The 40,932-nt window shown below is 44.3% G+C and carries 23 protein-coding genes; 4 read left to right on the forward strand and 19 right to left on the reverse strand.

Features of this window, described 5'->3' with window-relative positions; translation table 11 throughout:
• The 3 genes from HMPREF0373_RS01875 to HMPREF0373_RS15870 all read right to left on the reverse strand — a co-directional run.
• On the reverse strand, positions 1-1,143 hold a 1,143-nt coding region (locus tag HMPREF0373_RS01875), incomplete at its 3' end, for an aldo/keto reductase (protein ID WP_021737861.1).
• A 59-nt stretch (positions 1,144-1,202) separates the two neighbouring features.
• Positions 1,203-2,381, reverse strand: coding sequence for an aldo/keto reductase (locus HMPREF0373_RS01880; RefSeq protein WP_021737862.1), 1,179 nt, complete (start codon positions 2,379-2,381; stop codon positions 1,203-1,205).
• 15 nt (positions 2,382-2,396) lie between these two features.
• Positions 2,397-3,401: an acyltransferase family protein gene (locus HMPREF0373_RS15870; protein WP_081695176.1), complete on the reverse strand. Its 1,005-nt coding sequence runs from the start codon at positions 3,399-3,401 to the stop codon at positions 2,397-2,399.
• Positions 3,402-3,796: 395 nt separating this feature from the next.
• On the opposite strand from HMPREF0373_RS15870, the gene htpG reads away from it, so the two are divergent.
• Complete coding sequence (htpG, locus tag HMPREF0373_RS01890) at positions 3,797-5,854, forward strand: molecular chaperone HtpG (RefSeq protein ID WP_021737864.1); 2,058 nt, start codon at positions 3,797-3,799, stop codon at positions 5,852-5,854.
• A 169-nt stretch (positions 5,855-6,023) separates the two neighbouring features.
• On the opposite strand, the gene HMPREF0373_RS01895 is transcribed toward htpG, so the two are convergent.
• The 15 genes from HMPREF0373_RS01895 to HMPREF0373_RS01965 form a co-directional block, all read right to left on the reverse strand.
• Positions 6,024-7,013: a peptidyl-prolyl cis-trans isomerase gene (locus HMPREF0373_RS01895; protein ID WP_022035796.1), complete on the reverse strand. Its 990-nt coding sequence runs from the start codon at positions 7,011-7,013 to the stop codon at positions 6,024-6,026.
• A gap of 122 nt (positions 7,014-7,135) precedes the next feature.
• Entirely contained in the window at positions 7,136-7,399 is a 264-nt protein-coding gene (locus HMPREF0373_RS01900) for a hypothetical protein (protein ID WP_021737866.1), read from the reverse strand.
• Positions 7,400-7,503: 104 nt separating this feature from the next.
• Entirely contained in the window at positions 7,504-8,064 is a 561-nt protein-coding gene (locus HMPREF0373_RS01905) for a Maf family protein (protein WP_044962598.1), read from the reverse strand.
• Between the two features lie 34 nt (positions 8,065-8,098).
• Complete coding sequence (gene addA / locus HMPREF0373_RS01910) at positions 8,099-11,677, reverse strand: helicase-exonuclease AddAB subunit AddA (RefSeq protein ID WP_021737868.1); 3,579 nt, start codon at positions 11,675-11,677, stop codon at positions 8,099-8,101.
• Positions 11,667-15,110 carry a helicase-exonuclease AddAB subunit AddB gene (addB, locus tag HMPREF0373_RS01915; protein WP_021737869.1) on the reverse strand — a complete coding sequence of 1,148 codons (3,444 nt, stop codon included), beginning with the start codon at positions 15,108-15,110 and terminating at the stop codon, positions 11,667-11,669. The genes addA and addB overlap by 11 nt, the downstream gene beginning before the upstream one ends.
• Positions 15,111-15,313: 203 nt before the next feature.
• Complete coding sequence (gnpA, locus tag HMPREF0373_RS01920; RefSeq protein WP_021737870.1) at positions 15,314-17,476, reverse strand: 1,3-beta-galactosyl-N-acetylhexosamine phosphorylase; 2,163 nt, start codon at positions 17,474-17,476, stop codon at positions 15,314-15,316.
• A gap of 255 nt (positions 17,477-17,731) precedes the next feature.
• On the reverse strand, positions 17,732-18,562 hold the full coding sequence (locus HMPREF0373_RS01925; protein WP_022035802.1) for an undecaprenyl-diphosphate phosphatase: 831 nt from the start codon (positions 18,560-18,562) through the stop codon (positions 17,732-17,734).
• A gap of 82 nt (positions 18,563-18,644) precedes the next feature.
• Positions 18,645-19,475, reverse strand: a complete 831-nt coding sequence (locus HMPREF0373_RS01930) for an alpha/beta hydrolase (RefSeq protein ID WP_021737872.1) — start codon at positions 19,473-19,475, stop codon at positions 18,645-18,647.
• 189 nt (positions 19,476-19,664) lie between these two features.
• Positions 19,665-24,290: a transglutaminase domain-containing protein gene (locus tag HMPREF0373_RS01935; protein WP_021737873.1), complete on the reverse strand. Its 4,626-nt coding sequence runs from the start codon at positions 24,288-24,290 to the stop codon at positions 19,665-19,667.
• Positions 24,291-24,378: 88 nt separating this feature from the next.
• Entirely contained in the window at positions 24,379-27,183 is a 2,805-nt protein-coding gene (locus HMPREF0373_RS15875) for an Ig-like domain-containing protein (protein WP_081695178.1), read from the reverse strand.
• Between the two features lie 187 nt (positions 27,184-27,370).
• A complete protein-coding gene (locus HMPREF0373_RS01945) occupies positions 27,371-32,545 on the reverse strand; it encodes a dockerin type I repeat-containing protein (RefSeq protein WP_044962578.1) in 5,175 nt (1,724 codons plus the stop codon).
• A 40-nt stretch (positions 32,546-32,585) separates the two neighbouring features.
• Positions 32,586-32,969 carry a hypothetical protein gene (locus HMPREF0373_RS01950; protein WP_021737877.1) on the reverse strand — a complete coding sequence of 128 codons (384 nt, stop codon included), beginning with the start codon at positions 32,967-32,969 and terminating at the stop codon, positions 32,586-32,588.
• A gap of 148 nt (positions 32,970-33,117) precedes the next feature.
• Positions 33,118-33,753 (reverse strand): response regulator transcription factor, encoded by a 636-nt coding sequence (locus tag HMPREF0373_RS01955; RefSeq protein WP_021737878.1) that lies wholly within the window; start codon positions 33,751-33,753, stop codon positions 33,118-33,120.
• 18 nt (positions 33,754-33,771) lie between these two features.
• The gene (locus HMPREF0373_RS01960; protein WP_044962579.1) at positions 33,772-34,728 is read right to left on the reverse strand and encodes a sensor histidine kinase; all 957 of its coding nucleotides are present in this window, start codon (positions 34,726-34,728) and stop codon (positions 33,772-33,774) included.
• A gap of 4 nt (positions 34,729-34,732) precedes the next feature.
• The gene (locus tag HMPREF0373_RS01965; protein WP_021737880.1) at positions 34,733-36,346 is read right to left on the reverse strand and encodes a histidine kinase N-terminal 7TM domain-containing protein; all 1,614 of its coding nucleotides are present in this window, start codon (positions 36,344-36,346) and stop codon (positions 34,733-34,735) included.
• A 189-nt stretch (positions 36,347-36,535) separates the two neighbouring features.
• Between HMPREF0373_RS01965 and HMPREF0373_RS01970 the strand changes: the two genes are divergently transcribed.
• The 3 genes from HMPREF0373_RS01970 (at position 36,536) to HMPREF0373_RS01980 (ending at position 39,077) form a co-directional block, all read left to right on the forward strand.
• A complete protein-coding gene (locus HMPREF0373_RS01970; protein WP_044962580.1) occupies positions 36,536-37,381 on the forward strand; it encodes a helix-turn-helix transcriptional regulator in 846 nt (281 codons plus the stop codon).
• A 142-nt stretch (positions 37,382-37,523) separates the two neighbouring features.
• Complete coding sequence (gene bioB, locus HMPREF0373_RS01975) at positions 37,524-38,480, forward strand: biotin synthase BioB (RefSeq protein ID WP_021737882.1); 957 nt, start codon at positions 37,524-37,526, stop codon at positions 38,478-38,480.
• Between the two features lie 30 nt (positions 38,481-38,510).
• The gene (locus tag HMPREF0373_RS01980) at positions 38,511-39,077 is read left to right on the forward strand and encodes a biotin transporter BioY (RefSeq protein ID WP_021737883.1); all 567 of its coding nucleotides are present in this window, start codon (positions 38,511-38,513) and stop codon (positions 39,075-39,077) included.
• 121 nt (positions 39,078-39,198) lie between these two features.
• Here HMPREF0373_RS01980 and rny read toward each other — a convergent pair whose 3' ends face one another.
• Positions 39,199-40,743 (reverse strand): ribonuclease Y, encoded by a 1,545-nt coding sequence (rny, locus tag HMPREF0373_RS01985; RefSeq protein WP_457851860.1) that lies wholly within the window; start codon positions 40,741-40,743, stop codon positions 39,199-39,201.
• Between the last annotated feature and the right edge of the window lie 189 nt (positions 40,744-40,932).

Below are 40,932 nucleotides of genomic sequence, written 5' to 3' on the forward strand. Positions count from 1 at the left end.
GGAAGGAGAATTCTTGCTAACTTTTGTTAAAAGTTCCTCACTTACGTGCTCAAGTTCTGTACGAATCTGAATATGCTGCGGACATGCTTCCTCGCATTTTCCACATTTTACGCATTCATTTGCACGTTTCAGGCCGTGACCGCCTACCAGCCAGTTTTCCTGATGTAACGCCATATCTTTATCGCTATACAATGTCAGAGAATTCATCGCTGTAAAGGAACCTGAAATACCAATCTGCATCGGACAGACTTTTGCACAATAGTTACAGGATGTACACGGAATAAGCGAAATCTTGTTCAGTTCTTCCTGTGCCCGTTTTAATATCTGCATCTGAGTATCATTTAATCCATTGAAATTTTTCATATAGGACAGGTTATCTTTCATCTGTTCTACGTTGCTCATGCCGGATAATACGGTAATTACGCCTTCCAGATTTGCCGCAAAACGAACAGCCCAGGATGCAGCGGATGACTCCGGCTCTGCATCTTTTAATACTTTTACAACGGATTCCGGAGGAGTTGCAAGCATACCACCCTTTACAGGCTCCATGATGATCACCGGTTTGTCATATTTTCTTGCTACTTCATAACAGCCTCGAGACTGAATTGCTGAATTCTCCCAGTCTGCATAGTTAATCTGAAGCTGTACAAATTCCATCTCCGGATGTTCTTTTAAAATTGCTTCCAGTTCTTCCGGTGTGGAATGGAAGGAAAATCCTACATGTTTGATCAGTCCTGCTACCTTTTTCTCTGCCACCCAGTTCCACATATCAAATTTATCAAAATACTCAGTTCTAGCCTCACCCAGATTGTGCAGCAGATAAAAATCAAAATATCCGGCACCAGTCTGTTTTAAAGAGACATCAAACTGTGCATATGCTTCTTCTTTTGTCTTGCAGTTGATCCATGCCGCATTTTTTGTTGCAAGCTGGTAGCTTTCACGCGGATAACGCTCTACCAAAGCCTGACGAATTGCATCCTCAGAACCTGCATATGCCCATGCGGTATCAAAATAAGTAAATCCTGCATCCATAAACAAATCTACCATTTCTTTGGTCTGCTCAATGTCAATCACACCGTCTGTCTGTGGCAGACGCATCAGACCAAATCCAAGTTTTCGGATGTCTTCACCTAAATAACTCATAGCCTTTTTTCCTTTCTATTCTGTCAAGCCACCTATAAATGACTTTTTTTGTTACTATCTTACCACAGCTTAAATAACCGTATCGCCTTCCCTGCCAGCTTATACGTCACATTTTCCAGTTCTTTTGAGGCATGTTTCAGTTCTTCACGAATCGGGATCCCCTGCGGACAGTGCTGTTCACATTTGCCACATCCCACACACTGGGAAGCGCTGGTCGGTGTCTGCCGGAAAATCGTACATTGCATATATCCCTTTCGTGCCGTCTTTTTATTCTCACTGTAAATCAGATTATAAAAACTGAACGTGCCCGGGATATCCACATTTTTCGGACATGGCATACAATATCCGCAGCCGGTGCAGCCTACTTTCATGCTGTGGTTGATTGCATCCTTTAACTCATTGACAAAGGCAGTTTCTTCCTCTGTAAAAGCTCCTTCCCGGGTTTCTGACGCAATCCGGCAATTTTCCCGGATCATCTCAATCGAATTCATACCGGAAAGTACCGTTGTGACTTCCGGCTGATTCCAGAGCCAGCGAAATGCCCATTCTGCCGCACTGCGTCCGGATGGATGTGCAGTCACTTTCTGTTTTGCCTCTTCCGGCAACAGGTTTACCAACTTACCGCCCCGAAGCGGTTCCATGATCATCACCGGAAGTCCCTTTGACGCAGCATACTGCAATCCTCTTCGTCCTGCCTGACTGTTTTCATCCAGATAATTATACTGGATCATACAAAAATCCCAGTCATAAGCATCGACCAATTCACAAAAATCCTTTGTATTTCCATGATAGGAAAAACCGATCCGGTGAATCTCCCCGGATGCTTTCTTCTTTGCAATCCATTCTTCAATGCCAAGGTCTTTTAATTTTTCCCATGTTTCCAGATTCGTCAGCATGTGCATCAGATAAAAATCAATATAATTTGTCCTCAGTCTGCGCAGCTGCTCCTGAAATGTTTTTTCCAGGCCTGCTGCGGACTTGATCAGATAATGCGGCAGTTTATCTGCAATGTAAATCTGCTCCCGGCAGTGATTTTTCTCAAAAATCTTTCCCATGGCTTCTTCACTGCCGCTGTAAATATAAGCGGTATCAAAATAGTTAACACCAAGCTTCATCGCTTCCAAAATCTCGGCTTCTGCTTTTTCCAGATTGATTTTGCCATTTTCTTTTGTAAAACGCATACAGCCAAAGGCAAGCATGGAAACTGGATTTTTTTCTTTGTCATATCGATATTGCATATTCGTGCTCCTAACTTACTTTTTCCGATTCCCATAATACGGAATCGCAATTTTTCGCAGCAGCCGCTCAAACCCATCCCAGGATAGTCCCAGTGTCAGGCCCACTGAAATCAGCAGCTGCCATCCGATTTTATTAAATATCATGTCCTTAAACGGCATATACATCAGGATCAGAATGACAATTGTATGCAGCAGATAAATGCTGAGTGTATTTTTTCCAATTGTCTCAATCACTGGGATCCGTTTCGTTGGTACCCATACAATCAAAATCCAGATCCACAAAAAAGCAATGATCCATGCCAGAATCCGTGTATACCATGTATACACACCACCATTAAAACTCTCCGTTCCCCAGAATAACTTTCTTGTACTCACTCTGCTGACCAAAATAAATCCGGCGATGATTCCAACTGCCAGAAACATCGTAGCGATTTTAGCTTCTTTCGGATTTCTCTGCTTTCCATAATGAAGGAAGAATCCACCATCTTTTTCATAATATCCGGCAAGAAAAAACGGTAAAAAGTTCATAATTCTGGACATTGCCATAAAGTTTTCCGTATCCGGATTATAACCGATCACTATGCCAAGCACCATCGATAAAAGCAGATAGGCCACCCGGTGCCGCTTGTTTTTTGTGTCGAATACCGGCAGCAAAAGCTGATAAATGATCATTGCCATCAGATACCATAATGTCCAGCGCGGTGTAAAAAACTGCATATCTATTTTTACCGGATGTCCCCACATGACACTGTCCAGAATGAAATCCAGTAAAAAACGAAGTAATTGAAATACGATATACAATGGAAAAATCCTTGATAAAATCTTTTTTGGTTCTACTTTTGCAAAATACCCGGATACAAAAATAAAAGCCGGCATATGGAAACTGAAAATAATCTTATAGATAACATCCACTTCCGGCGTATCCGCAAAAGTACTGATCATATGTCCAAATACTACCAGAAAAATCAGCAATGCTTTTATGTTGTCAAAATGATAATTCCTCTCCCCAGCTATGCTTATTCACCCCTTTTTTATAGTTATCCCGTAGTGAGTATACCGTCTTTTTATAAAAACCGCAAGCAAGTTCAAGAAGTATCGCCCGCAAGCGGATTTACTTTTCTGTCCCCTTATGTTTATCCCTTCTTGAAGTAAGTTCAAGAAGTATCGCCCGCAAGCGAATTCACTTTTCTGTCCCCTTATGTTTATTCCTTCTTGAAACAAGTTCAAGAAGTATCGCCCGCTAGCGGGCTCTGTTAGCACTCATTTTTAAAGAGTGCTAATTTTCTATTGACTTTTCATTTTTCGAGTATTATAGTGTACTTATGCTTTCAGAAGTCCCTCTTTTCATCAGGATTTTTGAATCAAAAACGTTAATTTTTCAAAAATATTTATAAAAAGAAACAGGAGTGATAAGTATGAGTAACAAACACGGAAGTCTTTCCATTAACAGTGACAACATTTTTCCGATCATCAAAAAATGGCTCTATTCTGACCACGACATCTTCTATCGTGAGCTTGTATCCAATGGCTGTGATGCCATCACAAAACTGAAAAAACTTGATATGATGGGTGAATACACACTGCCGGATGATTACGAGGCAAAAGTAGAAGTACGTGTCAACCCGACAGAAAAAACATTAAAATTTATCGATAACGGTCTTGGTATGACTGCCGATGAAGTAGAAGAATATATTAACCAGATCGCATTTTCCGGAGCAACTGATTTCCTTGAGAAATACAAAGACAAATCCAACGATGATCAGATCATCGGTCATTTCGGACTTGGTTTCTACTCTGCATTCATGGTAGCTGATGAGGTTCATATCGATACCCTTTCCTATCAGGATGGTGCCACACCGGTTCACTGGGAATGTGACGGCGGTACAGAATTTGATATGAAAGACGGCAGCAAAACAACGGTCGGCACTGAGATCACCTTATTCTTAAATGAGGATTGTCTGGAGTTTGCCAACGAATACCGTGCAAGAGAAGTACTGACAAAATACTGCTCTTTCATGCCGACAGAGATTTATCTCGTAAATGAAACTGCAGAACCGGAATATGAAACCATTCTTCCGGAAGAGAAAACTGACAAAGATACCGTCATTGAGACAATTATCGAAGAAGCCAAAACAGAGGAAAAAGAAAACGAGAACGGCGAAAAAGAGGTCGTAGAAGTATCTCCGCGTACCGAGAAATTAAAAATCTTAAAACGTCCGGTTCCGATCAACGATCCGCATCCACTCTGGACAAAGCATCCAAATGAGTGCACAGATGAGGACTACAAAGAATTTTACCGCAATGTATTCCATGATTACAAAGAGCCATTATTCTGGATTCATCTGAACATGGATTATCCGTTCAATTTAAAAGGTATCCTTTACTTCCCGAAGATCAATACGGAGTATGATTCCATTGAAGGTACCATTAAGCTGTATAACAACCAGGTATTTATCGCAGACAACATCAAAGAGGTTATTCCGGAATTTCTGATGCTCTTAAAGGGTGTCATTGACTGCCCGGATCTGCCGCTGAACGTATCCAGAAGTGCTCTGCAGAATGATGGATTTGTAAAGAAAATCTCCGAGTACATCACCAAGAAAGTGGCTGACAAGCTCACAGGAATGTGCAAGACAGATAAAGAAAGCTATGAAAAATACTGGGATGACATCAGCCCGTTCATCAAATTCGGCTGTTTAAAAGATGAGAAATTCTGTGACCGTATGAACGACTACATCCTCTTCAAGGATATCAATGACAAATACATGACGCTTCCGGAACTTTTAAAAGAGAAAGAAGAAAAAGAAGCGGAATCAAAAGATGAAAATACCGATGATAATGCTGATAATACAGATGAGCAGAAAGATACCCGTGAGACCATCTACTATGTAACAGATAAGAACCAGCAAGGTCAGTACATCCGTATGTTTAAAGAGTCTGACATGAACGCTGTTATCCTCGATCACAACATCGATACTTCCTTCATCACTCAGTTAGAGCAGCGGAATCAAAATTACAAATTCATGCGTATCGATGCTGATGTAACAGATGCCCTGAAAGAAGAAGTATCCGAGGAAGAGATGAAATCTGCTCTGGATACACTGACAGAGACATTCCGCGCCGCCCTCGGCAAAGAGAATCTGGATGTAAAAGTAGAAAAATTAAAAGACGCTTCTATCTCATCCATGATCACCCTTTCCGAAGAAGGACGCCGTATGCAGGATATGATGAAGATGTACAATATGTACGGCATGGATCCATCCATGTTCGGTGGTAACGAGACGTTGATTCTGAACGTCAACAACAAACTGGTGCAGTACATCCTTGATCACAAAAATGGCGAGCATGTACCGATGTTCTGCAAACAGCTGTATGATCTGGCACTGCTGTCCAACCAGCCGCTTTCACCGGAAGCTATGACAGCTTTCATTAACCGAAGCAATGAGGTTATGATGATTCTGGCTGACAAATAGTCATTGACAGCATTTTATAAAATTTCATAAAAACCTATAAAAATGTAAATAGCCCCCGTATTTTTAAATACGGGGGGTCTTTATATTTGTTAAACTAGGTCTATCTTTTTCTAAACTTACTCTTTATAAAACAATTCCATGCCATTTTCAGAGTACATTCCTGGCTCATTTACTCTTTCGCGGAAAAATACTGCTGATATACTTCCATAAAGGATGCACTCTCAAGCTTCAATGAAGTATCCACTGTCACTTCTGACCAGACATCCTGATTTTCTTTGGAACTGAGCTGACTCATATAATCGGCATAAGTATCTGTCACCGCATCGGACATCCGCTTCTCCAGCACATCCATCTTGTGTGCCTCAGTCAGTTCTGCATCAAATGCACTGCTGCAATAAAAAATGTAATAGCCGCCGTCAATCTCAATGATATTTGAAACACCGCCATCTGTCAGTGCAAAAAGCTGCTGTGACACATCATCGGAAAATGTCGTGCGGTTCACATTGATATCTACGGTATCCGCTTCATTCGCTGTCTGAGCCAGCGATTCAAAATCTGCTCCTGCCTGAAGCTGTGCCATATAATCCTGTGCTTTTGCCGCATCTGCAGTATAAATCTGCTTGAATTTCATCACACGGGCCTCATCATCGCTGACTTCCTGATTCACTTCTTTCTTTAAAGTCTCATACAGTTTTTCTGCCAGCACATAACGCTCATATAATTTTTTTGCCTTTTTTTCACTGAGTCCGATATAATCCCGCTCCGTATCCTCCAGACCGTCCAGATAGGTCCTGGCTGCTTCTGCTACTTTTTTCTGTTCATCCTCAGATAAGGTCACACCCTTTTCAGAAGCGATCACATCCAACGTATAAACCTGTGCCATCTGTGCTAAGGTCAGATCTTTGATATAATCTTCCAGACTCTGCTCCTGGCCGTAATCATGCTCCCACATATCAATGCCGTACAGATTGCTGTATTCCTTCTGATAATTCATCAGAATTGCCCGGGCATCTTCCCGACTGCAGCTTTCTTTTCCTACTTTGAAAACCGGTTTTTCCAGAATGGTACTCACAGGATTACTGCATCCACCCAGGAATGCTGTACCCAACAGAATACCGGCCAGAACACCTGCTGTATTTCTTTTCATTTTACTCTTCAATCTATTATTCTCCTTGTTTCTGATATCCTGTTCCAGAATATCCGTAGCATGCCACTTCCCCACCGTTTCGTACTCTACGCACTTGAAGCAGGGGAATGCTCATTCTGCGTTCAGAATGTTTTTCAGGCATCCACCACCAGATATCGTCCATCCGGTAGCTTGAATACTTCATCCGCCTGCTCCAGCTCTTCTTTGCTCATACCGGAGATATCAGCTCCGCTCTCGTCAAAATATTCCCGTACTTCTTTCATATTTTTGCAAACAGCAGCCATGCACATATCCAGAAAATCTTCTGCTTCCTCCGGTGTCTCTGCTACTTTCTCCGGAAATAATTTTAACTGATCTCTCAAAAATGTCTCAATACATACTTTGTCATATTCGCTCATTGTCTTTCTCCATTCACTTTAATTTAAGAATGTCCACTGCATTGTTTTTAATATACCATTTATCGCTTTTTCCCGCAACAACTGATGCAAGAATTGCCTCGCCATTATTTCTGTAATTCATGATACAGACGTGCAATTGGCAGTCCCACCACGTTATTGTAATCACCGTGAATTTCACGGACGTACAGACCACCGATGCCCTGAATTCCATAAGAACCGGCCTTGTCCATCGGTTCCCCGGTAGCCACATATTTTGTTATTTCTTCTTCCGTCATCGGATAAAAAACCACATCCGTTTTTTCGTAAAAGCAACGGATTTCTTCGCTGCCATTTCCTTTTTTCCAGATGCATACACCGGTGTATACCTGATGACGATGATTCTGAAGCATGCCAAGCATCCGCTTTGCATCTTCCTCATCCTTGGGTTTTCCCAGAATCTTCTGGTCATATACCACGATGGTATCTGCGCCAAGGATCCATGCGTCACCTTCTGTTTTTCCTGCAATATCTGCCGCTTTCTGCTGTGCCAGCTGCATAACCGCAAGCTCCGGCAAATGCTCAGTGATTTTTTCTTCTCCCTGTGACGGGCATACTTCAAATTCTACGCCCAATTGAGACAACAGTTCCCGGCGTCTCGGGGAAGCAGATGCTAAAATGATTCTCATTTCTTTTTTCTCCAGTTCTTTCATATTTGTCCATTTACTGTATTACAATTTCTTCTGCCAGTGCAAAGGAATAGATCAATATTTCTTTTACGATTTTTCCAGCCCCAAAACGATTCAGCGCATCCGCATACAGTTCCAGCTGCTTCTTATAGCGGCGGATCAGTTCTTCGGCGTTATCTACCCGATCTGTCTTATAATCCAAAAGCACGATTCCGTCCTCCTCTTCCCAGAACACATCAATGATACCCTGTACAAGCACTTCTTCCTCTGGTTTGCTCTCTTCCCAGACAAGCTGTGCCGGAACTGACATAACAAACGGTTTTTCCCGTTCCAGCATACCGGCCTGCGCCGCGCTTCGCATCCGTTTTGCTGTATCGGTTTGCAAAAAGTCCCGAAGCTGTTTCCAGTTCAACCGTTTGGCGTCTACTTCCGTCATCCGTCCCAGCGTACACAGACGATCGATCTGGGTTTTCACATAATGCAGCCCCTGTTTCTCTGATACAAACTCCGGAAGTGCCGCGAAATCCAGGCATTCCAGAAAACGATGTACCATAGTTCCGTACAATGCACCGGCATTTTCTGATGCCTCCTGCACAAACCTTGGCAGATATGGCGTCGGTATCTCCTGTGGAAACAATGGTTCCGCCGTGTTCAGCGTCTGCTCTGCCTCCTCACTGCGCTCCTCCATGGCACGATGCTTCAGTTCGGACACAGATACTTTCTGCTTGTGCGTACCCATATCACGCCATGCATATTTCCAGGAAAATTTCTCTGTCAGTTCTTCTGTCTCTGCTTCGGATACATGCTGCAGTGCTTCCAGAATATTCCGGTGCTGTACCGCAGTATCCTGCAGCTGGCGCTGCTGTTCCGCCAACATCTGTTCCTCGTCCCAGATTGTATAATCATAGTTTTTATTTTCCAATCCAAGCACCGGAAGCACCCAGTCCCAGTAACATCCCGCATCATACCGGTCAGAAAACGGTACTTTCTGTGTTCTGTCATATCCGGTAAACTGCCCTTCCTCCGGCAGCTTGCAACTTCCCGCCAGAATCAGTTTCTCCTTTGCACGGGTCAGTGCCACATACAGCACACGCAGTTCCTCTCCCAGATTTTCCCGCTTTGCTTCCATGGAAAAAATCTGATGGATCAGCGTATTCGCTTTCGTCCGTTTCCCGCAGTCAAACCATTTCAGGCCGATACCGAACTCCGGATGGAAGATCATGCTGCTGTTCAGATCCTGTTCATTGAACGATTTTCCCATGCCACATACAAATACAACCGGAAACTCCAGTCCCTTACTTTTGTGAATACTCATCAGCCGCACGGCATTTTCCTGTTCACTGATGATCTCAGCCTCGCCGTAATCAATATCATATTTCATTAGCCGGTCAATGTAGCGGATAAAATGGAACAGTCCATGATAGCTGGTCTGTTCGTAAGCTACTGCTTTTTCCATCAGCATATCCAGATTTGCCCGGCGCTGTTCTCCCGCCGGAAGTGCCGTCACATAGTTGCGGTAACCGCTCTCATCGAGAATTTCCTGCAGAAGACGGTGGATCGGTGTATACGGAATCCGCCACCGATACTGCTGCAGCATTTCATAAAAACGTGCTACTTTCTCCGCCAGTTCTGCCTTGGCTGACTCATTGGAAACATACTGCTGCACACACTGAAAGAACGGCAGCCCCGGATCGGCAGCTCGCAGCTGTGCCATTTCATCTGATGTGAATTTTCCAAAATAAGACTTCATCACCGCAGCCAGAGGGATATCCTGGCTGGGATTGTCCAACACCCGGAGCAAAGACAACACGGTCTGTACCTCCGATGCAGAAAAATAGCCGGTTTTCGATGATACGATCAGCGGGATTCCCTCCTGCTCAAACACGTTCTGATAAACTTCTGCCCAACCGGACATGGAACGCAGCAAAATCACAATGTCTTTTAATTCCAGTCCCGGAATCTGCTGAGCATCGATCATCTGACGGATACGTCCTGCCACTGCAAAAGCTTCCTGCTCCCGACGTTCTGCACTGCTGCCATCCATCGGCACAAGAAGCAGCTCCGGTTTGCAGCATTCCGGCTTTTCATATTCCGGGAATACTGCTCCGGCATACAGCGCAGCTTCCGCATCATAGCCTACATTTCCGATATCCTGACCCATTAACGGATAAAAAATATCATTGACCGCATCCACCACTTCACGTCTGCTTCGGAAATTCCGATGCAGGTCAATGCGCTGTCTGCTGCTCTCCTCCACGGAAAAATGCTGATACTTCTCCATAAAGAGTTCCGGCCGGGCCAGGCGGAAGCGGTAAATACTCTGCTTGACATCACCTACCATAAACAGATTTTCCCTGCCGTTTTTCACACCGGAGACTGCCGTCAGAAGTGTTTCCTGCACATAATTGCTGTCCTGGTATTCATCGATCATAACTTCCTGATACTGCTGCTGATACTCCAATGCTGTTTCTGTTAGTTCCTTCGTCACCGGATCTACCAGAACCCGCAGGGCATAGTGCTCCACATCGGAAAAATCCAGCATATTTTTCTGCTGTTTCTCCAGGGCAAACTGCTTTGCAAAAGCCTGTGTCACGAGCACAAGCATCCGCACCATCCCGGAAGTCTGGTTCAATCGCTGCAGCTGTGTCTCCAGCGGTGAGGCAAATATTGTTTTTTTCCATTTCACGATCTGGTCCTTTATCCGGTCCCTTCCGGACTTCACGGCATCCTTTTTCTGTTCACTGCCTTCATACTTTTTCGCCCGGCCAATGTTTTTGAAATTTATCCCGGTAATTGCCGCCTGCCACTGCGAAAAATGCTCACACTCCTGCAGCGCATACAACTGATACAGATCATCCTGAACAGATGCTTCATACATATATGGTCCATCCGCGTCCCGGGTCAGATCCAGCAGATGCTCCAGTGCACGGATCAGATCTCCAACCCGCACTTTCATATAGGAAAGAAAATCCTGCATCCACGGCTTTTGCTCCAGTGTTTCCTCATCTGCCGCCTCATACTGCTGCACACAAGATTCCAGCCATTCCTCCGGCCATGGATAACTCTCAGAATAATGAAATAGTTTCAGCACCATTTCTTTGATCTGCAGATCATTTTTTGCCTGAGAATAGCTATCCGCAAACCGCAGAAATTCCGGATCTGCTTTTTCATAAAACTCCTCCAGAACCGCCTCGCAGACATCTTCCCGAAGCAATTTCAGTTCTCCTTCGTCGGCAATACGAAATCCCGGTTCCAGATCGATCTTGTGAAAATGATCCCGCAAAATCCGGATACAGAAGCTGTCAATGGTGGTGATCTGTGCATTGTGCACCAGTGTCAGCTGTCGCTGCAGATGCTGATTATAAGGATCTTTCTCTAATGCCGCCTCAATGGCAGTGCCCACACGTTCCCGCATTTCCGCAGCCGCTGCATTGGTAAACGTCACCACCAGTAAACGGTCAATATCCAACGGATGCACTTCATCCATCACCATAGAAATAATGCGCTGCACCAGTACCGCAGTTTTTCCGGAACCGGCGGCCGCAGACACCAGAAGGCTCCGGTTTCTGAGTTGAATCACTTTTTCCTGTTCTTCCGTCCATTTAACACTCATCGGAATCGCCTCCTTCCCGGTAGATATTCGCCCACACTTCATCCGTAGATAATTTTTTATTTTTCCGAAACGTATATCCTTCCACTTTTGGATCAAAACCACACACACTGTGATACGGGCAGTGATCACACCCGGTTTTGCTTTCCATCTGATATGGCCGGATATCGATATCTCCCTTCAGGATTTGCTCTGCTGCCCCACAGATTTTCCGATTAACAAAAGCTGTCAGCGCCGTAAAATCCACCAGAGCGGCACCGGAAGTTCCCCGCTTGCTGACACTTCCGTCTTTGTTCAATGTCAGGGGAATGACTTCCGATTTTCCCTGAAGTCCCACATCCATCTGCTCATATGCTTCCCGCTCCAGACTGACCAGACCGTTCAGGCGCAGTTCACCCAGGATATGCTCCATGATTTTTTCCTCATCCTCACCGTCCGCTTCCACCATCGGATCATCCATCCGATAGTAAAAAATTCCGGCCGGAACGATTTTTTTTCCCGGATGCTCCTTTTTCAGCTGTGCCATTGCTGCATTCAGATATACCACAAGCTGTAACTGCTGACCATAATACAGATTCAGCAGCTGAAACGTCGTCTTTCCGGATTTATAATCAATGATACGGACATACACGGCCTCTTCTGTCTCACGGGTGTCCATACGGTCAATTTTCCCTACCAGACGCATTTTATGCTCTTCATCCAGTATCATATTCTGTACATTCAGTTCATTTACCTGCATAAAATCCACTTCATACCCTGCAGGTTGAAAGGTTCCATGCCGGATCTGCTCCGTCAGTGCCCAGATACTGCGCTTCATGATACGATAAATCCGTTCCAGCACATATGCACTTCTGGCTGACTCCAGCAGAGATTCATTCGGCATAGACAATACGGCATCCTGCATGGCTGCCTTCAGCAATTCTTCCTGCTGTGTCTCCGTGACAGAATACCAGTCATAGGATTTTTCCAGATTTTCACAGTAACGCTGCAGGATCTCATGGAACATACTGCCCATATCCAGTGCCGCAAAACTGTAAGTTTCACGTTCTGAAAGCTTTAGTCCATATTCCAGAAAATGTGCATACGCACAGCGGGCAAACAGTTCCAGTCGAGTCACTGAATTTGTCAGAATCGTACCGTAAAGCTGCCGCGCAGTCTCTACGGCAAGCTGTTCCCCGGTAAACTTTGAAAAAGCTGCCGCAAACAGTTCCTGCACCACCGGTTCCCACACCTTGGAATTCTTCAGATACTGATGCAGTGCTTTCCACTCTTCCGTCACCTCGCCATCTCTGGCTGCCGTCAGTCCCGTCAGATACGCATCCAGACTACTCTTCGCTGTCAGTGGTTCAAAGGCTGTTCCTGCCTCAATCTCCTGCACCTGCAGACCGGCAAAAAGTTTCTGCAGCGTCCCAATCAGATAAGAAGGCCGTGCTGCCTTCTGCTTTGCATCCATCCGGGCATATGTCAGGCACAGTGCCTCCGATGGCTTTGTCATATTCAGATATAGATAAAACCGCTGCAAAAAAGATTGCTCCCTTGCGGTAGGAGACAACTGCAGTTTCTGCTCTTCGATCAATTCCCGGTCATATTGAGACAAAATACCGCCGTTTGCCGTACTTTTCGGAATCATACCGTCATTGACGCCCAGGAAAAACAACACCTTGATTCCCTCCAGACGGGTTCGTTCAATATCACCCAGGATCACACAGTCTGCTCCCGGCGGAATCGCACCGACTTTTGCCGACGCAAACCCTTCTTCCAGAACATCTGCATAATCCCGGACGGAAAGTATTTCTTCTCCCAGCAGATCCACCAGTTTGTCCAGCAGATCCACCACAATTTTGTAAATCTGACGGTATTGAGATGCCAGGAGTTCCTCTCCGGCTTCCTCAAAAGCCTCCTGTGCCTGATGAATCTGCTCCTCCAGTTGCAGTTCTGTCAAAAATTCATACAGGCCACGGGTCAGTTCCGCCACAGTTTGCTCCTGTCCTGATGCAATCTCATAAAAAGGCGCTATCTGTTTCCAGAATCTTTCCCTCAGCTGATCAGCCCGCGCCAGTTCCTGCTGCAGCACATCTTCCTCCACGCGGATCCTGCCGGTGTGACGCATGGGTTTCAGGAATTTTTTCTTCCAACGGGAAGCTCCCCGGATTCCCCTGGCCAGCACATAGTTTTCCAGAAAATCTATATCTGCTTCTGCAAATCCGGACAGACCGGTACGCAAAAAACGAAACACACTTTCATAGGAAAAATCTTTTTCTACAATCTCCAATACCGCACGGATCAGTTCAATGCAGGGATGATACAGAATCGATGACTTCATATCCACAAAATACGGAATGTCATACAGTGAAAAGACTGACTGTGCATATTTTTCATAACATTCCACATCGCCGCATACAATGGCACACTCGCCATAACGATAACCCTGACTGCGCATCTGTTCTGAAATCTTCCACGCTGCAAACTGTAATTCCTCCCGGGGAGTCGCCAGGGAATAAATCTGCAATTCCTTCTGACAGTCTCCGGCATATTGCTGCGCTTTCACCCGGAACAGATTCTGCTCTAGATGCTGCAGCACCGGCGTCTGTGCCAGACGACTCTGTTTTCCCGGTTCCAGAAAAACTGCTTCTTCCAACGGAAACTGTTCTTCTCTGGCCGCCCGCAGCAGTGCAGCTGTCATTTTCCGGCTCATATAAAACAGATCCTGCATGCCGCAGTCCGCCAGCGGATCTTCCCGTACATCCAGTGTCACCGTCACATACATATCTTTCACCACATGCATACAGCGATGCAGCAGCTTCATCTGTACCGGTGTAAATCCGGTAAACCCGTCAAAGGCAAAGACAGCTCCCTTTAAAAGCTGTGATTCCTCTGCCGCATCAGCCAGAACATCTAATACACGTTCTGCGGTCACATACTGCCCCCGCAGATATTCCTCAAAAGCTGCATACATCGTATGCACATCTGACAGTTTGTAATACAGATTGGATTCCGGCTTCAGATCTCCAAGGAAATCCTCCAGTTCCTCCACGGAAATATCATACTGCATCAGCTCGGAGATCATGGATTTCAACTCATTAATATACCCCATCTTCCGGATATTTCCACGCAGCACGGTCAGATTCTTTCCCTTTTCTTCTGCAATTTTACGCAGCACCAGACTTTTTCCTGTCTCCTCCATAACTGTATTCTGAATGCCAAGTTCATCAAAAATACGGTACGCCAGACGTTCAAAACTGACTACATCAATATTGACAATGACATGATTCTGTGACCGTTGCACCAGTTCCCGCTGCGCTTGCATCGTAAACTGTTCCGGCACAATAACATAAAAATTACGTCTGCGGTCTGCCTGCGCCATCTGAATGACTTTTTCATAAATATAGGTTGATTTTCCACTGCCGGAATTTCCGTAAATCAGTTGTAATGCCATAAATTGTGCTCCTGTTCCTGTAAAAAAATGTACTCCCACTTGTAGTTCGCTTTTTAATCACGAAAAATGGAATCTCTTCTCGACTGAGATATATGGTACCATGTTTCCCTGTTTTAGGCAAGAAAACGGGAGCGCACAAAAGAAGGCGACAGCTAAAAAGCCATCGCCCTCTGTATAGACTATAATTGCAGATCAATCACACTTTAAATCTCATACCATTTAATTTCATTTGCGTCCAAATGAAGTTCAAAACTGCTTCCATCTCCACGGTATACAACAGTATCCTGTGGCTCATATGTATTATTTACCACACAGTATTTGCCGTTTGCCACATATGCATGTACATCCACATTGAAGTTTTCAGAGTACCATTTTCTCAGGTTCTCTTCGTCATGGCAGCTGTACATTACACTTCGATGGAGAATTCGTGCATTTTCGAAAGAATACGGAAGACCGCTGATGTAAACGGAACGTCCTTTTCCAAACTCATGCACTGCCATCTGAACTTCTTTGTCACGCTGAACCAGAATCTCTGTATCTTCGCGTGCAAACATGTTCTTCTTGCCTTCACCGAAATCCACATCTTTTGTGCAGTCCTGTAAAATGAAATGCTCCGGATGATTCTCCCAGTTATATTTGTCATAATTTAAGGTAAATCCGGTTTCTTTCTCCACACCGATCACATTGCCAAGCTGAATGTATCTGCCCTGATGCTGATGACCGGTCGGCTCACCGACACCGATAAATCCGCCTCCGTTGTATACAAATCTCTGGATTGCTTCCACGATCTGCGGATCTTCCCACTCATAACCACCGGTATGTGCGGTATCACCGTCACCAACATTGATAATTACATCAATGTCATTTAAAATATCTGCATTTGCACGAATGTCATCAAAACTGATGAATTTTACATCATACGGTGCACCACTTAATGCCTCGATCACACCTGCGTAGCTATAATTCTGTTTCTGATACAGTGCATGATGTACCATGTGACAACCCCAGGAACGCATTTTACCCCAGCTGTTCAATACAGCCACAGTCTTTACGCAGTATGGTGTAGTACCTTTTGCATTTTCATACAGTAAACGGAACTCATCGCAAACGCTCTCGATATAATCAACGAAATCCGGGAATTCACAGGCAAGTTTTAAATATCCGCCGTATCCGATACGATCGATCGGTTTACGAAGAATTGCTCTTCTGGCTGTTACCCAGTTTTCTTTTGCTTCTTTTACCGGATCTCCACCTTCATGGAAAGTATCCGGGAAGAAATATGGTAAAAATCTTCCTTCTCTGTATTTTACACCTTCCACATCACTGATCAGACGCAACGTAGAACCATTTCCTACACTTCCTACCAGTGCATCCAGTCCGATGGTTTTGAACTCATCCATAAACGGCTCTGTTCCAATCCAGTGATCGCCGAGGAACATCATCGCTTCTTTGCCTTCCTCATGGGTAATATCTACCATTTCTTTTGCAAGTTTTGCAACTTCACGGCGCTGGAAAGCCTGGAAATCTTTGAACTCTTTGGATGGGATACGATACTGATTATTGAAATATCCCTGATCAATGATATATTCCGGACGGAATTTGTAGCCAACTTCTTTTTCAAACTGATCCAGAATGTACGGGCTTACACTGGCTGAATAACCATACCAGTCAACATATTTTTCTCTCGCCAGTTCATCAAAAACAAGTGTAAACTGATGGAAAAATGTTGTATAGCGGATAACATTTACATGTGGATTTGCCTTGCAGAATTTCCGCAGACGCTCCATACTGAATTTGTGAGTCTTTGGCTGACGCACATCAAAGGTAATCTGATGCTCTACATCTTTCCAGTCATTGACAACGGCATTGTACATATGTACCGGATCCCACATGATATAAGCCAGAAAACTTACGGTGTAATCATGGAACGGAATGGCCGGAGCAATGGTCACATCTCCTGTCTCTTCGGAATAAGACCAGTCATCGCAGCTTACCACTTCACCGGTTGTACGGTCAACAACTTCCCACCAGCGTCTGATGTCATCATGGCTGTTTACTTTCAGCATTTCCGGATAAATTCCGCTCATCAGATGAATGGAAAGTGTATCAGATTCTGCAGTATAGAACTTTGTCATAATATAGCACTGCTGAATCTCATCCGGATTTGCTTTCGCCCACTCATTGTCCTTTCTTGTTGTATAATAAGTAGAATATACTTTCGCATCTACATCTTTTAATCCTTCCGGATAATCAGTTCCATCGCAATCACGAATGGCATCTGCCCCCCAGCGTTTCATCAGTTCCAGTGTCTCCGGAACGACATCCACATCTGTTGGAATCGTAACACGTCCTTTCGTTTCTCCCATCTCATTTTCCTCCTCATATTATTGGCAGACTTCTCAATCTGGCCGACTATAATTATTCTACCATTTATTTCTGTTCATTTCATCCGATATTTGTACACTAAATTCTGTAGAACTTGTAAAAAAAAGAAGTAGTTGTGAATCATACCGTTTTTTTATGGCTAATTATGTAGGCTATGAAAAGGCAGAGTCAGAGTTGTCTCGGTCGCTAACAATCGCTCCCTGAGAAAACTCTGACTCTGCCTTCTTGTACAGTACTTATCTGGCTGCAAGGAAATATCCGATAACCGCAATACCAAGTATGATGCGATACCATCCAAATACTTTGAAATCATGTTTCTTAATGTAGGACATCAGGAACTTGATTGCAATAATGGAAAGTACAAACGCTACGATCATACCAATTGCAAGTAACGCAACTTCTGCGGAATTAAATCCACCATTGTATTTCAGAATCTTGATCGCACTTCCGCCAAACATGGCCGGCACTGCAAGAAAGAACGTAAATTCTGCTGCAGCGGTTCTGGAAATACCAAGCATCAGGGAACCAACGATGGTAGAACCGGAACGGGATGTTCCCGGAAAAATTGCGGCGATCATCTGGAACACACCGATCAAAAATGCCTGACCATAGGAAATATCATCGATAGAATCTATTTTTGCTATTTTATTTTTATTTGAACGCTCTATGATAATAAATACAACACCTACCAGGATCAGCATGATCGCTACGGTCTGATAATTGTAAAAATATTTCGTAAACACGTCATCCCAGAGGATTCCAACCACACCGGCAGGAATAGATGCCACAATGATTTTTACCCACATCTTGCATTTTCTGCGGCTGATATGTAAGCCATGCTTTGTAGACAGCGGAATCAGCTTATTCCAGTAAATAACTACTACCGCAAGAATTGCACCCAGCTGGATCACTACCAGAAACAAATCCAGAAATTCTTTGCTTACATTTAATTTTACAAATTCATCAAGCAAGATCATATGGCCGGTACTACTGATTGGAAGCCACTCTGTAATACCTTCCACAACGCCAAATAAAATCGCTTTTAATACTTCGATCATTGTTAACATGTCAAAAAATCCTTTCATAATTTATTATCTACTTAATTTTTATGCCTAGAAGATTCTAACATGCTTCCCACAATATCTCAACTTAATTTTTTATGAGTATTTCTTCCAACCAGGTCTGTGCCAGACCGATCCAGCTCTGACACTCCTTTTGCACACCGATTCCGTTGGCACGACAGGTTTCTTCATTTGCCAGAGAAAGTCCGTGTCCTCCCACCGGGTAAATATGTAATTCTGCGGAAACACCCTGCTGCAGACAGGCTTGGAAAAAATAAAGTGAATTTTCCACCGGTACCGTTTCATCCGTTGCTGTATGCCATAAAAACGTTGGTGGTGTATCTGGTGTCACCTGATTTTCCAAAGAAAGTTCATCCTTTTTCTCTTCATACTGTTCTCCCAGCAAATTACGGAAAGACTCTTCATGCGCTTTTTCTCCGGAAGTAATCACCGGGTAACACAATAATAAACCGGCAACACAAAGCCGTTCTGGATCATTCTCCATCCCCATGAGCTTTGTCAAAAATGGGCTGTTCCAGGCAATGCCATAATTGGCAGCCAGATGTCCTCCTGCAGAACATCCCTGTACAACAATCTTCTCCGGATCAATATGGTATTCATCCGCATGCTCTTTCAGATACAGTACACTCTCTGCCACCTGCAGCAACGCTGCCGGATAACGTACCGGGCAAACACTGTAACGCAAAACAGCAACATGATAGCCCATAGCAAGAAACTGCATGGCCATCGGTTCTGCCTCCCGGTCGGAAGTCATTTCGTAGCCGCCGCCCGGGCACATCAGAATGACCGGACGTTTTTCGTCCGGGCGCATCTCAATGGAACTGTCCAGAAAATAAGTGTATAAATTACCGACAGCTTCCATGCCGCGGGCTTTGATTTCAATTTTTTTGTGTATCATGTAAAACCTCCTAATAATAACAATCCAACTACATCAGTAAAAGAAAAAATACTTTTAATACTCTGTTTATTATATTAGCATCCTTCGTTTTTCACAAGTTATTCCGGAGTCTTTCTACGGGATACCCATAATAGTAAAGCGGACATTCGCAATCCGTTAGAAAAGAAATCGTAGAGAGATCATAGCTTTTTACCAAAGTAACTCTGTTTTATTGATATGATCATAGATGCGCTTCCAATCCTTCATATTCACCGTACCATCACCGTTTACATCACCACACTGCAGTGCGTATTCTGTCAACAATTCTGTTTTGTTTATATGCGCATATACTCTATTCCAATCTTTCATATTTATTTTTCCGTCACCGTCGAGATCACCCTTCAAATGAAGAACCACCGGCTGTTCCACCGGTTCAGATCCAACTGTAACTGCATATTCTCTGGTCACATGATGATTTTTCGACACTCTTAATGTATATGTGCCTGCAGCCACACCGACGAAAGAATAATTCAGTTCTATCTTTCCTTCCTCATTTTTCACTCCGGTCAATTCAGCCATGTGCTCTGTCACTGTTTCTCCGTCTTTGACCAGCTCTGCTGTAATACTGTCCGCTTCATTTCCAAAGCACAGAATACTGCCACTCACTGTGACACCGTTCGGCGTAACGGACAGGATAAACTCTCTTCCAAGATTTTCATATCCGTACCGGAAACCGCCGGTATAACCGAGTTCGACAGCCACCTCAGAAATATGTGCCGTAAGTGCTGTGATAAATTCTGACTTGTCGCCGGTCACATAAATTCTTGTAGTTCCATTGCCGTTTCTAAGCAGATTTGCTACCGCACCCACATCAAAAGCCGGAAGTCTGCCACCGTTTACAAAGAAATAATCCGCTGCTTCACTCTTGCATGTTGGCAAAGCATATGCCGTCGTGTCAATCGTATGATCTTCACTGATTGCATCTGTCGTCTTGTTGAAATATGCGTAGAAAATGTGTTCGCCCTGATCGTCCCATACAGTATCTACATGATAATAATCACCAGCTACGCGTACCACATTCCATGCATGGCCTTCTGCTGTGCCACTGACCGGATTCGTACTGCTTCCGGTAATGAGGAATGATTGCATACCAGCTTTCTGCAACAGATACTGGAATGCCTTCGCATATCCTTCACAAACTGCCTTTCCATCTACAAGGGCACCATATGCATCATGTGCATTTGCAGCACTTCCATCATACGTTACCTGATCAGCCAGGCGGTCGTGCAACATTTTTTCACGTTCATATTCGCTCATCGATGAGGTGATACCACCAAGCATTTCTGAAACAGCTTTGGAAAACGCTGCTTTAGCTGAAACAAGTGTTGCACCGGACATTGTATACTCCGGCATTACTTCCAAAACAGTATCGGTATTATAGTTGATACTGTATCCGCTTCCAAGCCAGAAATGTTCTGTATGATCACGTCTGTATGCATCGAACACCGTCTGCAATTCTTCCTTTGTAATAGCAGTTGTACCATTATAAATACGGATGGTTTCTGCACTGTTTTCTACACCGCGCACGATCTGATCATACGCATAAAGCAGAGCCTCTTTGTTTGACAGTGCGGAAAGTGCATTTCTTCCATAATACTCGATGGGACTTCTCACCAGAAGGAACGGGGAAAAACTATCCACATCAAAGGTCACGGTTCCGTTTTCTACATCAACGGAAATCGGTTTGTATCCTACGCCATAGATTTCTTTTCCTTTTGCAGCTATATGAATAATATTCATCCGTCCATCCAGAAGAGCCTGTGCATTTTCTTTTCCTACCTTTAATGTGACGGTCGCTTTTTCTCCGTCTGCAAGTGTGTACTCTGTGCCATCAGGATTGGTAAGTGAAATATCGTAAATATGTGCGATTTCATAACCTTCTGCTGCTTTTAAGCAATATTCAAAATATGGTGCAGCTTCTCCGCTGTCGCCCTCAACTTCAACCACAGTCAATTTCACCCCATTCGGTGTACCATTTACCACGCCATTTTGATTGATGAGGATCGGAACCTGTGGTGTGTCACAAGTGCATCGCTCACTCTTACAGGACTTGTCGGTTTCCGGAAGTGTACACTTTCCGCAGTTTTTACATGCATGTACACAATAACGATCCAGTTTTTCGATCGGTTCTGTTTTCTTAGTGCCGCACACGGTACAGGTAAATGTTTTCTCGCCTTCTTCCACATAATTAGGCTCTTTTGTCACAATCCCCTCATTCCATACGTGCTCGGTGCAGACTTCTGTTTCACCTGTGATCGTAATATTGGCCGGATATGCCATTTCTCCACTTCCCGGTTTTCCGCCTTTTTTGTCATCCGCCTGCGATGTGATTTCGAAATAAGTTCCATAATCATTTGCTTCTTTCCGTGTGATTTCTGTCCCGGTTTCTGTATCTGTCACTACCCAGCTCTGTACTTTCAATGCATTGGTCGGATCCGGCATAACACGTACATAATTACCATCCGCCACACGGATATCCGATACATACTCACTTTCTTCATTACTGATAAATCCATTCACGACTGTAATATTGTGGTTCATAATTTCCGGAAGTGTCGGGCTATCACTCCAGACTGCAATAATACGGTTAGTATCATAATCATCCGAAACGGTTGTTGTATAAGTGTCTTCCGTAGAAAGAATCGTAAATTGCTCTCCGTTCATGCCATACTCTGACTGACACCAACCAATGAAATATGGATAAGCTGCACTGTCACTGCTTTCCGTAGTCAGTGTGATCTGTGTTCCAATCGGAAAATAACCTCCACTGAACGCTTCCCCGTCTTTTTTCACGACACCGTTGCGTGCATTTGCAGAAAAATACATTTCTTTCTCTTTGTACGTCATGGTATATTCGCCGTCCGCAGACGGTGTGAACGTATAATTTTCTACTTTGTTGCCATTCTGATCGATAAATTGATCGGTTTGCTTACCTTCCGGGATCAGAGAACTGTCACTGGATAAACGGATTTCCTTTCCATAGATGACATCGCCCTCTGTGTAAGGTTCACTCCATTTGTACCATCCGGTAGAAATCTGATAATATCCGCCATTCACTTTAATGTGATAATAATAATCTTTGAAAACAGCTCGCAGTTTCGTCACATCAGACACAGAAGGTGTCCAGCTTTCCTGATCGGAACAATACTCATATTTCTTTGTATCAAAATTGTATTTTTCCCAATGACTGAAATATTTTCCCTGCTGTGCATTATATGGCTTAACTGTGCGGCTCTCCTCATTGGATTCCTCTGAGATCATACCAAAATAAAGGCTGTCCCAGCTCTCATCCTCATAAGTACCGTCTGTCACCTGATAACTGTACCAGGTAATTTTGTCACGCTCCGGCTCACTGAATGGAAACTCGTCTAATTCTTCGTTACACTTTAATTCCATGGAATCTCCAGGACCGACATACTGAAAGACACAGACATTATTTTCATCTATATATAAGTAAGGATGTCTTGAACTGCCATTATTATATTCATATTCAGTAAGTGGTGTCTTCCAGCCGGGACGGGTTACATTTTCCTTTATTTTTTTCAGTTTACTGCGTGTATACTCATCATTCCACAGTTTCTCAAAATATTGGCTGCCACTGTACTCGGATGTCAGCATGGAAGAATGACGCCCATTATCGTAAGTGGAAAGCAGCGAAGAAGAATTGATCAGCTTCAGAAATTCTTCCCGGTTGTCCGCATAAGTGACGATTCCGTAATAATTGCTGTCCGCGGTGCCGTAACGTGTGCCGGCTTTGATATATACCGGGCTGTGTTTGCCATGATCGAACCACAAAAACTCAAACCGGTAGGAACAGGTTGCTTTTTTTACTGCATAATAATACGCATGGTCACTGCTATAATGTTCCTCCACACGCGCCTGGTTCAGCGACGAACCGGAAGAATATGGCGATGTCCGCTCATATGTAAAATGCTGTACCTTTCCGCTGGTTCCCGGAAGTGAAGAGACAAGATACTCGGAAGGTTCCTGCTCAAATCCACATTCCGTACATTTCAGATGCCGTTTACCGGGTTTTCCGTCAACCGCAGGTTCATCAATGATATAATCCGATTCCTTCGGACTGGATGGGTAAGTATGTTGCCCACTTTTTTGGATAATTTCATATTTTTTTGCACCACAAGATGCACATGTGTAAGTCTTGACGCCATCTGTCAGATGGGTTGCCTCCGTAGTAACGACACCGGCATCCCACCAGTGGCTGACCGTTTCCGTATAAGAACAATCCTGGCATATTTTCCGATGACTCTTATCATCAATACGCTCATAACGACAATTATTGTGATAGCCGTTTCTGACAAAGCGATACTCTTTCAGTCCCTGTTTCTCATCAGAACGTACCTGAATCGACGGATCATCACATTGTTTTCCCTGGACGAAAGTTTCCCACTCTCCATAATTTCCTGTCACATCTTTGAATACCGGATAAAATGCCGTATCGCGTTTTACAAGCAGCCGGAACGTTTTTTTGGGGATTTCTGTTCCATCGGCACTTTTCCAACAGTCAAAGGTCTTGCCCGGGAACTGACTTTCATCTAACTGAATCGTCAGGACGGAATCAGCAGGTGCTGTTTTGTGAAACGTATCTTCCCTGTCTGCATAAGCGATCGTTCCACCATATGCTGCAACTGTATATTCGGCAGGAGCAGTTCTGTCTGATGCTGCAAAAACACTGGCCGGCAAAAGGCCAAATAACAATACGATGGACAGAACAAAACTCAGCAACCTTTTTGGTATTCTTTTTCTTTCTTTTTTCATGTACAACCTCCAAAAGTAAAAAAAGGTGCGGCGGCGTTTTCTGCCGCCGCACCAATCGAATGCTTGGTTCAGCATAGAAAGAATGTGGTTATCTTACGTTTGTTTTTCTCTTTTTGCTGATAATTGTTGTGCCAGCTACTGCACTGCCGGCCAGGAATAAGGTAAACCAAAGTGCCATCATACCATTATCGTCTGTCTTAGGAGCCTTCTTTTCGTTGGAAGCTGCAGGTTTTTTCGTATCAACCGGTGCAGGTGTCTCAGTTGTTGTAGTTGGAATAGCCGGTTTGATCGTCTCCGTTGGCTTTGGCGGCTCAGACGGTGTTGGTGTCTCCGTTGGTTTGGTTGTCTCAGGCGGTGTTACGACCTCAGACTGCTTCTTCATGTTGTAACTGTTCGTAAAGATGATCTCTTCCAATGGATTATTTGTGTCTAAGTTTTCTTTGTCAGATACCTGGAAGAATCTCCATCCGTCAATACTGTCATAATTATCAACAAACATCGGCATTACATAGAATTTTGCTTCATCATACTTCCATCCTTCAGCAGTTCCTTTGATCTGACTGAGGATAAAGCCTTCTGCAATCAGTCTTGCATCACGCTCTTTGCATGTAAATACAAAACTTCCCTCATAAGTTTTTTCACCGTCCGTTGTGATCGTATCTTTCACGATTGTGGTTTTTACCGTAGTACCAAACGGCTCGATCATAAACTGGAAGGATTCTTTGGCAGGATCCATCTCGCCTGTCTTTTTCACGATAAGTTTGAATGGAACTTCTACACGGATGGTTCCTTCTTCTAACTGTTCCTCAATCACATGCTGACATTCGGTACATTTTACAGCATAATCAAAGGTTGCTCCGCCTTCATGATCCGGTGTATGCGGCTGTGCAGCATCATAGGTATCATCATACAGACATTTATGTGCATGTCCGCTCTCACCAAGATCTACCCAATCTGTACCATATACGTGGGCACCCAGTGCTCCATTGTAGAACTTATCTGTTGCTGCTGCATCATCTTTTGCACTGTGTGTTGCATCATTTGCACAAGTATACCAGTAGGTATCGTACTCACGACAGTCTGCTGCTGTAGACCTTCTGTGTGCTTCGTCTGTCTTCTTTACGGTATAGCTGTGACCGGTTGCTTTTAATACCACACTGTTCTTATCTTTGATCTCAGTCTTTGCAGCTGCATCTTCAAAGAAAGCACCGCATGAGCATTTATAGTATGCTTTGTTGCCGTCTGCGGTACAGGTTGCCGCTTTACCTTTCACAGGAGTCAGATGATTTGCATGAATATGGCCTGTGCGTTCTGCAAGAACTGCACCACAATCAAGACAAACCTGATCCTCTGTCTCAGTTGCTGCCGGACCCGGGCGATGCGCTTTCACGGCATCATAAGTATCGTCAAATTTACACTTATGTGCGTGTCCTGCTGTTCCACAATTTACCCAGTCTGTGCCATATACATGAGCACCTCTTCTACCGTTGTAGAACTTATCTGTTGCTTCCGCATCATCCTTTGCACTGTGTGCCGCATCGTTTGCACAGGTATACCAATAAGTATCATACTCACGACAGTCTGCTGCTGTAGATCTTCTGTGTGCTTCATCTGTCTTTTTCACGGTATAGCTGTGACCGGTTGCTTTTAATACCACACTGCTGTGGTCTTCGATCTCAACATTTGCTGCATCATCCTCAAAGAACTTACCACAATCACATTTGTAGTATTCCTTATTTCCATCTGTCGTACAGGTAACATTTACAGCATCCACTTTTGTAAGGTGTTTTGCATGTATATGTCCGGTTGCAGGCTGGATGATGTATCCGCATTCTGTACAAGTCTGGGCTGTTGTCTCAGTGGCAGCAGCTCCCGGTGTATGAGCAATTACCGTATCATGGTGATCTGCATTACGATTGCAGATATGTGCATGACCATCAGCCTCTTTGTAACCCCAGTCAGAAGTATTAAAGTCATGGTCATCATTGGTTGCTCTGTAAGGAATCGCAGAAATCGGATTTCCACTCATGTCAAATAAGTTTTCGCAGAGTGAACACTTCTGATAAGCGTCCCATCCTTTTTCTGTACAGTTAGAATCCTTCGCAGCTACTGTTGTCAGTGCATGTGCACAAGTTACTCTAACTGTGCAGGTTGCAGACTGCTCTCCTGCTTTTGCTGTGATAACTGCTTCACCCGGAGCTACTGCAGTTACTTTACCTGTAGCAGCATCTACATTTGCTACTTCCGGTGCATTTGTGAACCATACAACGGTATCCGTAGAGTCAGCCGGTGTAACAGTTGCTACCAGACTCGTGTCATCCTGTCCGGTGGTCAGAGACATTTCCGTCTTATTCAAAGTAAGTGCTGTCGCCGGCTTCGGCGCTGCTTTTACGGTGATGGTGGATAACGTATACTCATCAACAGCAATGTTATCTTCATCCTGATCAAAAAGATCATCCGGGTCTTCCACATAAAGTTTTACAACCTGTTCTCCACTCGCATCAGCATTTACTTTACACTGAAATGTCATCAATTCTGTTTCGTCTGTGCTGGTGTAATTTCCTGATCCGGCAACAAACATTTTTGTGGATTCCGTAAATTCTGCAATCGGTGCTTTCAATTTTGCTGCTAATCCTTCGACTGCTTTACCGGAACCCTCCACATAAGTCAAACCGTCCGGAATGATAATTTCAAATCTCATACAGCATACACTATCAATCGGACCAAGTTTTACAGAATAGGTGATCGTATCACCTGGGGATGCTGTCGTTTTGTCAGGTGTCATTTTATAATAACTGGACTTGCCTGTTACCGCAAATGCCGGCACTGCAGTTACCAGCATTACAAAAACCATGACAAAACTAAGCAATAGGGATGTTATTCGCTTGTTCATGACCAAGCTCCTTTTCTATTTATTTGCGGGGCATTTTGATACACACGCTGCCGCAGCCTCGCTTAGTTACGGTCAGGTGGGGAAGAAGATGTCTCTTCTGTTTATTACTTAACATTCTATGCTGCCCCATGTGGCATGTAAGGACAACATAGAATGTTTAAGACTACTTGTTGTACTTCCGTCTCATTTACCAGAGTAATTTCGTTTTGTTCACATGTGCATAAATCCGATTCCAGTCTTTCATATTAATCTTTTTATCTCCGCTGACTTCCGCACATTTCAACGCATAATCTTTCAATTCGGTTGTTTTGTTCACATGTGCATAAACATTGTTCCAATCTTTCATATTTACTTTTCCGTCACCGTTGACATCACCCAGCAGCTGGATGACTACATCCTGTTTTACCGGATCTGTACCTACGGTAACCGTATACTCTCTGGTAACGTGATTCTTCTTCATCACGTTCAAAGTATAGGTTCCTGCCGGAACTTCCGTAAATGCATAGTCAACCGTATATTTATTACCGCTCTTTGTTCCACCGGAAACTGTTGTTTCTTTGAACACATCCGTTTTTCCCTGTTCGATGAGCTGAAGTGTGACCGGTTCTGTTTCAGACTGGAAGCTTACCGCGGAACCGGAAACTTCCACGCCGGTGGCTGTCATTGTAAAGACGACCTCGATATGCACGTTATCCTTCTCCTTAGAAACCGTTACGCCATCCGTAAGCTCTTTTCCTTCCACAGATACCTTAAAATCATCTGCGAAACTGTTGTTCGGTGCGGCCTTGTAGGTAATTCCAAAACGATACTTTCTGCCTGGCTGCAATTCCTTAGATACCATAGACTCACCGGTCTCTTCATCTTTGACCCAATAGGAGTCTACGCTGAAACCATGGGTTGCTCCGGAAGGGATCTCATTGAAGCGGTATGACTCATGTGGCTCACCTTCCCGCAATGTCGCATCGAATCTGCTGACAAACGTTTTTTGGAATGCATACGTTCCATTCGGTGCATTGTCCACTGAAAGCAATGCCTCTGCTCCATTTTCCTGCGTCATATAAAGCTGGAATATACCGCCGTTTGCAATACGGCCTTTTTCAGAAGAAACTTCCACAAATACGCTATACTTTCTGTCTACACGGAAGGTTCCATCTTCTGCCAGTTCACTCTTATCCGGATCGTAATTTCCGGAACTGTCGGCACGGACACGGCATTCCTCGCCTACATCATAGGAATGGTTGCCATTTTTGTCCACAAACCAGGTCAGATTCGATACATACAGATCACCGGACTCTTCTACATAAGTATCTTCCGCACTTGTCATCTTCTCGCCGGCCCGTGGAGCACGAATGCCTTTTACCGTTGCCTGTGTAAAAGATTCCACATTTCCGACATCGAAATAATACTTGAATATTACTCTCGGTTCTCCTCCAAAGTTATAGTAAACCCCTGCGAAATCAATCTCATGACCATTTAAGAACACCTTTACATCCGGTGCAATTGAGAATTTCTGCCCTGCTGCTGTCTCATCGCTTGAGAGTTGCACATCCAATGCATTGACATATATGCCGTCATCGTACCGTGCGGTAGGTTTCTGCTTTGCATCGAAAACATCCCGGATCACGTCATACCATTCAATACTTGACTCAGCATCTGCATCTTCGTATGGATTTCCACTGCCTTTCGGATCACCGTCTAATTTCGAAACACGACTGGAATAACTCCACATGTCACGACCGTATACTGTCTTGATTCCTTTCAGATTGGTAATATTTAATTTCATAAAGTGGGTGTAATATCCTTTTGCCCAGTCATCTCCCTCGTATCGATAATCATTTTTTACCGGTTCGCGTGTGGAGAAATTAATTGTTTTCAGATATTGCACATCCGGATTACGTACAAATACCGTCACCGGGAAGATTGCTTTTGACCAGGTAGAGCCGCCCTCCTCAAAGGAGTAAGCATTTGTATTTTTGTCAAATGTTGTGATTCTGTAGTAGTTCTCACTGCCTCCCACATATGCCGGATCTGCACCCAGATCCACTGCTTTCCGGATCACTGTGTCCCCGGAAAAACCATTTGTCTCAAGCTCGGCCGTATCTACGCTGTAATACTGGGTACTACTGGATTTATAATCTTTCTTCATCACCATAAAATACCCTTCTTTTGCATGTACACGGTAAGTAAATCTCACATAATCGTTATACGCGACCTTTGACATTTCTGCACTGGACATGCCGCTGCTTGTAAAATTCCAGATATCAAAGTCCAGATATTTGTCTGTCTCTTCGGTTATCTTTAATCCACTTGCAGACCAGACAGATTTTACTACCGGCTTTATGCTCGTATAAGACTGTCCTATATAGTCGGTATAATCGATCGGTTCTACCTCGAATCCTGCAATCGGTACATCCACACGCACGGAATTTTCTTGACACACAGCACCGGATGAATTATAGATCCTGTATCCGACTGTGGCGGAGCCCGGACGCAATGCCTCTGCCTGACCGGTGTCACTGTCGATATTTACGATTTGCGGATCACTGGAAAACCATTTATAGGTATAATTCCAATAACTGTCAATGGTAGAGTCGCTCGGATAAATCTTATGTTCAAAATTGAGTTTCGTCACACCTGCCGGTACCATGTACGGGAAGTTGGAATTTTCTCTGGACGGATCACTGAGCATCTCACCATTTACCGTGAGATAATTACCGCTGGACTCTTTTTCCATTTTTACATAAAACGGCTCTGATCGCTCTCTGTAAGAATTGCCATATTTATCTTTTCCATAGACATATGCCACGAAGGTGTAATCTCCCGGCACAAAATTATTGGTATAGAAAAACCGGTTCATATCCAGTTTACCGTCGCTGTCACATTTGATCTGACTGCTTTTTGCCGGAGCTCCCTTCGGTCTTGACTGAAGTTTTATCAAATATTCTGTAACGGTATACCAATTAGCATCCTTATTCAGATTAATCTGCAGATAATGCGGATCCGTCCAGTTTCTGTGGCTTGATTTACCGGTAATATACGGCATTCTCGTACTGTCATAATCTTTTCCGGAAACCAGGACCGGATTCGGACTATACCAGGTCTTTCCGTTATAATCAAATTTTGCACGATAGGTTCCATTTTGATCTACCGAACAACGGCCGTTTTTATCTACCGTTACTCCGGTAAGATCCTGATAACCAGAACCGCCAAGCTCTCTGAATTCCCACTTCACATCTTCGATGCTCAGTTTTTTCTGCGTCATCGGATCTTTAAAATCAAATTCCTTTAAAAATTCAAAACCGGGATCCAGAGTGACTGTTTTGCCGGTTACCGCTGTGACTACTTCATTGATATCCGGGACAACAAAGTCTGTCTGGGAAGAACCGTCTCTGCGCACACTGATTGACGGCATTGCAAAAATCTTCTGTACTTCCTCCACTGCACAGACATCATTCTCGTCACTTCCCTGTATAAACAGTTGGAGGGTCAATTCCAGTGGTCCCGGCTGCAGCGGGGTAAAGCACCAATGTGCTTTGAGATTTCTGCCACTGCCGATGGATTGTGATTCAGATTTTTTCTGTTTTCCATATTTATTGATATAATAATATATGTATTTGTATGATGTCTCTGTCTTATCAGTAAGTCCCAGCTGTTCCAGCCGATCCAAGGTTGCATTGTCCGGATACACGACAAAGTTCTGCGGATCCCCTTTTACACCAATCGTAGTATCCACATTAAAATGCATGACTTCCGACACCTGAGCAACCGGTGCATCTGAAATGAAGAAGATATAATAATCATCAAATGTACGCGTATGCGTATTATGACCTACCCACTTTTCTTCTACCTGCATGACCAGCTTGTACCTTTTGCCTGGCTTGTAATCAATTTTTTTGCCTTTTGTGGTCCGTAATTGATTCACATCACAAACAGGTGCCGTAGATTCCATCTTTTCCGAAATGATGGAAAAACCATCCTGCACCCAGAACCCCCAGGTGATGGTGCGATCTGTTCTGTCCTGATAATCGAACGCGAGTTTTTCCTCTTCCTCCGGTGTAAAATATGGTTCATACGAGGCATCAAACACATATGGTTTATCCTCGTTTGGATTGTAAGCATTCGTTTCGCCTGTATCGCGGTCATTTATCTTCACCCGAGAACCATAGTCTGACTTTGGCCGGATGATCGTCTTCTTACTTCCTGTGACGTCACCGTCTTTCTCTGCAAGCTCTTCACCACCGTAGATCAGATCTGCCTCTTCCATATTTACCCATTTTTGGAGAATGTTGACCTCTCCGTATCGGCCGGGCATATAGTTATGATGGGTAAATCCTTTAAATAAATCACCTGCGTCAGGCGATTCTGGAACGTATCCCTCGATAACTACTTTATCTACCTTATGCGTATCAAATGTTCCGGCTTTGATCTGCACATTGACATCGTTCTGATAGTATGTCTGAAATACATCGGCACCGCCACAGCCTTTGAAGTATCCATCCGTAATGTTGATACTGGCACCTCGTTTCATCTGAAAAACTGCACATTTTTTTACTTTGCCGGTATCCGGACGAGGATTCCATCCCGTATACGGCGTATAGGAATATCCTCTTGCCAGAAGTGCTCCGCCATATATAGAGACTTTACTGTTCGTTCCTGCTACGATCACAGAACCGTTTGCCTGGTTGCGGGCATATCCATCATAGCAATATTCATCTTCCGGACCGTTACAGCAGGCTGCATACATCCATTGCTTTTTCGAACGCCCACATTCAAAAGTCGCTCCGGAAGCGTTGATCTCTAACTCGCCACCATCCGATACGTGGAACATATCCACGCAGGCTGTATCTGCAAAAGTATCGTTTGCATCGCAAATCCACGTATCACATGCGATCTTGCCGCCGCCTTTACTGTCCACGATCGTCAGTTTGGCACCATCCTTGATCTGAAATATAGTAAAATGATATGGTCTGCCACCTCGAAGATAGTTATATGGTTTCATATAAAGCGTTTTACCATTCAGGTCAATGACATTATTTCCCTTTACATTAACATCACCGATCCAGTCTTTTGTGTTGTGAGAATTAAATTCAACACTGATATCGCTCTGCAGGCGGATCTTTGTATTGCTGCCTGCACTTTCCAGAGCTTTCACCATGTTTTTGTACCAGGTTTCCGAGGTTGCACCATATTTGGTACCATCCGGCGCCGTATGATTTCCGATGTTCATCCATTGACTGTAATCATCTGTTGCAAGTGCCATGTCTTTCGCATTTACCGGCAGTGCCGAAAGCGGCACCATACCGACTGCCAGCACGATCGCCAGCAGCAAACTGAGCATCTTGCTGCGCTTTTTGCCTCTCATCTCTCTTCCTCCTCTCTTTTTGCAGGATCCTTTCTTCCTGCTACATCGCATAGATCTGATCCATCAGATACTCTGCGGTCATCGATCCATAGAAAAACTGGTCGATCAGACCGTTTTTCTTGGCATCACGGATGTCCCTGGCTGCCTGCTTTTCCGAATTGGAATCAACGATAAGGGCAATCTTGCACTCGGGACACACCGTCTTTACCTTGTCACGAAGCTTCAGCCTCTCGCAGAGCAGCCAGGGGGTATAGCCTGTCACTTCCATAATCAGAACAAACGGTTTGTACAACCGACATAGTTCGACTGTGTTCATTGGGGATTCTGCACGAACTACATCAATGTCGTAGTCTGAATTTTTGAAGGCGGCCGCTACAGAATCAGCAAACAGATAATTCTGCATATCGACCACAATTTTTTGCATCAACCATCCCCTCCTTTCCTTTGCGTTACAAAATGCCTCAATTATTTGTTTCCTCTTTCTTTATCTGAATTTTAGCAAAGAAAAAAGGCTCTGTCTGTCCACATAACTGTGGACAAATGAGCCTTTTTCCATATTTTTTTGCATCTTGTTACAAATCCAGCTGGCTTCCCGGCACAACGAGACGTTTTCCGACCGCCGCGACCATGAGACGATTCCGGTTTGGATAACCGGTTTTCTCCAGCATACGGTTAATATAAGTACGCACAGAGGATTCTGCCACGTTCAGTTTGGCAGCGATCTCCGCATTGGTTTTTCCTTCACACAGCAGACGCAGCGTTTGCAATTCCTGGTCTGATAATTCACAGGACAATGCTTTGCCCAGCTGCACGGCCGGTGTACTGTCCGGCCAGAACTGCCTGCCTTCCAGTGTTCCTTCGATCACATCCACGAGATCACCGGAAGGGGAATCTTTGTACCAGAAACTCTCGGCACCGATTTTTCTTGCCCGATCTAGGAAACGTCCTTCCAGCATAGAAGTCACCATCACAATTTTGATCCGCGGATAAAACTTTTTGATCGATTCCGCTGCTGTCAGACCGTCTGAATCATTTTCTGTACAGATATCCATAAGAATCAGGTCGATATGCCCCTCGCTGCATCGCTGCAATGCCGCATCCGCCCGGGTCAAGGTCCCTGCCACTTCACAATCTGTGCATTTTTCCACACAGGAGCACAGATACATGCGCGCCAGTGCCTGATCCTCCACAATCAGTATTTTTCTCATAACGCTCTTTTAACTCCCTTACTCATGTTTCCTTTTTGGTATCTCAATACAAAGAATAAATTCCGGTAAACTTTGTATACGCATTGTCCCGCCTGCTGCCTCAATCCGGCGGCGTAAATTTGTCAGTCCACCGCCCTCCCGGACCGGCTGCTCCGGCTGTTTGCCATTATTCCGGATCATTACGGTGATGATATCATCGTTTTTCCGGATACAGGCTGCAAGTTCTGTGGCCTTTGCATATTGCACGGCATTGGTCAGGCAGACCTGCATCGCCGTATAAATAAGCTCAGACATATCTCCGTCTGGTATCTTTCCGGTGATCCGAATCGTTACACCACTGCTTTTTGCTGCATGGTACAAGCTGTCCTTCGCAGGCTCCAGAACCGAATCACGGAACGCAATGCTTTTCTCCCATTCACGGAGCACTACTTCCGCAGAGATACGATCCAGATCCCCGGCAAGAAATTGCTTCGTCACGGTAATGCAGGAGGCAAGGCTGTCATGCATGGCAGATTTTGCTGCAAGTGCTTCTTTCTCCCGTGCAACTGCTTCCACCGTTTTGGAAAGCTCCTTCAGCTTTTCTGCATCCTGCGCCAATTTATGATTATCAATGGCAAACTGTGTCAACGCCTGATGCAATTGAGTGACATCCGCAGCCGTAAGCTGTGTATAAGTTTCTTTGTAACGATCCGTGACAATCCTTTTTTCAAATTTCCATATCGTCTGATCCGGAAACTGATACGTATTCTCCGCATGGGCAATGGGCACAACCCCATCCGGCGGGGATGCGAGTGCCTGCTCTGCCTCCGCCAGATATTGAATCGAACTGTGAAGCAGATACTGACTCAATTCATACATGCGGCGATTACATAATACGACGCCTCCTGTGCTGTCAAAAAAGCATGTGGCTGTCGGTAATTGATCGAAGCTTTCTTTAATGACATTAAATCCGAAATGTCTCCGTTTTAAGCGCATCCTCTCACCCTCCTATCTGTGTGCGGATCAGCCACAAACCGTCCTCATTGCAGACAGTAACCTTCCTGGTGGCAAGCACGGACAAATCTGCCGCACATTCCACTGACAGATCCATCTCACTGTCCGATACAGAAATAAACAGTGACTGTAACTCATCAATTGCATGTTCTGCGACATCTTTTAACAGATCAAACAAACGCAATACCTCGGTGGCATGCATCGGTCCGGTTGTGCGATAGACCACACCACATTCTGTACCGCAGGCTGTCATGGCACGCACTGCTTCATCTACGGTCAAACGGATTTCCTGTTGCGGGAGCAATTCATATTCACGGCACAGAAAACGCAGATTTACACTTCTTTTGATATATGTACCGAGCAACAGAATGCGTTTCATCAGACGCTTCTGCTCAGTGGAATCGGCATTCTTACACTGAGCAACCAGCTGACGGATGTGGGAGGTCTGTTCCGCATAACGTGTCTCCAATTCATCATAGATGCGGTTCTTTTCTGTTAATTCGTATAGCTTTTTCTGAACCAGATAAGCTTCCTGCAATTTTTTCTTATTCTCGTGTAATACCATCCTGTTTTTGGACAAACGAACCTGTAATTGCGAAAGCTGACGTATATTATCCTGCCACACGACATAACCACCGCTGATCGGCGCAGATGAAATCCGCATTTCATCTTTGTAAAGGATGCTGCCGACCTGCTGCGGACAGATTACATCTGCTTTAGCAGCCTGGGAACGCAGCACAATATGCCCTTCACGGTCTGTGATACAGGCTGCCAGCGTAGTTGCCTCAAATAACTCCGCATATCCTGTATTGGACTGTATCATCCGACAGTAGATACAGCTTTCATAGATTGCTGCGTACAACAGACAAAACATCACATTCATATCTCCGAACAGCCAGCGGACACCCGATACATCTGCCAGATACAACACAGCATACAAAATCATAAGACAGGCGATGCCAAATGGCATGAGCCGCCTCTTATTGCTGCCCGGTATACGGCTTTTTTTCCAAAAACAGATGAGAGAACACAGGATGCAGCCGACCATCCACAAAATGCTCACAAAATACAGCAGGCAATGAGAGTAGGAATAATTGTCCGGCACACCGGGGACACCACTGGAAAAAGCAAATACGTGCTGATGCAGATCATTGGTGATCACACACGCAAACAACACAATCGGAATCACTGCAAGCATTCGTTTCTTCAGATTCATGCGATAGTCCTCCGGCTGTCCCAGACACAATGCGGTATACATCCCCAGCAATGGAATAAACAACATCGGCAGATAATACAAATACCATAAATAACGAGCAACCGTCAGATCTGTCACCACTTCGTATTTTAATGTGCGCAATATAAGCCAGAAAAGCATAAGTGCTGCTATCAGACGCAGACAATGCAATGCCTGCTTTTGCAAAATCCGCCGGTCGATGGAATACCCCCACAGAGCAAATAATAACAAATATAACACTGCACGGATATTACTCGGATACTTTCCTCCGATATCATACATGGCAAGCATCCGGCAAGTGTACGCTGCTGCAACGATCACAAACGCCACCAGGATGGCATACGCTTGTTTGTATTTTCGTTTCACGGCCTCCCCTCCCTCATACTTTTGTGCTTCTAAAATGTTTTTTGCTATTTATAGCGTAGCATATACAACTTTTTTTCTCAAGGCAGAAATTTGCCGTGTTTTCGCTTTTATGATATTATCAACAATATTTCTAATTCAAGAATGCTCTCAGCATTCTTATACAACATTCACCAAATTCTGGAGGGTTCTATGATATCTTATGAAACACACATTCTGCCAAATTCTGATTACTACGTATATACTCCAAGCACCCTGGCAAAAAAACTGTTTTTCTACCCCATCTGTATCGGGTCTTTTCGTTATGAAAGCGGTTACCGTCTGGCACGCGATTCTTACGACAGTTTTCTGATGATGTACATTTTAAAAGGAACTTGTTTTGTAACGGTTGGCAGCCATACAATGCAGGCGATGGCAGATCAGCTTGTTCTTCTTGATTGCTATGCGCCACATGTCTACGGTACAGATTCCGGTTTCGAAGCTCTCTGGCTCCACTTTGATGGACCGATGGCGCGTATCTTTTACGAAACAATTGTGTCCGAAAAAGGATCTTTGCTCTATCCAGCTCACCCGGATGCCATCCACAGATCCCTCTATCATATCTACGATACTTTCCGCAGCCATGCACCAATTGCAGAAGACCAGATTTCCGGCACGATCACAAATATTCTGTCTGATTTGTTATCCTCAGAAAAAGCGCAACAAGTTTCCGGCAAAACGCAGATTGGTATATCTGAAGCCATTTCACACATCAACAAATATTTTTACAAGTCCATTACGCTCCAGGAGCTCGCAGACATTGCCGCATTGAGTCCATATTATTTTTCCCGGGTATTTGCCAGAGAAACCGGCATGACTCCTCATAAGTATCTCATCAGCACCCGCATGGCAAATGCAAAATTTTTGCTGAAAACAAGTCAGATGTCTGTAAAAGAAATTGCAATTCGCTCCGGGTTTTCTGATGAAAGTGGCTTTTGTACTGCTTTTAAGAAACAGGAAGGAATGACACCAAAAGAATATCGTTCTTCCAATTGTTAATCCATTTTTCTATTATTTTTTCAAATGTCAACCTAAAAATATTTTATAGGTTGACATTTCGTTTTTTTGTGCTTATACTTAGCTCCAGAACCGACTCCGTAAGAGTAGGAAGCGTATATCAAATTGAAATGGAGAATGAATTATGAGTCTCACTGAACTTACGAAAGAAATTATAAACGGACGGCGCCTGACCCGTGATGACGATCTGTCATTTTTTGAAACTGCAGATCTGACAGAACTGGCTGCCGGCGCAAATGAAATCCGACAGGCATTATGTGGAAATTCTGTAGATTTATGCACGATCATCAACGGCCGTGCCGGAAAATGCTCGGAAAACTGTAAATTTTGTGCACAGTCATCTTTTCACCATACTTCCTGTGAAACGTATGGCATGCTGGACACTGATGTCGTTCTTGCAGACTGCCGTGCCAGAGAAGCTGCCGGCGTGCATGCATACTCCATCGTCACAGCAGGAAGAACGGTGGAAGGCGAAGATCTGGAAAAACTGATCCACACCTATGAGGAATTACGCAAAAACAGTAAGCTGCGTCTGTGTGCTTCCCATGGATTACTGGCACCGGAAGCATTTTTCCGTCTGAAAGATGCCGGAGTTACCATGTATCATGCTAATATCGAGACATCCCGCCGCAACTTTCCAAATATCTGTACCACTCATACATATGATGACAAGATCCGTGAAATCAAACTGGCACAGAACGCAGGACTTTCTGTCTGTTCCGGTGGCATTATCGGTATGGGCGAAACGTTTGCTGACCGGCTGGATATGGCAGTATCTTTGTCAGAGCTTGGCATTGTATCTATCCCGATCAATGCACTGATCCCAGTTTCAGGAACTCCGTTTGCTGAGCTTCCGCCACTGACAGAGGATGAGATCATCCGTACAGTTGCCATGTTCCGCTACCTGAATCCGGATGCATATATCCGTATGGCAGCAGGACGCAGTTATTTCAAAGACGGTGGTCGTCGATTGTTTGAAGCAGGCGTCAATGCCACTATCACAGGTGACATGCTTACTACAGTCGGAAATAATACCAGACAGGATCAGCAAATGCTTACTGATATGGGCTTCGAGATATAAAATCAATACTTAGAAAATGGAGAATGACTTATGAACAACACAGCAACAAAAACAAATTCAAAATTTACGATTCAACAGATTGCCATGATTGCAGTTATGACCGCTGTAACTTGTGTATTGGCACCGCTTTCCGTTCCGATTGGTCCGGTGCCGATTTCGCTTACCAACCTTGTGATTTATTTTTCCCTGTTCATTCTGGGAACGAAAAAAGGAACGATTAGCTATCTGATCTATCTTCTGATCGGTCTGGTTGGAATCCCGGTATTTTCCGGCTTTACCAGCGGTCCCGGAAAACTCTTTGGTCCAACCGGTGGTTATCTGATCGGTTTTATCCCGCTGGCACTGATCGCAGGTTACTTTATCAATCATTTTCATAACAAAAAAGCTCTCAGCTTCCTTGGCATGATCCTCGGAACTGCTGTATGCTATGCACTTGGAACCACATGGCTCGCCATTCAGGCGCACATGGGTTTTCAGGCAGCACTTATGGCTGGTGTTGTTCCTTTCCTGCCAGGTGATTTTATTAAAATGATTCTTGCTCTGCTGATTGCACCGCAGATCCGCAAACAGTTAGATGCTGCCGGACTTGCACGTTAACTTTTTTGACTCATACCTCTTTTTATATTCATGCAAAAAGACCTGTAAATCTTCTTTCGAAGACTTACAGGTCTTTACATTCATTTTCATCATACGAACTGTTGACTATGGTCTATGATACTTATTTTGCGTAATCTGTTACACGGCTTTCACGGATAACATTTACCTTGATCTGACCCGGATATTCCAATTCAGCTTCAATCTGTTTTGAAACATCTCTGGCCAAAAGTACCATATCTGCATCACTGATCTGCTCAGGTACAACCATAATACGAACTTCTCTGCCCGCCTGAACTGCAAAAGATTTGTCTACTCCCTTGAAACTGTTTGTAATATCTTCCAGTTTCTTTAATCTGTTTGAATATGTTTCCAGTGTCTCTCTACGTGCACCCGGTCTTGCTGCCGAAATTGTATCAGCGGCCTGCACAAGACATGCGATCAAGCTTTCCGGCTCAACATCGCCATGATGTGCTTCTACAGCATTGATCACGGTTGCAGATTCTTTGAACTTTCTGCAAAGTTCAACACCTAACTGGATGTGGGAACCTTCCATCTCATGGTCAACAGATTTACCGATATCATGCAGAAGTCCTGCACGTTTCGCGATTCTGACATCCACACCGATTTCTGCTGCAAGCAGTCCACTTAACTGTGCTACTTCGATGGAATGCTTTAATGCATTCTGACCATAACTGGTACGGAATTTCATACGTCCAAGAAGACGTACCAATTCCGGATGAATACCATGTACACCTACTTCAAGTGTAGCGGCCTCACCTTCCTCACGGATCATATTTTCTACTTCTTTCTGTGCTTTTTCTACCATCTCTTCGATTCTGGCCGGATGGATACGTCCATCTACGATCAGTTTTTCAAGAGCGATACGTGCCACTTCACGACGGATTGGATCAAAACCGGACAGAATAACTGCTTCCGGTGTGTCATCAATGATCAGATCAACACCTGTCATCGTCTCAAGCGTACGGATATTACGTCCCTCACGTCCGATGATACGTCCTTTCATCTCGTCATTTGGAAGCTGCACAACAGAAATTGTAGTTTCGGCAACATGATCGGCTGCGCATTTCTGAATTGCGTTTACAACGTATTCTTTTGCTTTCTTTCCAGCCTCTTCTTTTGCCTGATGCTCCATTTCCTTGATCAACTTTGCAGTGTCCAGTTTTACATCTTCTTCAACTGTTTTCAAGAGATATTCTTTTGCCTGTTCAGAGGTGAGTCCTGAAATTCGCTCCAGTTCCTGTATGCGTTCTTCATTCAGCTTGGCAACTTCTGCTTTCTGTCGCTTGATTTCTTCCTCTTTTGCTGCAAAACTCTGTTCACGACGTTCGATGGCTTCCAGTTTTTTGTCCAGGTTGAACTCTTTCTGTTCCACACGACGCTCGTTTCGCTGAATCTCAGATCTGCGGTCTTTGATTTCTTTGTCAAGTTCGTTCTTTGTCTTGATGGACTCTTCCTTGACTTCCAGCAAAGCCTCGCGTTTCTTTGTCTCAGCAGCTTTCACAGCTTCATCGATGATTGCTCTCGCACGATCTTCTGCACTTCCGATTTTCTCATCAGAGACTTTCTTGAAATGTGCATTGGATGCTACGTAAGTAAGCAAAATCGCAACTACAGCAGTTATTACCACCGCGATGATAATATGCACCACAGGAGCACCTCCTTATTTAGTTTTCATTGTACATATAACAATTTATATCTGGTATTATGTCATAAATTACAACTATTAAATTTTATACTTTTTTGTGCGTTCTGTCAAGCAAATAATACCTACCATCCAGTCAAACTGTGAACTATTCCCTCACAATGTAAAGCGGACATTCGCAATCCGCTTTCG

It is taken from the genome of Eubacterium ramulus ATCC 29099, from assembly GCF_000469345.1.
GTDB lineage: Bacteria > Bacillota > Clostridia > Lachnospirales > Lachnospiraceae > Eubacterium_I > Eubacterium_I ramulus.

Bases quoted from the DNA above. Each gene is read 5' to 3' on its own strand.
- bioB (WP_021737882.1), top strand. From the start codon at position 37,524: ATGAGTCTCACTGAACTTACGAAAGAAATTATAAACGGACGGCGCCTG.
- HMPREF0373_RS01980 (WP_021737883.1), top strand. From the start codon at position 38,511: ATGAACAACACAGCAACAAAAACAAATTCAAAATTTACGATTCAACAG.
- HMPREF0373_RS01935 (WP_021737873.1), bottom strand. From the start codon at position 24,290: ATGAAAAAAGAAAGAAAAAGAATACCAAAAAGGTTGCTGAGTTTTGTT.
- HMPREF0373_RS01900 (WP_021737866.1), bottom strand. From the start codon at position 7,399: ATGAGCGAATATGACAAAGTATGTATTGAGACATTTTTGAGAGATCAG.
- addB (WP_021737869.1), bottom strand. From the start codon at position 15,110: ATGGCATTACAACTGATTTACGGAAATTCCGGCAGTGGAAAATCAACC.
- gnpA (WP_021737870.1), bottom strand. From the start codon at position 17,476: ATGGGAGAAACGAAAGGACGTGTTACGATTCCAACAGATGTGGATGTC.
- HMPREF0373_RS01955 (WP_021737878.1), bottom strand. From the start codon at position 33,753: ATGAGAAAAATACTGATTGTGGAGGATCAGGCACTGGCGCGCATGTAT.
- HMPREF0373_RS01970 (WP_044962580.1), top strand. From the start codon at position 36,536: ATGATATCTTATGAAACACACATTCTGCCAAATTCTGATTACTACGTA.
- HMPREF0373_RS01905 (WP_044962598.1), bottom strand. From the start codon at position 8,064: ATGAGAATCATTTTAGCATCTGCTTCCCCGAGACGCCGGGAACTGTTG.
- HMPREF0373_RS01960 (WP_044962579.1), bottom strand. From the start codon at position 34,728: ATGCGCTTAAAACGGAGACATTTCGGATTTAATGTCATTAAAGAAAGC.
- HMPREF0373_RS15875 (WP_081695178.1), bottom strand. From the start codon at position 27,183: ATGAACAAGCGAATAACATCCCTATTGCTTAGTTTTGTCATGGTTTTT.
- HMPREF0373_RS01880 (WP_021737862.1), bottom strand. From the start codon at position 2,381: ATGCAATATCGATATGACAAAGAAAAAAATCCAGTTTCCATGCTTGCC.
- htpG (WP_021737864.1), top strand. From the start codon at position 3,797: ATGAGTAACAAACACGGAAGTCTTTCCATTAACAGTGACAACATTTTT.
- addA (WP_021737868.1), bottom strand. From the start codon at position 11,677: ATGAGTGTTAAATGGACGGAAGAACAGGAAAAAGTGATTCAACTCAGA.
- HMPREF0373_RS01950 (WP_021737877.1), bottom strand. From the start codon at position 32,969: ATGCAAAAAATTGTGGTCGATATGCAGAATTATCTGTTTGCTGATTCT.
- HMPREF0373_RS01945 (WP_044962578.1), bottom strand. From the start codon at position 32,545: ATGAGAGGCAAAAAGCGCAGCAAGATGCTCAGTTTGCTGCTGGCGATC.
- HMPREF0373_RS01925 (WP_022035802.1), bottom strand. From the start codon at position 18,562: ATGTTAACAATGATCGAAGTATTAAAAGCGATTTTATTTGGCGTTGTG.
- HMPREF0373_RS01930 (WP_021737872.1), bottom strand. From the start codon at position 19,475: ATGATACACAAAAAAATTGAAATCAAAGCCCGCGGCATGGAAGCTGTC.